This is a genomic window from Erwinia persicina (assembly GCF_014838825.1).
GTDB classification, from domain to species: Bacteria; Pseudomonadota; Gammaproteobacteria; order Enterobacterales; family Enterobacteriaceae; genus Erwinia; species Erwinia persicina_A.
This window is the reverse complement of the sequence record NZ_JACYMO010000008.1, coordinates 1-57,671: the sequence shown is the minus strand read 5'-3', so window position 1 is coordinate 57,671 and position 57,671 is coordinate 1. Positions and strand designations below refer to the sequence as shown.

General features: G+C 54.8%; 48 protein-coding genes, 1 tRNA gene and 2 rRNA genes (1 of these 51 running past the window's edge). 27 read left to right on the top strand and 24 right to left on the bottom strand.

Translation table 11 applies throughout. The annotated features are described in order from the left end of the window. Positions 1 to 66, top strand: partial view of a PTS phosphocarrier protein NPr gene (gene npr / locus IFU29_RS17195; RefSeq protein WP_191935004.1) — the final stretch only. Its footprint begins 207 nt before the window's first position; the window shows 66 of its 273 coding nt (coding positions 208-273); its start codon lies beyond the left edge, outside the window; it ends in the stop codon at positions 64 to 66. Between the two features lie 89 nt (positions 67 to 155). Here npr and mtgA read toward each other — a convergent pair whose 3' ends face one another. Both mtgA and arcB read right to left on the bottom strand, forming a co-directional pair. Continuing rightward, positions 156 to 881, bottom strand: coding sequence for a monofunctional biosynthetic peptidoglycan transglycosylase (gene mtgA / locus IFU29_RS17190; RefSeq protein ID WP_191935003.1), 726 nt, complete (start codon positions 879 to 881; stop codon positions 156 to 158). 793 nt (positions 882 to 1,674) lie between these two features. Continuing rightward, positions 1,675 to 4,014, bottom strand: a complete 2,340-nt coding sequence (gene arcB / locus IFU29_RS17185; protein ID WP_191935002.1) for an aerobic respiration two-component sensor histidine kinase ArcB — start codon at positions 4,012 to 4,014, stop codon at positions 1,675 to 1,677. A gap of 1,007 nt (positions 4,015 to 5,021) precedes the next feature. Between arcB and IFU29_RS17180 the strand changes: the two genes are divergently transcribed. Both IFU29_RS17180 and IFU29_RS17175 read left to right on the top strand, forming a co-directional pair. Continuing rightward, positions 5,022 to 10,553, top strand: coding sequence for a glutamate synthase-related protein (locus IFU29_RS17180; protein ID WP_191935001.1), 5,532 nt, complete (start codon positions 5,022 to 5,024; stop codon positions 10,551 to 10,553). 110 nt (positions 10,554 to 10,663) lie between these two features. Next, positions 10,664 to 12,421 carry a sulfite reductase subunit alpha gene (locus tag IFU29_RS17175; protein WP_191935000.1) on the top strand — a complete coding sequence of 586 codons (1,758 nt, stop codon included), beginning with the start codon at positions 10,664 to 10,666 and terminating at the stop codon, positions 12,419 to 12,421. A gap of 64 nt (positions 12,422 to 12,485) precedes the next feature. On the opposite strand, the gene sspB is transcribed toward IFU29_RS17175, so the two are convergent. The 5 genes from sspB to zapE all read right to left on the bottom strand — a co-directional run bounded on the left by sspB (position 12,486) and on the right by zapE (position 16,152). Continuing rightward, positions 12,486 to 12,989, bottom strand: coding sequence for a ClpXP protease specificity-enhancing factor (sspB, locus tag IFU29_RS17170; protein WP_191934999.1), 504 nt, complete (start codon positions 12,987 to 12,989; stop codon positions 12,486 to 12,488). A gap of 5 nt (positions 12,990 to 12,994) precedes the next feature. Then, positions 12,995 to 13,636, bottom strand: a complete 642-nt coding sequence (gene sspA, locus IFU29_RS17165; RefSeq protein WP_191934998.1) for a stringent starvation protein SspA — start codon at positions 13,634 to 13,636, stop codon at positions 12,995 to 12,997. 307 nt (positions 13,637 to 13,943) lie between these two features. Further along, positions 13,944 to 14,336 (bottom strand): 30S ribosomal protein S9, encoded by a 393-nt coding sequence (rpsI, locus tag IFU29_RS17160; RefSeq protein WP_004168023.1) that lies wholly within the window; start codon positions 14,334 to 14,336, stop codon positions 13,944 to 13,946. A gap of 15 nt (positions 14,337 to 14,351) precedes the next feature. Beyond that, positions 14,352 to 14,780, bottom strand: coding sequence for a 50S ribosomal protein L13 (gene rplM / locus IFU29_RS17155; protein WP_056231094.1), 429 nt, complete (start codon positions 14,778 to 14,780; stop codon positions 14,352 to 14,354). Positions 14,781 to 15,024: 244 nt separating this feature from the next. Beyond that, on the bottom strand, positions 15,025 to 16,152 hold the full coding sequence (gene zapE, locus IFU29_RS17150) for a cell division protein ZapE (protein WP_191934997.1): 1,128 nt from the start codon (positions 16,150 to 16,152) through the stop codon (positions 15,025 to 15,027). Positions 16,153 to 16,327: 175 nt separating this feature from the next. On the opposite strand from zapE, the gene zapG reads away from it, so the two are divergent. The 3 genes from zapG (at position 16,328) to degS (ending at position 19,377) form a co-directional block, all read left to right on the top strand. After that, the gene (gene zapG / locus IFU29_RS17145; RefSeq protein ID WP_191934996.1) at positions 16,328 to 16,726 is read left to right on the top strand and encodes a Z-ring associated protein ZapG; all 399 of its coding nucleotides are present in this window, start codon (positions 16,328 to 16,330) and stop codon (positions 16,724 to 16,726) included. A gap of 117 nt (positions 16,727 to 16,843) precedes the next feature. Next, a complete protein-coding gene (gene degQ / locus IFU29_RS17140; RefSeq protein WP_191934995.1) occupies positions 16,844 to 18,229 on the top strand; it encodes a serine endoprotease DegQ in 1,386 nt (461 codons plus the stop codon). Between the two features lie 80 nt (positions 18,230 to 18,309). Then, complete coding sequence (degS, locus tag IFU29_RS17135; RefSeq protein ID WP_191934994.1) at positions 18,310 to 19,377, top strand: outer membrane-stress sensor serine endopeptidase DegS; 1,068 nt, start codon at positions 18,310 to 18,312, stop codon at positions 19,375 to 19,377. 71 nt (positions 19,378 to 19,448) lie between these two features. Here degS and mdh read toward each other — a convergent pair whose 3' ends face one another. Continuing rightward, on the bottom strand, positions 19,449 to 20,384 hold the full coding sequence (gene mdh, locus IFU29_RS17130; protein ID WP_191934993.1) for a malate dehydrogenase: 936 nt from the start codon (positions 20,382 to 20,384) through the stop codon (positions 19,449 to 19,451). Between the two features lie 316 nt (positions 20,385 to 20,700). Here mdh and argR point away from each other — a divergent pair, with 316 nt between their 5' ends. From argR to yhcN (IFU29_RS17110), 4 genes are all read left to right on the top strand, one after another. Continuing rightward, positions 20,701 to 21,171 carry a transcriptional regulator ArgR gene (argR, locus tag IFU29_RS17125; protein WP_191934992.1) on the top strand — a complete coding sequence of 157 codons (471 nt, stop codon included), beginning with the start codon at positions 20,701 to 20,703 and terminating at the stop codon, positions 21,169 to 21,171. 426 nt (positions 21,172 to 21,597) lie between these two features. After that, positions 21,598 to 21,861: a peroxide/acid stress response protein YhcN gene (gene yhcN, locus IFU29_RS17120; RefSeq protein WP_191934991.1), complete on the top strand. Its 264-nt coding sequence runs from the start codon at positions 21,598 to 21,600 to the stop codon at positions 21,859 to 21,861. Between the two features lie 117 nt (positions 21,862 to 21,978). Continuing rightward, positions 21,979 to 22,248, top strand: a complete 270-nt coding sequence (yhcN, locus tag IFU29_RS17115) for a peroxide/acid stress response protein YhcN (RefSeq protein WP_191934990.1) — start codon at positions 21,979 to 21,981, stop codon at positions 22,246 to 22,248. A 92-nt stretch (positions 22,249 to 22,340) separates the two neighbouring features. Then, positions 22,341 to 22,604, top strand: a complete 264-nt coding sequence (yhcN, locus tag IFU29_RS17110) for a peroxide/acid stress response protein YhcN (RefSeq protein WP_191934989.1) — start codon at positions 22,341 to 22,343, stop codon at positions 22,602 to 22,604. 82 nt (positions 22,605 to 22,686) lie between these two features. On the opposite strand, the gene IFU29_RS17105 is transcribed toward yhcN (IFU29_RS17110), so the two are convergent. The 5 genes from IFU29_RS17105 to aaeX all read right to left on the bottom strand — a co-directional run bounded on the left by IFU29_RS17105 (position 22,687) and on the right by aaeX (position 27,703). Next, entirely contained in the window at positions 22,687 to 22,956 is a 270-nt protein-coding gene (locus tag IFU29_RS17105) for a barstar family protein (protein WP_191934988.1), read from the bottom strand. A 37-nt stretch (positions 22,957 to 22,993) separates the two neighbouring features. Beyond that, complete coding sequence (locus IFU29_RS17100) at positions 22,994 to 24,448, bottom strand: NAD-dependent succinate-semialdehyde dehydrogenase (RefSeq protein ID WP_191934987.1); 1,455 nt, start codon at positions 24,446 to 24,448, stop codon at positions 22,994 to 22,996. Positions 24,449 to 24,587: 139 nt separating this feature from the next. Then, entirely contained in the window at positions 24,588 to 26,546 is a 1,959-nt protein-coding gene (gene aaeB / locus IFU29_RS17095; protein WP_191934986.1) for a p-hydroxybenzoic acid efflux pump subunit AaeB, read from the bottom strand. A 13-nt stretch (positions 26,547 to 26,559) separates the two neighbouring features. Beyond that, positions 26,560 to 27,492, bottom strand: coding sequence for a p-hydroxybenzoic acid efflux pump subunit AaeA (aaeA, locus tag IFU29_RS17090; RefSeq protein ID WP_191934985.1), 933 nt, complete (start codon positions 27,490 to 27,492; stop codon positions 26,560 to 26,562). 7 nt (positions 27,493 to 27,499) lie between these two features. Next, a complete protein-coding gene (gene aaeX / locus IFU29_RS17085; protein ID WP_062744506.1) occupies positions 27,500 to 27,703 on the bottom strand; it encodes a p-hydroxybenzoic acid efflux pump operon protein AaeX in 204 nt (67 codons plus the stop codon). Between the two features lie 280 nt (positions 27,704 to 27,983). On the opposite strand from aaeX, the gene aaeR reads away from it, so the two are divergent. Then, positions 27,984 to 28,898, top strand: a complete 915-nt coding sequence (gene aaeR, locus IFU29_RS17080; protein WP_191934984.1) for an HTH-type transcriptional activator AaeR — start codon at positions 27,984 to 27,986, stop codon at positions 28,896 to 28,898. Positions 28,899 to 28,980: 82 nt separating this feature from the next. Here the strand turns inward: aaeR and tldD are convergent, their stop codons facing one another. From tldD to csrD, 8 genes are all read right to left on the bottom strand, one after another. Continuing rightward, positions 28,981 to 30,426 (bottom strand): metalloprotease TldD, encoded by a 1,446-nt coding sequence (tldD, locus tag IFU29_RS17075; protein WP_191934983.1) that lies wholly within the window; start codon positions 30,424 to 30,426, stop codon positions 28,981 to 28,983. Between the two features lie 184 nt (positions 30,427 to 30,610). Then, positions 30,611 to 34,414, bottom strand: a complete 3,804-nt coding sequence (gene yhdP / locus IFU29_RS17070) for an AsmA2 domain-containing protein YhdP (RefSeq protein ID WP_191934982.1) — start codon at positions 34,412 to 34,414, stop codon at positions 30,611 to 30,613. 159 nt (positions 34,415 to 34,573) lie between these two features. Further along, positions 34,574 to 36,043 carry a ribonuclease G gene (gene rng / locus IFU29_RS17065; RefSeq protein ID WP_191934981.1) on the bottom strand — a complete coding sequence of 490 codons (1,470 nt, stop codon included), beginning with the start codon at positions 36,041 to 36,043 and terminating at the stop codon, positions 34,574 to 34,576. Further along, positions 36,033 to 36,626 carry a Maf family protein gene (locus IFU29_RS17060; protein WP_191934980.1) on the bottom strand — a complete coding sequence of 198 codons (594 nt, stop codon included), beginning with the start codon at positions 36,624 to 36,626 and terminating at the stop codon, positions 36,033 to 36,035. The genes rng and IFU29_RS17060 overlap by 11 nt, the downstream gene beginning before the upstream one ends. Before the next feature lie 9 nt (positions 36,627 to 36,635). Further along, complete coding sequence (mreD, locus tag IFU29_RS17055; RefSeq protein WP_062744512.1) at positions 36,636 to 37,124, bottom strand: rod shape-determining protein MreD; 489 nt, start codon at positions 37,122 to 37,124, stop codon at positions 36,636 to 36,638. Beyond that, on the bottom strand, positions 37,121 to 38,155 hold the full coding sequence (mreC, locus tag IFU29_RS17050; protein ID WP_191934979.1) for a rod shape-determining protein MreC: 1,035 nt from the start codon (positions 38,153 to 38,155) through the stop codon (positions 37,121 to 37,123). The genes mreD and mreC overlap by 4 nt, the downstream gene beginning before the upstream one ends. Before the next feature lie 69 nt (positions 38,156 to 38,224). Next, the gene (gene mreB / locus IFU29_RS17045; RefSeq protein WP_003855260.1) at positions 38,225 to 39,268 is read right to left on the bottom strand and encodes a rod shape-determining protein MreB; all 1,044 of its coding nucleotides are present in this window, start codon (positions 39,266 to 39,268) and stop codon (positions 38,225 to 38,227) included. 312 nt (positions 39,269 to 39,580) lie between these two features. Then, positions 39,581 to 41,530 (bottom strand): RNase E specificity factor CsrD, encoded by a 1,950-nt coding sequence (csrD, locus tag IFU29_RS17040; RefSeq protein WP_191934978.1) that lies wholly within the window; start codon positions 41,528 to 41,530, stop codon positions 39,581 to 39,583. Positions 41,531 to 41,754: 224 nt separating this feature from the next. On the opposite strand from csrD, the gene acuI reads away from it, so the two are divergent. The 16 genes from acuI to IFU29_RS16960 all read left to right on the top strand — a co-directional run bounded on the left by acuI (position 41,755) and on the right by IFU29_RS16960 (position 57,163). Next, positions 41,755 to 42,732 carry an acrylyl-CoA reductase (NADPH) gene (gene acuI / locus IFU29_RS17035; RefSeq protein WP_191934977.1) on the top strand — a complete coding sequence of 326 codons (978 nt, stop codon included), beginning with the start codon at positions 41,755 to 41,757 and terminating at the stop codon, positions 42,730 to 42,732. A gap of 131 nt (positions 42,733 to 42,863) precedes the next feature. Then, entirely contained in the window at positions 42,864 to 43,868 is a 1,005-nt protein-coding gene (gene msrP, locus IFU29_RS17030) for a protein-methionine-sulfoxide reductase catalytic subunit MsrP (RefSeq protein WP_191934976.1), read from the top strand. Between the two features lies 1 nt (position 43,869). After that, the gene (gene msrQ, locus IFU29_RS17025; RefSeq protein WP_191934975.1) at positions 43,870 to 44,484 is read left to right on the top strand and encodes a protein-methionine-sulfoxide reductase heme-binding subunit MsrQ; all 615 of its coding nucleotides are present in this window, start codon (positions 43,870 to 43,872) and stop codon (positions 44,482 to 44,484) included. A gap of 226 nt (positions 44,485 to 44,710) precedes the next feature. Further along, positions 44,711 to 45,163, top strand: coding sequence for a type II 3-dehydroquinate dehydratase (gene aroQ, locus IFU29_RS17020; protein WP_191934974.1), 453 nt, complete (start codon positions 44,711 to 44,713; stop codon positions 45,161 to 45,163). Positions 45,164 to 45,184: 21 nt separating this feature from the next. Then, the gene (accB, locus tag IFU29_RS17015; protein WP_062744518.1) at positions 45,185 to 45,658 is read left to right on the top strand and encodes an acetyl-CoA carboxylase biotin carboxyl carrier protein; all 474 of its coding nucleotides are present in this window, start codon (positions 45,185 to 45,187) and stop codon (positions 45,656 to 45,658) included. A gap of 11 nt (positions 45,659 to 45,669) precedes the next feature. Beyond that, a complete protein-coding gene (gene accC, locus IFU29_RS17010) occupies positions 45,670 to 47,019 on the top strand; it encodes an acetyl-CoA carboxylase biotin carboxylase subunit (protein ID WP_062744519.1) in 1,350 nt (449 codons plus the stop codon). A gap of 152 nt (positions 47,020 to 47,171) precedes the next feature. Then, positions 47,172 to 47,414: a YhdT family protein gene (locus IFU29_RS17005; protein WP_191934973.1), complete on the top strand. Its 243-nt coding sequence runs from the start codon at positions 47,172 to 47,174 to the stop codon at positions 47,412 to 47,414. Continuing rightward, positions 47,404 to 48,867 (top strand): sodium/pantothenate symporter, encoded by a 1,464-nt coding sequence (panF, locus tag IFU29_RS17000; protein WP_191934972.1) that lies wholly within the window; start codon positions 47,404 to 47,406, stop codon positions 48,865 to 48,867. The genes IFU29_RS17005 and panF overlap by 11 nt, the downstream gene beginning before the upstream one ends. A 2-nt stretch (positions 48,868 to 48,869) precedes the next feature. After that, positions 48,870 to 49,751, top strand: coding sequence for a 50S ribosomal protein L11 methyltransferase (gene prmA, locus IFU29_RS16995; protein WP_191934971.1), 882 nt, complete (start codon positions 48,870 to 48,872; stop codon positions 49,749 to 49,751). 307 nt (positions 49,752 to 50,058) lie between these two features. Continuing rightward, on the top strand, positions 50,059 to 51,024 hold the full coding sequence (gene dusB / locus IFU29_RS16990; RefSeq protein ID WP_191935067.1) for a tRNA dihydrouridine synthase DusB: 966 nt from the start codon (positions 50,059 to 50,061) through the stop codon (positions 51,022 to 51,024). Between the two features lie 25 nt (positions 51,025 to 51,049). Then, positions 51,050 to 51,346 (top strand): DNA-binding transcriptional regulator Fis, encoded by a 297-nt coding sequence (gene fis / locus IFU29_RS16985; protein ID WP_000462905.1) that lies wholly within the window; start codon positions 51,050 to 51,052, stop codon positions 51,344 to 51,346. Between the two features lie 382 nt (positions 51,347 to 51,728). Continuing rightward, complete coding sequence (lpxP, locus tag IFU29_RS16980; RefSeq protein WP_191934970.1) at positions 51,729 to 52,649, top strand: kdo(2)-lipid IV(A) palmitoleoyltransferase; 921 nt, start codon at positions 51,729 to 51,731, stop codon at positions 52,647 to 52,649. 360 nt (positions 52,650 to 53,009) lie between these two features. Then, complete coding sequence (locus IFU29_RS16975) at positions 53,010 to 54,035, top strand: amino acid ABC transporter substrate-binding protein (protein ID WP_191934969.1); 1,026 nt, start codon at positions 53,010 to 53,012, stop codon at positions 54,033 to 54,035. Positions 54,036 to 54,102: 67 nt separating this feature from the next. Next, positions 54,103 to 55,281: an amino acid ABC transporter permease gene (locus IFU29_RS16970; protein WP_191934968.1), complete on the top strand. Its 1,179-nt coding sequence runs from the start codon at positions 54,103 to 54,105 to the stop codon at positions 55,279 to 55,281. Positions 55,282 to 55,292: 11 nt separating this feature from the next. Further along, on the top strand, positions 55,293 to 56,393 hold the full coding sequence (locus tag IFU29_RS16965; protein ID WP_191934967.1) for an amino acid ABC transporter permease: 1,101 nt from the start codon (positions 55,293 to 55,295) through the stop codon (positions 56,391 to 56,393). An 8-nt stretch (positions 56,394 to 56,401) separates the two neighbouring features. Beyond that, positions 56,402 to 57,163, top strand: a complete 762-nt coding sequence (locus IFU29_RS16960) for an amino acid ABC transporter ATP-binding protein (protein WP_191934966.1) — start codon at positions 56,402 to 56,404, stop codon at positions 57,161 to 57,163. Between the two features lie 158 nt (positions 57,164 to 57,321). Here the strand turns inward: IFU29_RS16960 and rrf (IFU29_RS16955) are convergent. The 3 genes from rrf (IFU29_RS16955) to rrf (IFU29_RS22860) all read right to left on the bottom strand — a co-directional run. Then, positions 57,322 to 57,437 (bottom strand): 5S ribosomal RNA (gene rrf, locus IFU29_RS16955). 35 nt (positions 57,438 to 57,472) lie between these two features. Continuing rightward, a tRNA-Thr gene (locus IFU29_RS16950) sits at positions 57,473 to 57,548 on the bottom strand. Positions 57,549 to 57,596: 48 nt separating this feature from the next. Beyond that, positions 57,597 to 57,671, bottom strand: a 5S ribosomal RNA gene (gene rrf / locus IFU29_RS22860); the annotation flags it as partial.

The following is a 57,671-nucleotide window of genomic DNA, read 5'->3' as shown; positions in this document are numbered from 1 at the left end:
CCGGAAGAAGATAAAGCGCTGGCGGCGGTCATCGACCTGTTTAACGCCGGTTTCGACGAGGAGTAATCCCCTTCCCCGGCAGACCGGCCCTGACGGCCGGTCTGTGTTGCCCCCCTTTTTGCAGTTCCTCTGTCAGATCTGAACCTGGTCCGGACTCATTGCAATTGGTGTTCCCTGAGGAAACCTTCCCCGCCGAGCTGGCGCATCTGACGCATGATCCACTGCTGACGCTGGCGAACATAGCCTGAAGGCGCGTCGGCGCGGTAGCGTATTGGATTCGGCAGAACGGCGGCCAGCAGCGCCGCTTCGGACAGGGTTAAGCGGCTGGCCGGCTTGTGAAAATAGCGCTGAGAGGCTTCCTCAACGCCAAAGACCCCTTCTCCCATTTCAGCCACATTCAGATAGACGGTCAGAATACGTCGCTTGGTCCAGACGGTTTCGATCCCCACGGTCAGACCGGCCTCCAGGCCTTTACGCACCCAGCTGCGTCCGTCCCAGAGGAACATATTTTTTGCCGTCTGCTGAGAAAGCGTAGAGGCACCGCGCATGCCAGCTTTTTCTCCGCTGTTGTCCAGAACCGACTGGATGGCGGCCACGTCAAAACCCCAGTGCGTCGGGAATTTTTGATCTTCAGAAGCAATGACGGCCAGCGCCATCCATGGCGAGATGTCATCCATCCCCACCCAGTCAGAGTGCGCCACATAGTCGAAATCACCGCTAAACCAGGCTCCGATCTGCCGTTCGGCCATCACCGCAGAGAACGGCACCGGCAGAAAGGCAAAGAGGATAATGCCAGCAAGCCACAATCCAGTTATTCCCAGGACCAGGCGAAGCAGAAATGCTTTGATGCGCGTAAAACCCCGTGATTTATTGCGACTCATTACTGAGGATCCCGTCCATATTTATCAGTATGAAAATTCACCAGGAATTCTCCATCATTGTTAATTAACCCAACATAACCGGAATCGGTTCCATTAAATCACGCCATTTACCTTAACTCCACGCTGGATCGGCTTACGGTTGAAATTGCATTAAATCAATTGGTTCAGCCTGCTTATAAATTTCTCCTGCCACTTTTAAGGAATTTCACGCTCACTTAAGAAATGGGCACGACATTCGGGTGGTAAGTGATGTTTTTCCCGCATATTAAGCCACTGGTAAGAGCAGTCAATCTTGCTGAACGGAGTCAGCTTTTAGGTCTGCCCTCCACTGAGTTTGAGAATTTTTGCTAGCAGAAACCAAAACGTTTCGGAAGCATCTGGTTAATAAACAAAAAAATAGCTAAAAAACATGATGTTAAAAGAAAACCTTACCCCTTACCTGTTCCCTGCCGCCCGACCTCGAAAAAAGCCGGACAAGAGAAACATTGACCTGCGCCATCCGGGCTTAAAGAAACAGGTAATTGTACAATTATCATGCGAATCATCGTAAATAAACATTCCCTGCTTGACTGAGTGAGCAAAATCGGGTCTTCTATTTACGAACGCTGCTCAACATCACACATTTTAATGAATCCGCTAACATGTGATGCAAGATTTGCTAAAGTAGTGACTGAGCTATTTAACGTTCAACCAATACCAAACCTTCGCTCCCGATGATTAAAATCAGAACAGCGCAGGTTACCAATTTCCCTGGTGTTGGCGCAGTATTCGCGCACCCCGGCTTCGGTCGGGGTCATTTTTTTTCAGCATCCGTCACCCATTGCCGCAGAACATCCACGTCGTGACGCCATTCCTGTTTCAGTTCATCAATCCACTCCTGAACATTGTCCCACCATGCAGGTAGTTCCGGACTTTGGATCTGTTTTGCAATCTGCTGTAAATGCGTTAATCCGACGGAACCCGCCGCGCCCTTAATTTTGTGCCCCTCTTCCGCAATGCCCTTTTGATCGCGAGCCATCATGTTGGAATCCAGCACCGCCAGATAGCCTGGCATCATCTGCTCAAACATTGCCAGACTCTGGTGGATCAAGCCCGGCCCCACCAGTTCGATATATTGTTCCAGCATTGGAACATCCAGCAGTGCCAGTTCTTTCTTGTCCATGGTGAACTCCGGTTCAGTGGCTAAGTCGTCGACCTGAAAATCCCAGTATTTTTTAATCATCGCCGTCAGAGCAGGAACCGCCAGCGGTTTGCTCAGGACGTCATCCATACCGGCATCAAAATATTCGCGTTTATCTTTCAGCACGTTTGCCGTCAGCGCCACCAGCGGCGGCAGTTGCTCACCCGCGTGACGCTGATGAATCATCCGCGCCACATCCAGACCGGTCATGTCGGGCAGTTGGATATCCAGCAGCACCAGATCGAACTCATCCGGGTCAAACATCTCCAGCGCGGCCTGGCCGGTCATCGCCACTTCCACGCTGCTGCCCAGTTTTTCCAGCACAGAGCGGGCAACCACCACATTCAGTTCAATGTCCTCGACCAGCAGGATATGCAGCGCAGGCAGTGGCATGTCGTCTTCCCTCTGCTCATCCTGCGGCTCTTCCTCAACGCGTGGCGCATTGAGCGTCAGGGTGAAGCAGGAACCCTGTCCCGGAGCGCTGTGAACGCGGATATCGCCACCCATGCTCTGCGCCAGACGGCGGGAAACGGCCAGACCAATACCCGTGCCGGTGGCAGGTTTGCCGCCCCGCTGATCTTTCACCTGGTAATACATGGCAAAAATTTTATCCTGCTCATCCTGTGGGATGCCCATACCGGAGTCTTCCACCTCAAAGCACAGGCAGTCGTCCTGCTGATAGCCGACCCGTACTACGATCTCACCCTGCTGGGTAAACTTGACCGCGTTACCGATAAGATTCCACAGGATCTGACGCAGACGGGTGCCATCGGCAATGATTTTATGCGGCAGGGGCAGCGCCGGTGCCAGCACAAACTTCAGCCCTTTTGGCTCGGCCAGCAGGCCGGAGAGGTTTTCCAGATCGGCCAGGAAGCCGGTGAAATCGATGGGCTGATTGTCCAGCTGCACTTTGCGCCGCTCGATTTTGTCCATTTCAATCACATCATTGAAAATATTGCCCAACGTAATGGCAGAAACGTGGATCGTTTTCAGATACTTCAGCTGTTCCTGATTGAGATCCGTATCCAGCAGAATGCGACTGAGCCCGACAATGCCATTAAGCGGCGTACGAAGCTCGTGGCTGATCGTAGAGATAAAGGTGGTCTTCTCCCTGCTGGCGTTCTCTAACGCGTCCTGGTAACGCTTACGCTCGGTTATATCGCGTCCGAAGCCCATCAATCCGCTACGTTTGCCCACGCGGTCGTAATAAGGCACTTTACGGATCTCAAAACAGGCTTTGCGGCCGTCAGGATATTCCAGCCACTGTTCATAGGTGAGGGAGACATTATGACGGAAGACTTTCTCATCGGTTTCCAGCACTTTCGTCGCCGCATCGTCGTCATAGACCTCTTTCGGCGTCAGCCCGATAAGCTGTTTTTCGCTTTTTCCCGTCAGTAGCTCCATAGCACGGTTACAGCCAGAGAACTGCTGGTCACTGTTGCGGTAAAACACCAGGTCAGGGGAGGCATCGAGGAAGGAACGCAGGAACGAGGATTGCTGTTCGAGTTCGATTTGCGCCTCTTCGCGCCGCGCCATCTCCTCTTTGAGTTTCGCCATCACCTGCAGACGCGCCTCTTCGGCTTTGATACGGTCGGCAATCTCCTGGTTAAGCTGGGTAATATTGCCCTGCATTTGCTGGTTCAGCTCAAGGTCGCGATTGCGCATCTCTTCGAGCTTATCCACCAGCCTGGCCAGACGCTGACGCGATTCTTCTAACTGTTCCACCACCACCGACAGGAAATAGACGGCCCATGGGGTAATCAGCAGGCCGAAAAATACCGACCGCACCATATCAATACTTTCAACGTGGCCCCGCAGCACCATCGTTACCGCCATCTGCACAATCATGGCCAGCACTACCAGCGCCGACGCCAGCAGCAGCGAGAAGCGTACCAGCCCAAGTTTGACCATCAAATCAACATAGTACTGCGCTAATAAACGAATTTGTTTCATAAAGGATCCCTTCCAGCCTGATAAAAGCAATCATACCGGAATTGACCAAAAGACCAACGCGCTATCTCGCCTGACAGCCGGGGGGATGTTGCACAATAACCGTGCAGCAGCACCCACATCCTTTCACCCGTTACCACGGGATTATCGCCGCCAGCGCCGGTAAAGCGCCGAAAACGGACGCAGCCCCTCTCCTGCCTGGGTTACCGTACGAAACGCTCCGATTGCCGTTCCCCGTAAAAACTTACCGCCAGGGATATTGACTAAATTTTATAACTGCATAATCTGTAAGGCCGCTCTGAATTCAGTGCGCCTTTCTCATGTTGATAGTTTTCATAGCGATGCCCCACCTCCTTCGCTTTCTCTTGTTACATCTAACGAATAATAATTCACAATAAATGAAATATTAATCACGCCTTTTCTGATTAATTTTACTAATGATGCCCCCCTGTTTAATTCAAATAATCGCGCCAGCTAAAAACAGTGCGTTCCTGCGGTTATTCCTACGTTGACAGCATATTCTGCTGCCATTAACCCCGGCACCAGCATGGTGCAGAGATTTGCCTGCTGCCCTATAGTGAGTCAGCTCACACTTCGCTCCCCTTCGCCTCGCCTTTAACAGGGTTAAAATAAGGCAACATTTACTTATTTATCATTAAGATAACTCAGTAAAGACATAAAAAAGCCTAAGTAAGATCGCTATTTGACCTGAGTTCGCTTTCCCGATAAGTTGGAAATCCGCTGGAAGCTTTCCTGACGGGCCAGTGTCTCGGCATATCTATGCAGCAAGTAGACTCCCTCGTGATGTAAGTTATCTCCAATTTGAGACCCGGAATTTCGTGAGCAATGCCATCAAGGACGTTTCAGACAACGGTCCCTGTACGGCATGTTCGGAGTCACGGTGTCTGCGTTTTAGCGGCAAGAAAATGATACAGCGCCAGACGAGACACCCCGTGCGCTCTGTGCCTGAAGAATAGTGGTAATGTCAAAAGCAGTTAAGGAGGCCCTCGATGTCCAACTCAAAACCTTATCCCTATGGCTTGTATGATCCATCAAAAGACAGTGACAGCTGTGGTGTGGGTTTCATTACTCGTAAGGACGGCGAGCAAACTCATGAGGTTCTGCAGATGGCCCACAGTGCCCTGTGCACCGTTCCTCATCGCGGGGGCATGTCTGCAGAAGGCGTAGGTGACGGCGCCGGCGTTAACGTTGACCTCTCTCTGCATTTCTTCCGCAAAATTACCGGACAGCCGCTGGAAGCCGGCCGTTATGGCGTCGGCAACTTTTTTGTGCCGAAAGACGGTGCGCTGCGTGCCAATGCCGAACGCCTGGTGGAAGACACCCTGGCGGCTTACGATCTGTCGATCCTCCTTAAACGAGATATGCCCCTGGATACCAGCGTACTGCGTCCGGCGGCGATTCAGTTCCAGCTGCCGATCGTGCAATGGGTGTTTACCGCCCCGGCCGATGTCAGCAACCAGATTGATTTCGAAAAACGCATCTACCGTGCCCTGCTGGATATCGAAGCCCGCGCCTTTACCGAAAGTGAATTTGGCGGCCTCTATCCACTGTCGCTCTCTTCACGCACCCAGGTGTTTAAAGCCCGCCTGAATTCGAATGAGGTGATCCCCTATTTCCAGGATCTGACCGACACAGACCACCAGGTCCGCGGTCTGTTCTTCCATACCCGTTTTTCAACTAACACCGATCCGCATACCACCATGGCGCAGCCATTCCGGCTGATGGCGCACAACGGCGAGCTGAATACCGATCGTAAAAACCGCATTGCGGAATCGGCGCTGGCGCTGGCACGCGGGAAGAAGATCGTGCGCCCGAAAGGCCAGTCAGACAGCTCACGCCTGGATCAAAGCATCCACAGCCGTCTGATGGAAGACAATCTGGACCTGATCACCGCCGTGGTCTCGATGATGCCGCCAGCGTGGGAAAACGATCCTTCCCTCTCAGCTGAAGTCCGCGCGATGCTGGAATACTTCTCTTTGTATGAAGAGAAGAATGACGGTCCGGCCGCCCTGATCTTCGGCAACGGTGAAGTCATTGGTGCACGCCTTGACCGTCTCGGCCTGCGCCCGCTGCGCTCAGTAGAAACAGCTGAATACATTGGTGCGATGTCGGAAGCGGGCCAGATTGCCTTCCCACCGGAAAGCGTCCTGCGCCGTGGCCGTATCGAAGCGGGCGGTATGCTGTATTACGATCACCGTGAAAAACGCAGCTATACCACCGTCGAAGCGCTGGAAAAGCTGGCGGCGGTGGCTGATTATCCGGCGCTGCTGGCCGAGTCACGCGTGACATTACAGGACCTGCCGGTGATCCCGGCGGAGCAACAGGGCTCCCCTCTGCGTTATAGCGGCGACCTCAAAACCTACCAGCGTTTTGTGGCTTACTACTACAACCAGGAAAGCTTCAAATTTATGATGGATCCGATGCTGACCACCGGCGCAGAGAAAATCTCTGCGATGGGTTACGGCAACGCGATTAACGCCCTGTCCGACCACGAAGGCGGAATGGCGCACTACTTCTCTCAGCGATTTGCTCAGGTTACCAACCCACCGCTGGATTCCATCCGTGAAGTGGATGGCATGACCCTGCGCGTTGCGCTGGGCGCGAAACCGCATCTCGGGCGCAGTAAAGGCCACCAGATCGTGGTGCCCACGCCGATCCTGACGCATCTGGATATGCTGCAGCTGCGTGAGCAGACCGTGGCCCCCTATGCTCGTTTCGAAATGCTCTATGAGCCGGTTATCGGTAAGGACCCTATCAGCCGTGCCGCCAACGCTGATGCGCTGGAGCAGGCTATTGATGCTCTGGCACAGGAGGTGGTGGATTTCGCCCGTGAACAGGGCGGTATCGCCGTTATCACTGACCGCCATATCTCTTCAACCCGTGCCGCTATCCCGATGCTGCTGATGGTGTCAGCCATCAACCAGCGCCTGGTGCAGGAAGGCCTGCGCCTGGATGTGTCACTGGTAGTGGAAAGTGGCCAGAGTATCTCTTCACACCATATTGCTGCCACCCTCGGCTTCGGGGCTTCTGCCGTTTATCCGCTGGGCGTGCAGATGCGTGCGGAAGAAAAATACGGTGAAGGCGAAGAGGGCAACAAAGCGTTCAAACGCTATGCCAAAGCCGCTGAAAAAGCGCTGATGAAGACCATGGGCAAAGTCGGCCTGTGTACCGTTGAGAGCTACAGCTGCGGTGAGTTCTTTGAGCCAAACTTCCTCGATACGGAAGATCGCGTGTTGAAGAAGTACTTCCCGAATATTAAAACGCCGGTGGGCGGTGCAGGCTTTGCCACCATCGCGCAGATGGCCGTTGACTGGCATCAGAGTGCGCTGCGCATTCAGGGTGAGTCAGAAGTGCCGCTGCTGGGCCTGTTTAAAGAGCGTGCAGAGGGGGCCGGCCACTCTTACGGCACTATCGCCGTGCGTACTTTTATTGATATGACAGAGCAGCCAATTCGCTTCTCGGATAAAGCGCGCGAGGAGGATAATTTTATCCGCCTGATGACGCTGGCCAAGCTGGACAACGCATTCAATATCAAAACGAAATCCTTTGCGGACAGCAGTTTCGAACGCATCCCGGACGAGGTGATCGACAACTTCACTATCACTGCGGATTACCGTCAGTTCTCCAGCCTGATGCTGGAAGAGCGCAAGCGCCGCCCGGCGGCACTGCGTGATATTCTCGCCCTGCCGGCAGATCTGACCCACGTCGACAGCGAAGCCGAGTTCACGCGTAAGCTGGGACGTTATTCGCTGGTGAATAACGGCTTTGCCGTGCGTGGCCTGGTATGTGAAGCCGACGCGGCACATGAAGGCCAGTTCACGCTGCGCCTGACGGATGCCATTGTCGGCCTGAAAAGTGAGCATGACCGCCTGACCACACTGTCCACCGTGCTGAAAAAACGCTTTGGTGACGCCATTGAACAAGCGGAAGTGGTGGCAGACGCCCTGCTTCTGAAGGCGACCGGCAAAGCGGCTGACTATCTTTCACGCATCTTTACTCTTGCTCCGGCGCTGCCGTTAAGCGAAGTGCAGCCTGCCCATGAAATTACCCGTACCTTTGCCTCCGGGGCGATGAGTCACGGTGCGCTGGTGGCACCGGCGCATGAAGCCGTTGCTCACGGCACCAATATGGTAGGTGGAATGAGTAACTGTGGAGAAGGGGGTGAGCACTATTCCCGTCACGGTACCATCCGTGCTTCACGCATTAAACAGCTGGCATCCGGTCGTTTCGGCGTCTGGGCCGCCTATCTGGCAGACCCAATGCTGGAAGAGCTGGAAATCAAAATCGGTCAGGGAGCAAAACCGGGTGAAGGCGGCCAGTTACCGGCGGCTAAGGTGACGGTTGAAATCGCGGCAGCCCGTGGTGGTACCCCGGGCGTGGAGCTGGTCTCCCCTCCTCCGCACCATGACACTTACTCCATCGAGGATCTGGCCCAGCTGATCCACGACTGTAAGGCCGCCCGCGTGCGGGTGATTGTCAAACTGGTCTCCTCTGAAGGTATCGGCACCATCGCAGTTGGCGTGGCGAAAGCCGGCGCTGATGTGATCAACGTGGCCGGCAACACCGGCGGTACCGGGGCCGCTTCAGTGACCAGCCTGAAATATACCGGGCGGGTAGCGGAGATCGGCATTGCGGAAGTCCATCAGGCGCTGTGTGCCAACGGCCTGCGTGAGAAAGTGCTGCTGCGCTGCTCGGGTGCACAGCAGACGGGCAGTGACGTGGTGAAATCCGCACTGCTGGGCGGCGACAGCTTTGAATTCGGCACCACGGCACTGATGATGCTGAAGTGCGTGATGGCGAAAAACTGCAACGTGAAGTGCCCGGCCGGTCTCACCACCAATGCCGAAGCCTTCGACGGGGATCCGCGCCAGCTGGCGCAGTACTTTATCAACGTGGCCCACGAAGTGCGTGAGATGCTGGCACGCCTGGGCCTGCGTTCACTGCGTGAGGCACGTGGCCGGTCTGACCTGCTTCACCTGATGGACCACCCGCTGGAAGTGGGTAAACTGGATCTGCGCGCCATGTTAACCGTGGTGCCTGAGGTGAAAATTGCCCACCCGGTCTATCTGGAAAAAGATTTCGAACTGGATAATGGCTGGATCGATCTGCTGAACGATCGCCTGGTCAGTCAGGGATCGACCGCGATCGCACTGGGTGACGGGATCACGCTGAACAACCGCAACAAGAGCGTGGGCGGCCAGCTGGCCATTGATATCGAACGCCTGCTGAACCACACGCTGAATGCCGAACACCTGAACCGTATTCCGGCGGCGTTGCTGGACGATCGCGGCCGTCGCTATCTGGCTCCGGCGACGGTCACGATTTCCACCTCCGGCTCCGCCGGTCAGTCTTATGGCGTGTTCTGTAACGACGGCATGCGCCTGGAGCATTACGGCACCTGTAACGACGGTGTTGGTAAAGGACAGTGCGGCGGAGAAATTGTGGTGATGTCCCCGGGCGGCGGATCTGAGGATGCTGAAGGCAACGTGCTGATCGGTAACTTCGCCCTGTTCGGTGCCACCGGCGGACGTCTGTTCGCTCAGGGTCAGGCTGGTGACCGCTTTGCCGTGCGTAACTCAGGTGCCACCGCCGTGGTCGAAGGCGTGGGTGACTTCTGCTGCGAATATATGACTAACGGTGCGGTGCTGAACCTCGGCACTTACGGTACCGGCTTTGGTAACGGTATGAGTGGCGGTTTCGCTTATCAGTATGACCCGTACGGCACGCTGGCGGGATCTGCAGCAGCAGATTCCGTGATGCTGGGTTCCATCACGGATGACAGCGAAATGGCGCGCGTGCACAAAGAGGCGGTACTGACGATGCTCAACTGGCATCTGGAAGCCACCGCTTCTCCGCGTGCGCAGTGGCTGCTAGACCACTGGGAAACCGAGTGTCAGCACTTTGTTTATGTGATGCCGCGTTCCCTGCTGCTGTATCAGGATGGCGCTGAGATCCTCAAAGCCAAGAGCCGTAAGGATCTGCTGGAAGAGCTCTCCACGGCGCTGGCCGGACATCAGGTGGCGAAATTTAAAGCGGCCTGGCGGGAAGGGAAACCCATCGCCAATGGTGCGGTCCCGGGCTACGGCGCGACGGACACCCCTGAAATGCTGGTGCTGTTAAATAACTACACCGTACTCAGTTCTGCGCAGCAGCTGGCGCTGTCACGCCTGCCGAAAGGCACCGCTGTGGAAGATCCGGCCGTTGAGAAAGCGGTGCGTAACCTGCTGATGACGGAAGATTTTACCCTGATCAGCAAGCTGCAGCGCCACGGTCGTGCAGCCATTGAGAGCTACAGTGATGAAGAGCTGGCCTGCCTGATCGGTGCGAAGCGCATGACCGATTATAAAGCCGCGCTCACGCAGCGTAATATCCGCTCCATGGACAGTCTGGCGACTTACGGCTGGATCATGTACCAGGATGCGTGTAACCGTGACGTGCTGGGACGACTGCCTGACTTTGAAGAGTTGTTTGCGCGTGCTGCTCTGCCTGAACTGGCAGCAGCCGTCGGCAAATTAGCTTAACTATTTGACTATGAACAGTGACTCATACTTTCCCTGTTTCGGGCTGGCAGCCAACCCCTCTGCGGCCCGAAGCATGGCGAGTATTCAACGGGATTGAGTAGATAAAACTGATGAAGATTCCTTATATTCCTGAAGACGCGCCGTTTAACGGCGAGCAGAAATTTTGGCTGGCAGGCTTCCTTGCCGGATTACATTCACGTCTGCTGGTGCTGGAAAACCAGCCACAGGCCGCAGGCTCTGCGGCCTCTTCCGCCACCACACAGCTTCATATCCTGTTTGGTTCGCAGACAGGTAATGCTGAAGCCTTAGCGCAAAGCGCAGCAAAAGCCGCGCGGGCGAAAGGCCTGGTGCCGGTCGTCCAGGGGCTGGGCGAAGTGGATATCGACGTGTTTGCCACCATGCGTCACGTGCTGGTGATCACCTCGACCTACGGCGAAGGCGAGATGCCGGACAACGCACAGCTGTTCTGGCAGGCGATTTCCGCCAGCACTGCACCGCGCCTGGAGCAGATGCACTTTGCGGTTCTGGCTATTGGTGATACCGGCTACGATGGCTTCTGCCAGGCGGGTAAATTTATTGATATGCGCCTTGAGCAACTGGGTGCAAAACGCGTCAGTGACCGTATTGACTGTGATATCGACTACGAAGAGCCGTCCAGTGCATGGATCGCCGGCGCGATGCCGCAGTTTGCCGCCAGTGCAGGCAGCAGCGGCACCGCGCTGGAGAGCGCACCGGAAGCACCGGTGATCCCCGGCAGCAATAAAAATAATCCTTATGCCGCCGCCCTGGCGACCAACAAGCGTCTGTCCGGTGAGAAGTCCGGCAAGGATATCCGTCACTTTGAATTTGACCTCACAGACAGCGGGCTGAAGTACGAAGCAGGCGATGCGCTGGGGGTGATCCCGGTCAACGAGCCGGCACTGGTTAACCTGCTGCTGACGCAGCTGAAATCCGACTACGATAACCCGGTCCCCGGCTTTGACCGCAGCCTGGGCGACCTGCTGACCTACCAGTTCGAGATTTCTGAGCCGTCGCGCAAGCTGATTGAGTGGGTGGGTCAGAACACCACCAACCAGGAGCTGCGCCACGTCTTACAGCACGATGATAAAGATGCCCTGGGCGTGTGGCTGTGGGGCAAAGATACCCTGGATCTGCTGCAGCTGGATGTGACCCGTTCGCTGAGCATTCCGGAGTTTGTTGGCCTGCTGCGTCCGCTACAGCATCGTGCTTACTCGATTTCATCCAGTCAGAAAGCCCATCCTAACCAGGTGCACCTGACTATCGCCTCCGTCCGTTATCACAGCGCTGGCCGTGCCCGCAGCGGCGTCTGCTCAACCTACCTGGCCGAGCGCGTCAAGCGCGGTGAAAAACCCGCCATCTTTATTTCACCGAATAAAGCCTTCCGCGTTCCGGCAAACGGCGATGCACCGCTGATCATGATCGGTCCGGGAACCGGTATTGCCCCCTTCCGTGCTTTTCTGGAAGAGCGCGAAGCCGTCGGTGCCAAAGGGAAAAACTGGCTGTTCTTTGGCGATCAGCATCAGGAACATGACTTCATCTATCAGGATGAGCTGAAAGCCTGGCAGGAAAGCGGTCTGCTGACCCGTCTCGACCTGGCATTTTCACGCGATCAGGCAGAGAAAATCTACGTCCAGACGCGGATGATGGAACAGGGTGCCGAGCTGTATGCCTGGCTGCAGGAAGGGGCATACTTCTACGTTTGTGGCGATGCTTCGCGCATGGCGAAAGACGTGGATAAGGCGCTGTATGAAGTGATTACGCAGTTTGGCGGGTTGTCTGCAGAGCGCGCAGCCGATTACGTTGACCAGCTGAAAAAAGAAAAGCGCTACCTGCGCGACGTCTACTGATGAATCCGGGGGCGAAGCGCTCCCGGATAGACAGTGTAAAAAAAACGGGCCCGAAGGCCCGTTTTTATTTTACGACGCGAAGCGCCGGACGACCACCACGCGGAGGCGGTTCATCGTCGGGGCCGTTATCGTCATCAGAACCTGCATCATCGGGACGATCGCCGTCGATCACCGACATGACCGTTTCTGGCGCATCATCATCCTGTGCAGTTGAAGCTTCAAACTCACCGGCTTCATCATACGCCGGTTCCGGTTCAAACATCGTCCCGGCACCGTTTTCCCGCGCATAAACCGCCAGTACCGCAGCCATAGGCACGGAGACCTGACGGGGAACGCCACCAAAACGGGCGCTGAAGCGAACGTCATCATTGCCCAACTCGAGATTGCCCACGGCACGCGGAGCAATGTTCAGAACGATCTGACCATCGCGGGCATACTCCAGGGGCACCATCACGCCGGGCAAGTTAATGTCGACGACCAGATGCGGCGTGAGATTGTTGTCAAGCAACCACTCATAGAAAGCGCGCAGCAGATAAGGACGACGTGCGGTAAGTTGGGACATTTCCATCGTAATCAGCCCCGCGTTTGCAGGCGCATTTCACGTTCCGCTTCCGTCAGAGAAGCCAGGAAGGAATCACGCTCGAAGACACGTGTCATATAGCCTTTCAGCTCTTTAGACCCGGCACCGACCAGTTCAATACCCATCTGTGGTAAACGCCACAGCAGCGGAGCCAGATAGCAGTCAACCAGGCTGAACTCTTCGCTCATAAAGAACGGCGTACGGGCGAACAGTGGCGCAATCGCCAGCAGCTCTTCACGCAGTTGCTTACGTGCAGCTTCAGCTTCCTGCGCGGTGCCATTTTCGACTTTACGCATCAGGCTGTACCAGTCCTGCTCAACACGGTGCATCATCAGGCGGCTTTCACCACGGGCAACCGGGTAAACCGGCATCAGCGGAGGATGCGGGAAACGTTCGTCCAGGTATTCCATGATGATGCGCGATTCATACAGCGTCAGCTCGCGATCAACGAGGGTGGGCACGGTACGGTATGGGTTGAGGTCGATCAGATCCTGCGGCAGGTTATCCGTTTCAACCTGCTCGATCTCGACACTAACACCCTTCTCAGCCAGTACAATGCGTACCTGGTGGCTGAAAATGTCAGTCGGACCAGAAAACAGCGTCATTACCGAACGTTTGTTGGCAGCGACAGCCATGTAAACCTCCAAGTTTATCGAGAAAATTACTGCGAATAGCCATCCACGTGGCGACTCATTATTGCCACCGGCCCGAAAATTAACCGCTCCCTGGTACACAGGATACACACGTTATTACCCGGCCAATGGGCACAAAGTGACACACAGTTTACCAGATTTTAGCCAGCTTGTGGGGGGTCGCACACGGAATTGCGGGGGAAAATGGTAAAGCGGTGTGTGTTTCGCGCTTTTTGCATCAGAAGAAAATAAAAAACCCGGCGCCAGGCACCGGGTTTTCCGATAATCGATCCTGCCTTGGCAGAAAAAATTAACGTTTGGAGAACTGAGGACGACGACGTGCTTTACGCAGACCGACTTTCTTACGTTCAACCTGACGAGCATCACGAGTAACGAAGCCTGCTTTACGCAGTTCGCCACGCAGTGACTCGTCGTACTCCATCAGAGCGCGTGTGATACCGTGACGGATCGCACCAGCCTGACCAGAGATACCACCACCTTTAACAGTGATGTACAGATCAAATTTACCGACCATGTCCAGAAGTTCCAGCGGCTGACGAACTACCATGCGGGCAGTTTCGCGACCGAAGTACTGTTCTAAAGAACGCTGGTTGATAACGATGTTACCGCTACCCGGCTTAATAAAGACGCGTGCGGAAGAGCTTTTGCGGCGACCAGTGCCGTAGTTTTGATTCTCAGCCATTGCCTGTAATCCCGATTAAATGTCAAGAACTTGCGGTTGCTGTGCCGCATGGTTGTGCTCGTTGCCCGCGTAAACTTTCAGTTTACGGTACATAGCACGGCCCAGCGGGCCCTTTGGCAGCATGCCTTTAACCGCGATTTCAATCACACGCTCAGGACGGCGAGCAATCATCTCTTCGAAGGTCGCTTGCTTGATACCACCGACGAAGCCGGTGTGATGGTAATAAATCTTGTCAGTACGCTTGTTACCCGTTACGGCAACTTTCTCAGCGTTCAGAACGATGATGTAATCACCTGTATCGACGTGCGGAGTGTATTCCGCTTTGTGCTTACCGCGCAGGCGACGAGCCAGTTCAGTCGCTAAACGACCTAAGGTTTTGCCTGTTGCGTCAACAACATACCAGTCACGTTGGACGGTTTCTGGCTTAGCTGTAAAAGTTTTCATCTAAAAGCTTACCCAAATTAAGTTACACGTTGGTGAAATCCCAAACGCTTGAATAAACGGTTGGAGCTCACACGACCATCTTGACCAGTAAGCCCACCCCTTCGGATAGAGTTACCGGAACACAAAGAGTTTTGGGAAAAAAACCTTTGTTGTAACGTGGGGTCGCAAGATTATAGAGAAGTCGCCCATAAAGATCGAACGTTTTCTGCGATAAAATTACTACCACGTTACAGTAATGCAAGCTTCAGGGTAAATGCGGCAGCCGCAGGTACTCTTCGCTCTGCATCTCCTGCAGGCGGGAGACGCAGCGCTGGTACTCAAACTTCAGCCGCGTACCCTGATAAATCTCATAAAGTGATGTTTCTGCCGAGACCACCAGCTTCACATGACGCTCGTAAAATTCATCCACCAGCGCCAGGAATCGCCGTGCCTGGTCTTCCGTCTTGTAAATCATCACCGGCACATCATACAGCAATACGCTGTGGAAACGGCGTGACAGTTCAATATAGTCGTGCTGACTGCGTCCTTCGCCGCACAGCGCGAGAAAATCCATCGCCAGCACGCCCTCTGCAATGCCCAGCGTCGGCAACTGACGATGATTAATCTCCAGCGGCTCGTGGTCTTCACGCGGTTTCCCGGCGAGGGCAATAAACATCCGCTCCATTTCTCTACTGGTTTCATCCCCCAGCGGAGTCATCCACAGGTGTGCGGAGGTCAGCGTACGCAGGCGATAATCTATCCCGGCGTCGACGTTCATAATTTCGCAGTGCTGCTTAATCATCTCAATGGCCGGGATAAAACGCGCCCGTTGCAGTCCGTTACGATAAAGATCGTCCGGTGGAATGTTCGAGGTTGCCACCAGCGTTATGCCCCGGCTGAACAGGGCTTCCATCAGCGTGCCCAGCAGCATGGCATCGGTGATATCCGAGACAAAAAATTCGTCGAAGCACAGCAGGTCGGTTTCGGCTTTAAAACGGTCAGCAACAATCTGCAGTGGATCGCTCTGCCCCTGCAATGCGGTCAGCTCCTGATGTACCCGCAGCATAAAACGGTGGAAGTGCAGACGCTGCTTGCGCTCACCAGGAATTGCCCGAAAAAATATGTCCATCAGCCAGGTCTTGCCGCGCCCGACGCCGCCCCACATATACAGCCCCTGCACCGGTATCTGAGCATCGTTTTTACTTTTGCCCAGCAGCTTATTAAGCCGGCTAAACAGCCCCCCGCCGGCAGGTGCCGCTGCGGCGCTGTCCCGGGTTAATGCCTGATATATCCCGTCTAAACGGGTGATGGCGGCACGCTGTACTTCATCGGCCTGATACTCGCCGTTTTCCAGCGCTTGCTGATAAAGCGCCAGAGGAGACATCGTTTGCATAATTTAGTCACATTCCCTGAAAAATGGCCTGACCCGCGGTCGATCGTCGAAAAAAAAGTCGTTCTACACTAAGCGAAGCTGCCGCAGGATTCCACTTCCGTGAGATTAGCGGTTATAGTGGCGGGTATGAGTTGGAAAGGTCCTACGGAACAACGAAGACAATATGGGAGTGATTATGACCTGGGAATATGCGCTTATTGGGTTAGTAGTTGGGATTATTATTGGCGCGGTCGCCATGCGTTTCGGTAACAGGAAACTGCGTGAGCAGCGCAGCCTGCAGTATGAGCTGGAAAAAAGTAAAGCCGAACTGGCCGATTACCGTGAAGAGCTGACCAACCATTTTGCCCACAGCGCAGAGCTGCTGGATAACATGGCGCGTGACTATCGTCAGCTTTATCAGCATATGGCTAAAGGATCGAATGACCTGCTGCCAAACCTGCCGGGTGAAAAAAACCCGTTCGCTTATCAGCTGACCGAGTCCGAAGCGGATAACGATCAGGTGCCGGTACAGATGCCACGTGATTACCCGGACAGTGCATCTGGCCTGCTGCGCGGTGAGCGCGCCGCAAAGTAATGTGTGTCGGGGGCCGTGTCGTGCCCCCTGTTTTTACATTGTCATACCTGTTTGACTCAACATATTGCCTGCAATTTCGGTTCCCCCCCTTCCCCTGATAGCGAGAGCTGAGTTCCGATGAAAAAGACATCATTTCTGTTAAGTGCATTAGCATTGAGTATTGGCGTCAATATGGCGGTGGTACCGGCAACCCAGGCAGCACTCCCCTCGCAGGTTCAGGGAGATCCTCTGCCAAGCCTGGCCCCCATGCTGGAAACTGTGTTACCTGCGGTCGTCAGCGTGCATGTTGAGGGAACGGAAAGCGACAGTCAGCAGCAGCCCATCCCGGATCAGTTAAAGCGCTTCTTCGACCAGAATGGCCAGGACGGCGCACAGGGTGATGACAAATCCGAAGAGTTTGAAGGCCTGGCCTCAGGTGTCATCATTGATGCAGCAAAAGGCTATGTCTTAACCAATAACCACGTGGTGAGCGGGGCGGACAAAATCAGCGTCCAGCTGAGCGATGGCCGTGAGTTCGATGCCAAACTGGTTGGCCGCGATGAACAGACCGATATCGCCCTGATCCAGCTGAAGGACGCCACTCACCTCACTCAGGTCAAGATCGCTGACTCTGATAAGTTGAAAGTCGGGGATTTTGCCGTGGCCATCGGTAACCCATTTGGGCTGGGTCAGACCGCCACCTCCGGTATTGTCTCTGCCCTGGGGCGCAGCGGCCTGAATCTTGAAGGGCTGGAGAACTTTATTCAGACCGATGCCGCCATTAACCGCGGTAACTCCGGTGGTGCGCTGGTAAACCTCAACGGCGAACTGATTGGTCTGAACACCGCCATTCTGGCTTCGAGCGGCGGCAATATCGGTATCGGCTTTGCTATCCCGAGCAATATGGCGATGGGCCTGGCGCAGCAGCTGATCCAGTTTGGTGAGGTGAAACGCGGTCAGTTAGGCATTAAAGGCACTGAGATGACGGCCGATATGGCGAAAGCGTTTAATGTCGACGTGCAGCGCGGCGCTTTCGTCAATGAGGTACTGCCACAGTCGGCGGCGGCGAAAGCCGGGATCAAGGCCGGTGATATTATTACCAGCGTTAATGACAAAGCCGTCAACAACTTTGCTGAACTGCGGGTGAAAATTGGCACCACGCCACCGGGCCAGGAAGTGAAAATTGGCCTGATCCATGACGGTAAGCCGCAGACGGTCACTGTCAAACTGGATAACAGTACCCAGAGCAGTGCCAGCGCCGCCCTGCTGACCCCCGCCCTGCAGGGCGCGACCCTTAGTGATGGCGCAGCAAAAGACGGCACAAAAGGCGTGAAGGTCGACGAGGTTGCCAAATCAACCCCTGCCGCCCAGTTTGGCTTGCAAAAAGACGATGTGATTGTCGGCGTTAACCGCACGCCGGTGCAGAATCTGGCTGAACTGCGTAAACTGCTGGAAGCAAAACCTCCGCTGCTGGCGCTGAGCGTCATGCGCGGCGGCGAGAATATCTATCTGCTGTTGCCTTAACCCTTGCGCAGACACAGGCTACTGTGTCTGCGTAACTCATGCTATCCTGCCATTCGTCCATTCATTCACCGCCTAAGACCATGTTTCTTAAAATTTTGCGTTCAGTGATCCTTGGCCTGATTGTGGCTGGTCTTCTTCTCGTCGCCATACCTGGCCTCAGGCTGGGTAGCGACCTGCTGTCACATTCAACTGTCAGTACCAGCGAAGAGCCGGTCAGCTACAACACAGGCGTACGACGCGCAGCGCCTGCCGTGGTTTACGTGTACAACCGCAGCGCCAACGGTGCCAGTGACGTGCTGGGATCGGGCGTTATCATGGATCCCCGCGGCTATATCCTGACCAATAAACATGTGATTAACGATGCCAGCCAGATTATCGTCAACCTGCAGGATGGCCGTTATTTCGAAGCCATGCTGGTCGGGTCGGACTCTCTCACCGATTTGGCCGTGCTGAAAATCAATGCCACTAATCTGCCCGTTATCCCCATCAACCCGCAGCGTATTGCGCACGTTGGCGACCTGGTGATGGCGATTGGTAACCCGTATAACATCGGTCAGACGGTGACACAGGGCATCATTGGCGCCACCGGCCGCGTCGGCCTGAGCCCTTCCCGTCATCAGGATTTCCTGCAGACGGATGCCTCAATTAACCGGGGTAACTCAGGCGGAGCGCTGATCAACTCACTGGGTGAGCTGATGGGAATTAACACCCTGTCATTTGATAAAAGCAGCAATGGCGAAACCCCGGAAGGACTCGGCTTTGCCATACCGACTAAACTGGCGACCAAGGTGATGGAAAAGCTGATCCGCGACGGACGCGTGATCCGTGGCTACATTGGGATAACCGGCCAGGAGTTTCGGCGGTTTAGCGGGCAAAATAGCGGTATGGAGCATCCCCAGGGCCAGGGGATCGTGGTCACCGTAGTGAAAGCAGGTGGGCCCGCCGATGCGGCCGGTATCCGGGTTAACGATGTGATTACGCGGGTGAATAATGTTCCGGCTATCTCGCCCATGGAAACCATGGACCAGGTGGCGGAGATCCGTCCGGGGACGGTGATTAATGTGGAAATCAGCCGTGAGGATAAAAAACTGACGCTACCCGTTACGGTGCAGGAGTATCCGGACGAGAATCCGGGACAGAGTCAATAATCCTTCGGGGTGACAAAGCAGATCCGGGAGCGGCAGTCCTGCATCAGGCGGCAGCTCCCGGTATAAAGCGATTACTTAACGAAGTCTTCGCCGAGGGTAATATCACTTTTCAGCGTAGCCAGCATGCCGTCAAGCGACTGCTTTTCAAACGCACTCAACTGGCCAATCGGACGACGCTCTTCAATACCGTTTTTGCCTAACAGTACCGGCTGTGAGAAGAAGCGTGCGTATTCGCCGTCCCCTTCCACATAAGCACAGACGACAACATTGCTTTCACCCTTCAGGGCGCGCACCAGTGACAGGCCAAAGACAGCCGCCGCCTGACCCATGGACAGCGTGGCAGAACCGCCACCGGCTTTTGCTTCCACCACTTCAGTACCGGCATTCTGGATACGTTTCGTCAGGTCAGCGGCTTCCTGCTCACTGAACGTTACGCCAGGGATCTGCGACAGCAGTGGCAGAATAGTGACGCCAGAGTGGCCACCGACCACCGGCACATTCAGGTCCTGAGGCTGCTTACCTTTCAGCGCTGCAACAAAGGTATTGGCGCGAATAATGTCCAACGTGGTCACGCCAAACAGTTTATTTTTATCGTAAACGCCCGCTTTTTTCAGCACTTCAGCTGCGATAGCAACGGTAGTATTCACCGGGTTGGTAATGATACCGATCAGCGCTTTCGGGCAGGTTGATGCCACCTGCTCAATCAGATTACGCACAATACCGGCATTAACATTGAAAAGATCTGAACGATCCATTCCGGGTTTACGGGCCACACCGGCAGAAATCAGCACGACGTCAGCGCCCTGCAATGCAGGGGTTGCATCTTCACCGCTGAAACCTTCAATGCTGACTGAGGTAGGGATATGGCTTAAATCCACCGCTACACCTGGGGTCACTGGGGCGATGTCGTACAGAGAGAGTTCTGAGCCAGCCGGAAGCTGAGTTTTAAGCAGGAGGGCAAGAGCCTGACCAATACCACCTGCTGCACCGAGGACTGCAACTTTCATCCTAAACTCCTTATTATATTTTGAATATTACATGTGCCGGGAAATCCATCTACATTTGCATTGTGATGCGGCGTTACATTACACCTTTAGCGCTGATGCGGACAACCTCATCATTATAACAAACTGTTCACATCGTGCGTATTTCAGCACAGTTTCAGCAAATTCTTTTCGGCACTAAAATTTGCTAAACTACCTTCCCACCGGTAGCGATGCCCCCCTGAATCATTTCTTATTTGCATAAAAATTCATTTAACTGCATAATAATGTCATATCCCGCTGCGGATATCCTTTAATCACTCCCTTTTATCGGTAACCTATGCGTAACCCATCTAAGCAAGAAGAACTGATTAAGGCTTTCAAGGCCTTACTCAAGGAAGAAAAATTCAGCTCGCAGGGCGAGATTGTCAATGCGCTTCAGGAAGGCGGCTTCGAGAATATTAATCAGTCGAAAGTCTCCCGAATGCTGACAAAGTTCGGTGCGGTTCGCACCCGCAATGCGAAAATGGAGATGGTTTACTGCCTGCCAGCGGAACTGGGCGTGCCGACCACAACCAGCCCCCTCAAAAATCTGGTACTGGATATCGACCATAATGAGGCGGTAATAGTGATCCACACCAGCCCGGGAGCCGCACAGCTGATTGCCCGCCTGCTCGATTCACTGGGTAAAGCGGAAGGCATCCTCGGCACCATTGCCGGTGACGACACCATCTTTATTACCCCGGCACGCGCCTTCACGGTGAAGCAGCTGCACGATGCCGTGCTGGTTCTGTTCGAACAAGAGTTATAAGCCACAGACGCAGTTAACCTGCAGGCAATACCTGGTGTCGCGTCATTGTGCGAAAGGCCGTATCTCACCGGCCTTTTCTAATCCCCTACTAAAATCCTGAACAACGATATATTCCACTACCTTTTCCATTCTCAACCTGCCAGTAAGACCCTCTGGATTCATTTCAGCGATGTGATCGGCACCGACTAACAGCACAGATCGCTAATTTCACCCAGCCTGCTGTTTTTACAAGGTTTTAACAGTGAGTGGTTAAACTATACGCATTTTTTATAACGTCTGGTTATTAAAAACCACAAGGCGTAGGAAGAATCCCAACAAAACATTATTAGCATGCTATTAATTTTTTACGTTATTAGATCTATACTTGTTTTCGTGATGCAAATCACAGTATTCAAAAAGATAAAAACAGTTGACGAGGAAATTATCATGAACATTAAAACTATTATTGCCGCATTTGGCGTGTTATCTGCGCTGTCATTTGGTGCTTTTGCCGCTGAATCGGTTAACGCCGAACAGGCTAAAGACCTGCAGTCAATGGGCGTGATCAGCGTCAGTGGCGTTGCCGGTTCTCCCATGGACGTGCGTGAAGCACTGAATAATAAAGCCACAGAGAAAGGCGCAAGCGCTTACCGCGTTATCGAAAACTACGAGAACGGTAACTGGCACGCGACTGCCCTGCTGTACAAATAAGTCAGACAGTTTGCCTGCATCTGAATTAATTATTTAATCAATACGGTAACCCCAAGTATAACAAACGCTTTTTAGCCCTTTCGGTTACCGCGAAACCTACATTCTGGAGTCTTTATCATGAAAACCACATTTACTGTCGCTGCGTTAGGTCTTGCTTCTGTTCTCTCATTCGGTGCCGCTGCCGCAAACCTGGTAACCAATGATCAGGTTGCCAGCCAGAACCTGCAAGCGGTGGGTACCGTGAGCGTGAGCGGTATTGCCGGAACGCCAATGGATATCCGCCATCAGCTTTCTGAAAAAGCCGATCGTCAGGGTGCAACCTCTTATCGCATCATCGAAGCGCGTAACGGCGATAACTATCACGCCACTGCCCAGCTGTATAAATAACACCGTATCGGGTGCCTGAAACGCCCGGCCGTGACATGACTGCGGTCATGATATTGAATCCGCAGGTTGTTGGTCACAATGAGGAGATTAAAATGAAAATGAAAACAACCATCGCTGCATTGGGTCTGCTATCCGTCATCAGCGCTGGCGCATCTGCTGCACAGCTGGTGAACAGCCAGCAGGCTGAAAATCTGCAATCTGCGGGGACAATTACGTTAAGCGGCGTGGCGGGTACGCCATCTGATATCCGTCAGCAGCTGTCAGCGAAGGCTGATAGTGAAGGTGCTCACGCTTATCGCATTATTGAAGCGCGTAATCAGGACAGCTGGCACGCCACTGCCGAGCTCTATAAGTAATTCCTCGTCGACAGCCAGCCCCATCATGGGCAGGCCAGACGAACTTTTTGGCCCCGTTCGCCGGGGCCCTTTTTATTTCTGGTTATCGGACATTAAAGCGCAGCTGACCATCCAGCTCCTCTTCTGCCTCATCAAACAGCAGGATCAACGCACCGTAACGCCGCTTCTGGCCACTACCCAGATGAATAAACTCTATTTCCAGTGGCAAAGGTATGCGTGGCTGAATAATGGCATCCCAAAGGCTGTCCAGGTCAGCGATCCCCCCAGCCGTCAGCCCGAATCGTTCGCTGAACTGACGGTAGAAATGGGCCTGATCGACAATTTCGTTAAAATCAAAACACTCTTTTCTCATACTGACTGCTCCGCAGGACACCTCGCCGTTCACCGGGCTAAAGCCCGCCAAGATGCAGGGCTTTCACTTCCATAAACTCGTCCAGTCCCAGCACCGACCCTTCACGTCCCAGCCCCGACTCTTTGACGCCGCCAAACGGGGCCAGCTCGGTAGAGACTGCGCACTCATTGATCCCCACCATACCGCTTTCCAGCGCGGCGGACACGCGGAATACCCGCTGCAAATCTCGGGTATAAAAATAGGCGGCCAGACCAAACTCGGTGTCGTTAGCGCGGCGGATCACCTCATCCTCTTCATCGAAACGGAAGCAGGCGGCTACCGGCCCGAAGGTCTCCTCCTGCGCCAGCTTCATACTTTCACTGGCTTCGGCTATCACGGTCGGCTGCCAGAAATTCCCGCCCAGCGCGTGCCGCGCACCGCCCGTCACCACCCTGCCGCCTTTTGCTACTGCGTCATTGACGTGCTCTTCCACTTTTTCCAGTGCAGATGTCTCTATTAGCGGACCGACGATCACCCCGTCGTCCATGCCATTCCCTACTTTAAGCTTGCCCACTTCAGCGGCGAGTTGGCTGACAAAACGGTCATATATGCTGTTGTGAATAAAGAAGCGGTTGACGCTGACGCATACCTGCCCGGCATTGCGGAACTTATTGGCGATGGCACCTTTAACGGCCGCATCAATATCTGCGTCATCGAAAACGATATAGGGAGCGTTGCCGCCCAGTTCCATGGACACTTTCTTCAGCGTGTCTGCCGCCTTTCTCATCAGCAGCTTGCCCACTTCCGTAGAACCGGTGAAGGAGATCTTGCGCACAATCGGGCTGGCCATGATCGCATCGCTGATGGCCTGCGTATCCCCCGCCACCGCATTCAGCACACCGTCTGGAACCCCCGCCTTTTTCGCCAGCGCCAGCAGGGCAAAGGCAGACAGCGGCGTGTTATTTGCGGGCTTAATAATACCGGTACAGCCTGCCGCCAGCGCCGGGCCAAGCTTACGGGTCAGCATGGCCATCGGGAAATTCCACGGGGTAATAGCCGCCACTACGCCAATGGGCTCACGGGTGGCAAAAATCCGGCTACCGGCCTTAGCCGGGGGAATAATTTCACCATTGGCCCGCTTTGCCTGCTCGGCAAACCACTGAATAAAGCTGGCGGCATACTCAACTTCACCCTCTGCCTCTTTCAGCGGCTTACCCTGTTCGGCGGTCATCAACTGACCCAGCCAGGCTTTATGCTCAATCATCAGCTGATACCAGCGGTACAAAATCTCTGCACGCTCTTTGGCCGTTTTAGCGCGCCAGGCGGGGAAAGCCGCCGCGGCGGCGGCGATAGCCTGCTCAGTTTCCGTTTTACCCGCTTTTGCCACCCGGGCAATGACATCACCCGTCGCCGGGTTTAAGACATCAAAGGTGCTGGCCGCCTGCTGCCAGACGCCGTCCACCAGAAAACCTGTCTGAAAAAGTTCGTTATCCTTAAGCGTTGAGAGGGCCATGACTCATCTCCTGATAGGGGTATTATTTGCCTGAGAATAAGTATAGATGGCAAACGACGGTCGTTTTATGACGTAATGGCATGGGTGGCGGGAATGTGACGGCAAAAAATGCTGGCAGCGGGCGCTGCCAGCGGCTTATTCAGATCCGGATCAGCGTATTCTGATATTTTTTTAGCACTGCAGCCAGCCGAGCTACCGGCTCGGTGACACTGACAGGTGCCTCATACTGCACCAGCTTTTGCTGGTAAACCCCAAAATCAGCCAGCAGACGCTCGAAGTAATGCCGTTTTTTCCCCTCGCTCGTCGCCGAAATAACGCGATCAGCGGTATGGCGCATCTGTTTATGAAAGGCTGAAAGGTCTGAGTTGACCGGCACATCAGCATCCCGCATGCGCTGATGGGCGATAATCAGCGTCAGCGCCAGACGGTACTTATCGATATCGCTGGGAAAAATATTGAGCAGCATAAAGAGCTGCTGATAGAGCGCGGGCAGATGATTTTCTTTGCGTCGTGCGGAGTTGGTCGTTAGCGCAGACACCGCCGCATACATCAGACGATTCAGCAACGTTCTGCCAACCCGCTCCTTTGACGTATCGCGTATCAGCAGGATCACCAGCAGCGCCACAAAGCAGCCGATCGCCTGGCCGAGTGCGCTATCGAGGAACAGGCTGACTTCAAATTTCATCGGATTATCCAGCGTCAGGATATTAATGGTTCCGACCAGCGCGCCCAGCGTCCCTATCTGACGCCGCTGGATGAGAATACCGCAGATAAAGGCGATCAGGCCCAGGGCAATACACAGCAATAGCATACTTTGCTGCGTACCAGGCATCACCACCATGTAATAGAGAGACCCCAGCGGGATGGCGACAATCATACCGTACAGGAAGTCCTTCGCCACCATCAGCGGATTCGGTGTACGCATAGCCAGAGAGGTGATCACAGCCAGCATCACCATCGCCCCGCTGCCGGATGTCCAGCCCGTCCACAGCCAGAACAGGGAGCCCACCGCGATAGCAACAAAGGTGCGTAGTCCGTTGACCAGGGCGTGACGGCTTTCCGCCGAGCGCATTTTTACCACCGGCTCCGCGTTCAGTATCTCTTCTTCCATACGGCTGATACTGCTGTTGGTGTGTACGCCTTTAAGCAACAGGAGGTAACGGCTGGCCGCGCCCACCCAGGAACGGATCGTCGTCGGCGTATTCTTGCTGCCGCTGGCGGCGATCACCCGACGCATCACCTTCATCCGCTGATGAATATCAGTGATATTTTCTACCGGTTTTTCGAAAAACAGATGAAACTGGCTGGGAACATACTCCTGGCGGGTGTTCTGGATCAGGAAGGTCTCGCACGCCTGGGTGATCAACGTCAGCGACAGCGTGTTCATCACCCGCAGACGCCGGTCAATTTTTTGCCAGCGTCCCGCCTCCATCATCAGATGATTACGCATGCCGTTCAGGGCGGTGGTACGGCGCACCAGACCTGCCCAGCATTTATCGACCTCATCCTTATCAGCATGAGCCACGCAGAGCTGCATCAGGCGGTACTGTTCCACCAGCAGGGCATCAATTTCACGGTCAATATCCTGCTTAATGGAACGCGGTGAAAACAGCATATCGGCCAGAATAGCGCAGACAATGCCGATGATAATTTCACTGCAACGCTCAACGGCAAACTGTGGGGCCAGCAGCAGCGACCCGTTAGCATCAACGCTGACCACGATAATCAGGGCTGTGTAACCCGCCAGCCCCAGGGCATAGGAGTTCTCCACCTTCATCAGCGAGGAGATCCACACGCAAACGCCCGCCCAGATGCAGCAGAGCAGCAGCATCACCACCGGTGCGCGAATAGTGGCTACCATGATCGCTACCGCGGCAATACAGCCAATAAAGGTACCGATAATACGGAGCATACCGCGATGACGCAGCGCACCGGAGAAGGGATCGCCTCCGGCGGCAAAAGCCGTCCCCCCGGCCACGATGGCGGCGGTCATCACCGCCCAGCGAGGGGTTTCCAGATTGAACTCAAATCCGACAATCAGCGCCAGCAGAATGGCAAAGGTCAGTTTGATGGGAAAGCGCAGACGATACCACTGCATAACCGGCCCCGCCTCAACCAAACTCGCGCAGACGATGCATCAGCTGCATCAGCGGTGAACGGTCTTTATCCTGGCGATCCCTGGCCCCGGTAACCACAACGGTCGCGGTGGTCCCTGACGGATAAAGGTTACCCGGCTGCTGGTCAAGATGAATACGCACCGGCACGCGCTGCGCCAGACGCACCCACTCCAGATTAGAGTCGATAGTGGCCATCCCTTTACTGTCAACGGTGCTGCTGCTGTTGGTCACGCCTGCAGCTACACTGTCGACCGACCCGTGCAGCACGTGGTTGCTGCCCAGGGGGGTAATCTCAACCCGGTAGCCCGGGCGGATGCCATCCAGCTTGGTCTCTTCCAGATAGGCCAGCACGTAAAACGAATTCTGTTTCACCAGCGCCACGGAGGTCGACCCTCGGGTAATAAACTCACCGGTATAAACATTCAGGTTAGTTATCCAGCCCGCAGACGGGGCTTTAACGACCGTACGCTCCAGGTCCAGCTTCGCCAGGTCACGCGTGGCCACCGCTTTCGCCAGCTGATGCTCTGTCGTCTGATAGTCATTATTGGCCTGGTCAATCGCCTCGCGCGACATGGCTGAGACGCCCAGCTTATTACGGCGAGATGCTTCACGACGCTTTTCACCCAGCACAGCCTGATAATAGGCCACGTCGGCCTCCGCCTCTTCCAGGGTTTTCTGGTAGCGCGGCTGGTCAATGGTGAACAGTACCTGGTCTTTCTGCACCAGCTGATTGTCATGGACGCGGACATCGGTAATCAGGCCGCTGACATCAGGGGCAATCGCCACCACATCGGCCGTAAATTTAGCGTCACGTGTCCAGGGGGATTCGGTGTAAAACACCCACACGCGGAAAATCAGGACAACGGCGATGATCACCAGCAGCAGGGTAATGGCGAAACGGGAGATTTTTCTTGTTAGAGCTTTCACGATGACCTCAGACGAACAATCGGGATACCAGATAAAACAGGCAGCAGTACAATGCTGTATTAAACAGTGCCGGGTGCCAGACAAGATCGTAAATCCCGGTTGGGGTAATAAGACGTCGCACCAGCCAGAACACCATCAGTGACACTATAATTTCAAAAAAAATGGGGGGGAATGACATCCCGAACACCACAACAACGGGTAGCACACTCATCTCTTATCCTTATAAATACCTGACCAGGCCACCCGCACTCACCGCTCACGCCTCTCCCGTTAACCACGCGGAAAGGTATGCAGGTTTATGATGTTTCATCGACAAGTCGACTGAAGAGACGCATCAGCACCGAAGCTCATTGAATAATAGCCTGTTCAGTGAGCCCGCATTTAAAGGGAATGGGGTGAGGGAACGATAACCCGACGATGCTATAGTAACGCGGCTGACTATAAGTTATCTACCAAATGTGATCTAAATCACTTTTAAGCCAGAGTTAATAATGGAAAGATTAAAGGGCATGACCGTTTTCGCCAAAGTGGTTGAGTTGGGTTCGTTTACGGCAGCGGCACAGCATATGCAGTTGAGCGTATCGGCCGTCAGCCAGATTGTGGCCCGACTGGAAAATGAGCTGCAGGTGAAACTGCTTAATCGCAGTACGCGCAGCCTGGGGCTGACCGAGGCCGGGAAGATCTACTTCCAGGGCTGCCGGCGCATGATGTCCGAAGCGCAGCAGGTACATGAACAGCTGTGGGCCTTTAATAATACGCCCATCGGTACGTTGCGCATCGGCAGCTCGTCGACGATGTCGCAAAACCTGCTGGCCCCGATGACCGAAGAGATGCTGAAAGAGTACCCCGGACTGACGGTCAATCTGGTGACCGGCATCCCGGCACCTGACCTGATTGCCGACGGGCTTGATCTGGTGATCCGCGTCGGTGCGCTTCAGGACTCCAGCCTTTTTTCGAAACGCTTAGGCTCTATGCCGATGGTGGTCTGTGCAGCAAAAAGCTACCTCGCTCAGTTCGGCACGCCTGAGAAGCCCTCGGATATCAGTAACTATTCCTGGCTGCAGTACAGCGTCCGCCCGGATAACGACTTTGAGCTGACCTCACCGGAAGGAACCTCGATCCGCCTTTCACCTCAGGGCCGTTTTGCCACCAATGATTCTCAGACGCTGATCCGCTGGCTGAAGTCCGGCACCGGCATCGCCTATGTGCCGCTGATGTGGATTATTGATGAAATTAACGCAGGGCGGGTAGAGATCCTGTTTGCCCATTATCAGTCGGTGCCGCGCCCGGTGTACGCTGTATATACGCAAAAGGATAAGCTGCCGCTCAAGGTGCAGGTGTGTATCAACTATCTGACGGACTATTTCGATAAGGTGGCGGAGATTTACCAGGAATTTCGTAAATAAGCTGCCGGGGCGACCGAAAAAAAGATCGCCCGCTGCGCTGAATTCAGTGGCAGGGGCAGACCTTTTTCCGCTCCGCCCGGGATTAAGCGGTGCCGCCTACGGTCAGTTTATCCAGCTTCAGGGTTGGCTGGCCGACGCCAACCGGCAGGCTTTGGCCCTCTTTACCGCAGACGCCGACGCCTTTATCCAGCGCCAGATCGTTACCCACCATCGATATCTGTTGCATCGCCTCAATGCCGGAGCCGATAAGCGTTGCGCCTTTCACCGGCTTCGTCACCTTACCGTTTTCAATCAGATAGGCCTCTGAGGTGGAGAAAACGAACTTACCGGAGGTGATATCCACCTGTCCGCCGCCGAAGTTTGGCGCATACAGGCCGTACTCGACGCTTTCAATAATGTCCTGTGGGGTGGATTTTCCTGCCAGCATATAGGTGTTGGTCATGCGGGGCATCGGCAGATGCGCGTAAGACTCACGGCGACCGTTACCGGTCGGTGCCACACCCATCAGGCGGGCATTGAGCTTATCCTGCATGTAACCTTTCAGGATCCCGTTCTCAATCAGGACATTGTACTGACCCGGTACGCCTTCATCATCCACGGCCAGCGATCCACGCAGGCCATCAATGGTGCCATCATCCACCACGGTGCACAGCTCGGAAGCCACCAGCTGGCCCATCTGACCGCTAAAGACTGACGTTCCCCGACGGTTAAAATCGCCTTCCAGTCCGTGACCGACCGCTTCATGCAGCAGCACGCCAGGCCAGCCCGCGCCCAGCACAACCGGAATGGTGCCCGCCGGAGCGGCGATTGCATTCAGATTCACCAGCGCCATGCGCACCGCTTCACGCGCCCAGGCATCGGCCCGCACTTCACCGTCTTCATTGGCCAGGAAGAATTCGTAACCAAAGCGCCCGCCGCCACCGCTGGCACCGCGCTCACGCTTACCGTTATCTTCCACCTGTACGCTGACCGAAAGGCGCACCAGCGGACGCACATCGGCGGCCAGAGTGCCATCAGTAGCGGCAACCAGAATCAGCTCATACACGCCGGTCAGGCTGGCAGACACTTCCTGCACGCGTTTATCAGCGGCGCGAGCCGCGCTGTCGACGCGGTGCAGGAGCGCGATTTTCTCTTCCCGTGACAGACTCTGCAGGGGATCGAGTGCCGGGTACAACGACCGGTTGATGACCGCACCCAGCGTCCGCGACTGGCCGTTGCCCTGCTCACGCACGATGCTGCGGGCAGCCGTTGCGCTCTGATGCAGCGCATTCAGCGTGATCTGGTCGGCATAGGCAAAGCCGGTCTTTTCGCCGCTGACGGCACGCACGCCTACGCCCTGATCGATATTGTAGGAGCCGTCTTTAATAATGCGATCTTCCAGTACCCAGGATTCATGGTAGCTGGACTGAAAATAAAGGTCGGCATAGTCCAGCTTGCGCTCGGAAAGCTGGCCGAGGATGGAAAAAAGGGCGCTTTGACTAATATTGTTAGCAGTTAGTAACTGCTCACTTACCAGATTCAGACTCATGAATTCTCACTCTGTGTGGGTACTTTCACCATCAATCATACCCGATAGATTTCAGGGTGCAGGACGGCGGCGACCGGTCGCTTACCGTAGTAAGTGACCGGGGAGTAAAGAGCAGCCGACGCGCCAGCAGCGTGAAAGATGAAGGATAGTGACAGCCTGAGGCAATACAGCGGCTACGTCAAACTCACTTACTGCCAGTGTCGCGTGGTTTGCGCAGGACTTCATCAATTTTGGGTTTATCTATCGGCCCGCTGATATGGTAACGCAGCACGGAAATTTTGCTCCACAGCGGCCCGAGTACCTTACTGGCGGCAAAGACCGCGGCACCAATCACCGGGTTCACCGCAAAGGCCGTGGCTACGCCGACGGTGGCCGAAATCTCCGGTGCCACCACGGCTTCCATATCAATCTGCCGCTGCACCAGATCAACCTTACCTTTCATGGCAATATCAGCCTCGAGCCCGTCCACCAGCAGGTTATCGGTGTGCATCACACCGTTTTCAATCCACGCCGTACCGTTAACAGAATCAAAGTAGAAACCCTGACTGAAGGTGTCGCTGAAATCGAGGCGCAACTTACGCAGCAGCGAGTCGAAGCTGACCAGACGCAGAAGCTGTCCGGCCCGCCCGGTTGAGACATCAGCTATCTGTCCGGCACCAAGATGCGATTTTAACACGCCGCTTAGCGAGGCTTCCGACGGCTGCCAGGGAGCAGACTGCCAGTGCAGGTCATACTCAAACTTAAACGGTGAGTCGCGCAGCGGTGAGCTGACGCCGAACCAGTTCGTTGCATCATCAATTTTTTTGCCACTTAGCACGCCTTTCAGTGACGTCCGCTGCTGGCCCGGCTGGTTCACCCATTCGCCGTTAACGGTCAGCTTTGCATTACCGCTATCAATCAGCCCGTTCTCTAACTTCAGCGTATCACCGGACGGCGTCAGCGCCCCCCTGATGTGGCCAAACTTCTGGCCACGCAGCCAGCACTCCTCACAGTTCAGCCGCAGCGCAGGCCAGCGGCTAAAGTTCACCGCACTGGCATCCGTCGGCAGGGGTGAAGACGTCCCTTTGCTGTCCCACTGCGGGTTGTAATAAAGATATTTCAGGTTAGCCAGCCACGGACCTTTCTGTTGGGTGACCAGAGAACCGCTGATGGTCTTGCCCTCAACGCTGGCAGTCATCTCGCCGGCGACACTCTGAGTCAGGGTGGCGGTAAGATCTTCCCATTGCTGACCGGCCAGCGTCAGTGACGGGGTATGTACGCGGATATTGCCCGGCAGCATGGTCGTGCCAGATTTCCCCCCCCCGCCGATGCCGGTCCCCGCCCCCAGCAGGCCAAGCCAGGCCTCACCGTCAAGGGCAGGTAGATTGAGCACCATTCCGCTGTGATCTGGCAGCGCCGGGGTCTGTTTCGCATCGTTTTCCCAGATGCCCCGGTCAACCTTCAGCTGCTTTTCCAGCAGCCAGCGGCTGTTAAACCGGTGGCGATCGCCGACCGAACCACTCACCTCAACGCTGTTCAGGTTGCCTTTTGCCATAACCTTAACCGGAAGCGCGCTACCGCTCTTTTTATCCAGCGGTGCAGGTAAGTGACTGCTCACACTCTTCAGATCGCCGTCGATATTAATCTGATAACGGGCTCCCCCCGTATGCGGTAATGTCACCAGCACGTTGCTCTGCCACGGCAGGTTACCGCCCAGCTTTTTACGCACAGCCTCCGGGAGAGCGGTCATTGTGCCTGGCTGCCAGTCTGCATTGAGATCCACACCGATTTGGTACTCTTTTTCACCTTCACGGGTGTTAAAACTGACGCCGACGGGCTGGCCAAACCAGCGCGCGGTCATGGCATCGCTTTTCAGGTCGCCGTTATCGTAGGTAAAGTGCCCGGTCAGCGCGTCAAATTGGGTATCGAGCGGCCTAATCAGCAGCGAGTTATGTGCAAAATTCACATCGCCCGTCGCCCGGACGTCCTTGCCATCCAGCGGTATATCGAGATGTAAGCGACCACTAACATCCCCGCCGATTTGCAGCTCATCAAGCGCCGCGCCTAACGAAGATTTTAGCGGAGACTGATTAAAGTAGTCGCGGATCTGCGGCCCACCGCCGCTGATCTCGCCGTCAATAATCAGTTTCTCCTTCAGATAGTCAGGGATCACGGCCGAAATGTTATGGCCGTTAACCTCCCCCAGCTTAATCTCTGCCGCGCGCATCCACAGGCCGTTATTCGCGAAGTCGAGGTCAATATTCAGGTTTTCCAGCGCAGGCCAGCCGGGTTCAAACTCATAGGTTGCCTGACGCAGCGGCACGGCGACTTCAAACATGCCGTCATTATGTTTGAACGGAAACTGCTGCGGATCACCGGCAAAAAGCAGCGTCGCATTCTGTACCTGTCCGCCTCTCAGCGCCCCGCTGAGGTAGTCCGTTAGCGACGTCCCCATCAAAGGTTCCGGGAAATAACGCCAGGCATCACCGGCATGAGTCAGGTTAATGCCAGCGAGAATATCAAGCTGGGGCGGCTGATCTTTCGCCTGCCGGTAGCGGAAGTCGCCGCGCGCCCACAGTGAGCGAGCCTGAACGTCAAGCTGCTGCCCGGAAAGTGTCAGCCCCTGCTCACCGTACTGCCAGCTGATGGCGCCCGTAGCCCGGGCGATCTCCAGCGGAGCACGGAACATATCGCCGTAGGGCAGGGTCGCCTGATGCAACGTGAACGCCATGCGCCCGTCGGCCACGCCGCCCGCCAGCGTCCCGTTAAAATGCTCCATGCCCGGCACAATTTTCCACTGCTGCCAGCTCAGATCCCGCCACTGCGCCTGGAAGCGCGTCCGTTCCGGCTGCTGAAGGGGCACATCCAGCGCCAGCGCATCAAGTTGGCCGCGCGGCTGCAAAGAACGCCAGTTTTCCAGCAGTTGAGGAGAGAGTTTGGCAAACAGTGGGATCAGCGGTTCAAGACGCTCAAGATCAATATCGGTCGCCCTCACCCGCACTTCCTGACTGTGATCAGGGCCTGGCAGTTGTGGGTTTTCCGGCAGCCACAGCAGGGAGAACTGCCCGTGCGGCCAGGGTTTGCCGTCGGTAATAAACCGCGTTTGCGGGACGCTGATATTCCAGCCGCCGTTAAAACGGCTGACGTGCGCCGTGAGGTTATCCACGCTGAGGTGGTGTGGTTGTCTGTCACCGAGCCAGTTAGCTCCCCCTTTCTTCAGCCAGATATCGCCGCCGTGTATATCGCCGTTTTCGACGCTCATCCAGGCCGCGAGGCTGAAGCGGGCACTTTCCAGACTGGTATTATCGCGCATCCACTGCCCCAGCCAGGGCTTCACATCCACATCATCGGCCTGCATCCAGACCCGTCCGGTACTGAGGTAACCGTTTTTGTCGCTGAGATCCAGCCGCAGCTGCACTACGCCATGCTGGCCGGTAAAGCTGGACAGGCTGACCAGTCCTTCCGCACGGTGTCGGGTTTCTTCATTCAGCCAGGAGAGCTGGGGAATGGCCAGCGTGGCACGCTGGCCGGACAGCGTGACAAAACTGATTTGGCTGTCGCGGAGGTCGAAATGGTCAAACTGACGCAGGAAGAGATCGTTCAGCCGTTCCGTTTGAAAATCTGGCTGTTGTTTATTGCCACCCGTAAGCGGCGTGTTGGTCACCAGATTAAGCTGCCAGAAGGTCAGATCGCGAAACTGCCAGCGCAGGTGCAGGAGAGACTGCCAGACATCCAGTGCCAGCGTGACACGCTGTATTTTCAGCCCACCGCCATCGGGGAAGTCCGCCTGAATATCTTTTATTTCCAGGCGCGGGCCAAAATTTTCCCACCGACCTTCAAGGGAACTGGCCTCTATCTTTAGCCCCGCAGCAGCAGAAACCTGCTCAAGAATGGGCGTGCGCCAGCTATTCATGTGTGGCATTAGCAGACGTAAGCCACTAACCAATAGCGCAGTCACCACAACCAATGTTGCGCCTGTTAGTAGCAAAATTCTGGGCAATTGCCTCACACACCTCTCCTTGTCTTCCGCTGCAACGGATAGTCAGTCACTAAAAATCGGTTGGTTGTCCCGCAAGCAAGACCCGACAAGGCAGTTCAAGCCGTTATTTTCAGTTTACCCCAGCTTAGTACGCTTTATTAGCGTATAACCGGGATAAACACGCTGCAATTACATCATGACCACGTCAAATTGTTCCTGCGTATAAAGCGGCTCAATTTGTACTTTTACCTGTTTGCCGACAAAGATTTCCACCTCAGCCAGCGCGTGAGATTCGTCACTCTTCAGGGCTTCTCCCACGGATGGAGAGGCATAAACCAGGAAACGATCGGAGTCATAGGCATGATGCACACGCACGATCTCGCGCATAATCTCGTAGCAGACGGTCTCCACCGTTTTGAGCGTGCCACGTCCTTTGCAGACCGGGCAGTCCTGGCAGAGGACATGCTCAATACTTTCGCGTGTGCGTTTACGCGTCATCTCAACCAGCCCCAGCTGCGAGAAGCCGTTGACCCCGGTTTTCACCCGGTCTTTGCTTAACGCCTGATCCAGTGAGTGCAGCACGCGCCTGCGGTGCTCATCGTTATTCATATCGATGAAATCAATGATAATGATACCGCCAAGATTACGCAGGCGCAGCTGGCGGGCAATGGCCTGCGTCGCTTCAATATTAGTATTGAAGATGGTTTCTTCAAGATTGCGGTGGCCGACAAATGCCCCGGTATTGATATCAATGGTGGTCATGGCTTCGGTCTGATCGATGATCAAGTACCCGCCTGACTTCAATTCGACTTTGCGATCGAGCGAACGCTGGATCTCATTTTCCACATCGAACAGATCAAAAATAGGCTGCTTTCCGGTGTACAGCTCCAGCTTCGCGGTCATCTCTGGAATATATTCACCGGTGAACTCCACCAGATGCTCAAAGGTCTGACGTGAGTCAATGCGAATACGGTCCAGTGCGGCACCGGCAAAGTCGCGCAGGATGCGTTGCGACAACGCAACCTCGCCATACAGACGACAGCGGGTCTGATTGCGTTTCTTACGCTCAATCACTTTGGTCCACAGGCGCTTCAGAAAGGCTGCATCAGACGCCAGCTCATCTTCACCCACACCCTCTGCGGCCGTGCGGATAATATAGCCACCCAGCTCATCACAGTAGCCCGCCACCACCGCTTTCAGGCGATCGCGCTCGGCTTCGCTTTCAATGCGCTGTGAGACGCCCACATGTGAAGCTCCCGGCATAAAGACCAGATAGCGTGACGGCAAAGTAATATCGGTCGTCAGTCGCGCCCCTTTGGTACCCAGCGGATCTTTCACCACCTGTACCATCAGATCCTGCCCCTGGCGCACCAGTTCGGAGATATCGCGCACGATAAAGTTTTTCTTTTCGTCGCGCGCGACGCATTCGGTGTGCGGCATGATATCGGACGCGTGCAGAAACGCGGCTTTTTCCAGACCAATATCCACAAACGCGGCCTGCATGCCGGGAAGGACACGGCTGACACGGCCTTTATAAATGTTACCGACAATGCCGCGACGCGCTTCACGCTCGATGTGGATTTCCTGCAAAATGCCACCGTCGATGTAAGCCACACGGGTTTCTGACGGCGTAATATTCACCAGTAATTCAGCTGTCATTTTGGCCTCTCACTTCACGCAGCGACTGGAAGTGGCTAAACAGTTCGGCTGTTTCCACCAGAGGCAGTCCCACAACCGCGTGATAGCTTCCGTTAATTTTTCTGACAAAGTTGCCGCCCAACCCCTGAATGCCATAAGCCCCGGCTTTATCCATAGGCTCACCGCTGGCAATATAATTCGCAATGTCTTCTGGCGTTAAGGTGCGGAAGGTCACCTCGGTGACGACAAGACATTCCAGCGTTCGCTGGCGGTCAGCCAGGGCAACGGCCGTCATCACCTCATGGGTCTGGCCGGAGAGCATGCTCAGCATGGCGGTGGCCGACTCAGCATCGGCGGGTTTTTCCAGCACTTGGTTATTGAGGACCACAATCGTATCCGCCCCCAGTACCGGGAGATCCCTTTCTGCCACGGCCACACCGGCCCGGGCTTTATCCCGCGCCAGACGGCGAACATACTGCTCTGCCGTTTCGCCAGGCAAACGCGTCTCTTCGACCTCGTTAGCGAGGCGTTCGAAAGTCAGGCCCAGCTGCGTCAGCAGTTCGCGACGTCGTGGCGAGCCAGAAGCCAGATACAGGGAAAGCATAATTGTCCTTTATTGTACGGCGAACTGGCGGCGGATTTTTCTCATCAGTAAGAACAGCCAGGGCCAGAGAATACCGTCAACGACGCTACTCCAGAATATTTCCGGACGGAAGGAGACGTTAATCACCAGGAACTCAGACCAGAACACAATGACATCCATCGCCAGGGACAGCACCATCACCATCAGGGCCTGCTGCCACAACGCCAGATTACGAAAGAGCTGAAATTTAAATGCCACCAGATAGGCAACAATGCTGAACGCCAGAGCGCGGACGCCGAGCGTCGAACCCGAAATAAGATCCATTATAGATCCCATCACAAATCCGCTCCCGACATTCACCCGGTGCGGCAGCGCCAGCACCCAGTAGATCAGGATCAGCAACAGCCATGACGGACGGTACATCAATAACTCTTCCGGCCAGGGCATAATTTGCAGCACAAGAGCGACAAGGAAAGAGAGCCAAATCACCCAACGCCCGTGGCTGCGGTAGCTACTCAAGGCTGGCCCCCGCGCACGGCACGCTGGCGGACAGGTGCAGCACCCGTTTCCGGAGCCGTTGCCCCCGCAGCCGGGGCAGAGGTTGTCGTCGGAGGAGCCGGAGGCCCAACCATTTCGCTGGCGCGGGGTAGTACCTGCGGCATCATCTGCATCAGACGTTCGTTAGCGACACGATGGACTTCGTCCGGGGCCATCGGCATGGAGCCATTGCGATCCGCGCCCCACAGCAGCAGCAGATAGCGCAGACGCTGAAGACCGGCGGTAGGTCGGGCCTGAATAACGGTGTAAGCACGCTGTGTATCCACCTTCACAGAGGACACAACAGCAACAGGATATCCTTCCGGGAAACGTCCCCCCAGACCGGAGGTCACCAGCACGTCGCCGACGCGAATGTCGGTATTACCCGGCAGATGTTCAAGCTGCAGATCTTCGGTACACCCGTTACCGGCGGCAATCACGCGGATATCATTACGCAGGACCTGGATCGGCAGGGCGTGGGAAGCATCGCAGATCAGCAGTACGCGGCTGGTGATTTTTCCTACCGCCACAACCTGACCCACCACGCCTTTATCACTGATCACCGGCTGGCCTTCGTAAACGCCGTTAACGCTGCCTTTGTCGATGACGACCTGGTCGGTGTAAGGATCGGTGCCCGTAGAGATCACCTGAGTCACCATTTTTTGCTCGTCCTGACGCAGCGGTGAACCCAGCAGCTCACGCAGGCGGGCATTCTCTTGCTTGAACTGACCCAACATCAAGAGTTCGCTGTTTTTCAGTATCAGCTCACGGTGTAAGGCTTTGTTTTCCAGTTCGATCTGCTGGCGGGAGGCCAATGTTTCAGAAACATTGTCCAGAATTTTACGCGGCCCGTTGGCCAAAAAATAGAATGGACTGACTGCAGTGTCCATATAGGTGCGGATCTGGGAGAAAGCCCCCATTCGACTGTCGGCAACAATTACGCCTATTGCCACTATAACCGCTAAAAATAAGCGTAACTGCAGGGAAGGTCCCCTGCTGAACATCGGCTTCATAAACTCGGCGTTTTCCTCGACAACATGAAAAAGGAGTGCGGGCAGCGCCCCGGCACTCCTTCAGGCAGATTATTCTTCGCTGAACAAATCGCCGCCGTGCATGTCAATCATTTCCAACGCTTTACCACCGCCGCGTGCAACGCAGGTCAGGGGATCTTCTGCGACGACAACAGGGATACCGGTCTCTTCCATAAGCAGACGATCAAGGTTACGCAACAGTGCGCCACCCCCCGTCAACACCATACCGCGCTCTGAGATATCAGACGCCAGCTCTGGTGGGCACTGCTCCAGTGCGACCATGACCGCGCTCACGATACCGGTTAACGGCTCCTGCAGCGCTTCCAGAATTTCGTTGGAATTCAGTGTAAAACCACGCGGAACCCCTTCCGCCAGGTTACGGCCGCGCACTTCTATCTCGCGGACTTCGTCACCCGGATAGGCGGAACCGATTTCGTGTTTGATACGCTCTGCGGTGGCTTCACCAATCAGAGAGCCGTAATTACGGCGCACATAATTAATGATCGCTTCATCGAAGCGGTCACCACCGATACGTACGGAAGAGGAGTAAACCACGCCATTTAGCGAGATCACCGCGACTTCCGTAGTACCGCCACCGATATCCACGACCATGGAACCGGTTGCTTCAGATACCGGCAGGCCAGCACCGATAGCGGCGGCCATCGGCTCTTCAATCAGAAACACTTCGCGCGCACCGGCACCCTGTGCCGATTCACGGATGGCACGACGCTCAACCTGGGTCGCTCCCACGGGCACACACACCAGCACGCGCGGACTTGGGCGCATAAAGCTGTTGCTGTGGACCTGCTTGATAAAGTGCTGCAGCATTTTTTCGGTCACAAAGAAGTCGGCAATAACGCCATCTTTCATTGGGCGAATAGCTGCGATATTGCCGGGCGTACGCCCCAGCATCTGTTTTGCGTCATGACCGACTGCCGCTACGCTCTTTGGGGAGCCGGCACGATCCTGACGGATAGCAACGACGGAAGGCTCGTTCAGCACAATGCCCTGCCCTTTCACGTAAATCAGGGTATTGGCTGTACCCAGGTCGATGGACAAGTCGTTGGAAAACATGCCACGGAATTTTTTAAACATACTAAAGGATAATCCTGCAAGCTGGGGGCGGAAAATAAAATCCGCTTACTTTACCAACCACACGAAGCAGCGACAAGGCGCAAAAACGTTCTGCTCCGGTGAAAAATCATGCTATCTCGCGCCAGCGTCACAACCTGGTCTGCAGATGGCGCCGCAGACGCCAGTAATCAGGCGTTCTGCACGGGTTTTGGACAATCTGGCGGACATAACATACATAAACATTAACAGTTCAGTTTCGCCTCGGCCGGCGAGAAAGCCGCTTCGAACCACTATCGCCCGGGTATTCTACGTGAAAACCTGGCTGACGTGAGACTAAACTCGATATCTTTGCGAATATTTTTTCACGCTGCTGTCCACCGGCTGCGAGGGCGCGAAAAAGTCGCCCTGTCCCCCGGTAACACCCAGCTCCACCAGCGTTTGCCACTCTTCGCGTGAGCGAACACCAGCGGCAAAAACCTGGGTAGAAGTCTGCTTACTACTTTCAAGCAGGCTCTGCACAAACAACTGGTTCTCAGTGCGACGGTTGATATTACGCACCAGACCAGGATGAAGCTTGATCAGCCGCACCTGGAACTGCTTGATATACGCCGTACTGACCACGGTCAGACCCGCCTGATTGACCACTACGCTACAGCCGAAACCATAGAGTAATCGGAACACCGGCTCTAAACGGCTGATGTGTTGACACACATCCGCTTCCGCAAGTTCAAATAAAATACGTTTTCTTTGTGATTTAGTGCACTGGAGCAAGCTGTCGCGCAGCCAGTTCTGGAAGGAACGCTGCAATAAAGCATCCAGTGTCAGGGGGATAGCCAGCGTTTCCTCCGGCCACAGCGCGATCAACGCCAGGATACGCTTGACCATCTGACGGTCATAGCGTTCGGCCAACCCCAGCTGCTGCATCATGGGCAGATACTCCGCCGCCAGCAGCTCTTTTTCACCGTCGAAGATGCGCGGCATCATTTCGCGGTGATAGACCTCGCCTTTCGCGTTCACCGCAGGTTTCTGATAGAGCCTTGGCCCGCCACGATTCAGGGTATTTTCCAGTAAAGTGCGCCACTTCACGCTGCCGCGCGCAAAGTCCTGCTGCGCCCCTTCTCCCACTGACCAGTTATTCCCCCCCTGCAGCGTGGCCTGACGGGTTGCCAGTTCGGCATTTTCCATCACTTGCTGGGTGGTCTGGCCGCTGTGCCAGCCGCTGATGCCGATATGGATCATGTCTTCACGATCCACCATGCGCGTGGAGGGCAGGGTATCAACCGCTTTGATCAGCTGTGAAGCGATACTGTCGGCATCTTTCACGCTGCGGTGCGGCAACAGCACCGCAAAATCACTGCGAAAATAACGTGCCAGTAAAGCCCCCGGATAGCGCAGCACAAACGTCGACAGCATATTGACCAGCGCAAACAGATACTCCTGTACCTGGGCGTGGCCCCAGCGTTCGCGCAGGGTATCGAAGTCCGGCAGGCGGATGATCATCACCATACCGTGTGTGCCTACGGCCTCAGGATCTTCCAGCAGCGTGGTGAGCTGGTTATCAAAAAACAGGCGGTTATTCAGGCCGGTACGGGCGTCCTGTGCCGCAAAGGAACGGATCAGCGTATCAATACGGTTGTGCTGCTCACCGGCCTCTTTTAAGTCGGCCAGCAGCAGGTCAATGGCGCTGCTGGCTTTCGCGGGCCACTCGTGGACAGAGCCGGGCCTGACGGTCAGGCGTTCCCCCTTGATGATGGCACCTGCCCGCTCCTCAAGGCGCTCCATACCCTGCAGCTGTCGGTTAAGCCAGCGGCGGGCCTGGAAGAGCAGCAAAGTCATAATCACCACGACGCCCAGCATCAGCGACAGGCTGGTTGTACCGATTAAGGAGGAAAACCAGGTACGGGTTGAATCGACCCACTGGACACGCAGCGTCATCTCAGGGTGCCGGGAGAGAGGGAGGTGCATTTCGCGGTAGCGATTGGGTTCATCATCCAGCAGCGGCTGCTGACGGCGGGTCACCTGAAAAAGACGCTTACCGCCCTGCTCCATCACGATATGTTCGATTTGCAGGGGATTCATCACATGGCTGAGCCACTGCTCAATCTGTTGGGGTGACTGAGTCTGTAACGCCGTATCAACATCGTCAGCCATCCGCTGGATCCGATGTTCTGCCCTCTGATTGCTGAGGTAAAAGAAACTGAGCACACTGCCCACCAGCATCAGTAACATGGCCAGTGAACACAGCAGGGTAATAATCGCAGAGAGCTTGGTGGTTAATCGCATCCTTGTGCCCATATAGCTGCGGTAGTCGGGACATCATTAACAACGAACCGCAACCGTATTGTTAATGACCAGATAAAAGCCTTTGCCGGTAAGCGCCGGTGGAGAAAAATACCACACCCCACCGTCCGATTGCTTGCCCGGCGTCAGATAAAACCGGATTTTGAGGAGTATAGTCCCGTTAAGTCCTATTTTAATTAATACCCCCACTATTTCAGGAGATTCTCATGCAGGCACTGGTTCTGGAGCAGGCAGAAGGTATAACCACCGCGACCGTGAAGATGATAAGCGCAGACAGCCTCCCCCCAGGCGAGGTGACCGTCGATATCGACTGGTCCGGCATTAACTATAAAGATGCCCTGGCGATCACCGGAAAGGGAAAAATTATCCGCCAGTTCCCGATGGTGCCGGGCATCGACTTCGCCGGTAAAGTGCATACCAGCAGCGATCCCCGTTTCCACAGTGGTCAGCAGGTACTGTTAACCGGTTGGGGCGTAGGTGAAAATCATTGGGGGGGGCTGGCCGAACAGGCGCGGGTTAATGCTGACTGGCTGGTCCCCATGCCGGAAGGCATGGACGGGCGCAAGGCGATGATTATCGGCACGGCCGGTTTTACTGCCATGTTGTGTGTCATGGCGCTGGAGGAAGGCGGTATTACGCCAGAGAGCGGTGAGGTGCTGGTGACGGGTGCCAGCGGGGGCGTTGGGAGCACTGCCGTGGCGCTGCTCAGTGCGTTGGGTTATCGCGTGGTTGCCGTCAGCGGGCGCGAGTCCACTCATGATTATCTGCTTCAGCTCGGCGCACAGGCGGTGCTGCCGCGCAGTACGTTTAGCGCGGAATCCCGGCCGCTGGAAAAGCAGCGCTGGGCCGGAGCCGTGGATACCGTGGGCGATCGGGTGCTGGCGAGCGTACTGGCGCAGATGAATTACGGCGGGGTGGTAGCGGCGTGCGGCCTGGCTGGTGGCTTTGCCCTGCCCACCAGCGTAATGCCGTTTATCCTGCGCAACGTTCGTCTGCAGGGTGTGGATTCGGTAATGACGCCGGCACCGCGCCGTCGTGACGCCTGGAAGCGGCTGGTAAAAGCCCTGCCCCCCGCATTTTATCAACAGGCGACGACAGAGGTTCCCCTGACCGAAGCGGCCTCCGCCGCCGAAAAACTTCTGAATAACCAGAGCACCGGGCGCACGCTGGTACGCATCCGCTGATCCCGGCCTGCCCCGGCCTGACGGCAGGGGCAGGCATCCAGGAAATTTCACATTTTTCGCCCACAATTAGCGTATTGTCCGGCTCTGCGCCATGCTCAACATTATTACCCCACCAAGTGCAAGGGTCGCCGATGAAAGCCATTAATAAACTGACTGAAAATGATGTCACGCCGGAAAGCATTTTTAATACCCGCCGCAGAACGCTGCTCAAGACCCTTGGCCTGAGCGCTGCGGCCCTTTCACTGCCGACCGCGGCCCGCGCGGACGTGCTGTCCTGGTTTAAGGGCAACGACCGTCCCCCGGCCCCGGCGGGCAAGCCTCTCGATTTCACCAAGCCGCCGCAGTATCAGTCTGACCTCGCCCTGACGCCGGAAGATAAAGTCAGCGGCTATAACAACTTCTACGAATTCGGACTGGATAAAGCCGATCCGGCCGCTAACGCCGGCACGCTGAAAACGACCGACTGGAAAATAGAGATTGGCGGCGAAGTGGGAAAACCCATGACGCTGGATATGGATGATATTTTTAAGCGCTTCCCCCAGGAACAACGCATCTACCGTATGCGCTGCGTGGAAGCCTGGTCGATGGTTGTCCCGTGGATTGGCTTTGAGCTGGGTAAGTTACTTAAGGCGGCTGAACCCACCAGCAATGCCCGTTATGTGGCCTTCCAGACGCTGTATGCCCCGGACCAGATGCCCGGCCAGCAGGATCGCTTTATCGGCGGAGGCCTGGATTACCCTTATGTTGAAGGACTGCGACTGGATGAAGCAATGCACCCGTTGACGCTCCTAACCACCGGCGTTTACGGTAAAGCACTGCCTCCGCAAAACGGGGCACCGATCCGCCTGACCGTTCCCTGGAAATACGGTTTTAAAGGCATCAAATCGATTGTCAAAATCACTCTCGTTAAAGATATGCCGCCCACGACCTGGAATCAGCTTGCCGGCAATGAATACGGTTTCTTTGCCAATGTGAATCCGCATGTCGACCATCCGCGCTGGTCGCAGGCAACGGAACGTTTTATCGGCTCAGGCGGTATTCTGGATGTGAAACGACAGCCTACCCTGCTGTTTAATGGCTATGCCGACCAGGTGGCTTCTCTTTACCGTGGGCTCGATCTGCGGGAGAACTTCTGAGATGGTCCGCCTGTCGCTGAAACAGATTACGGGCTTAAAAGTGCTACTGCACCTGGCGGGTTTTTTGCCGCTGCTGTGGTTGCTGCTGTCGATCGATCAGGGCTGGTTCAGCACCGACCCGGCAAAAGATATCCAGCATTTCACCGGCAGAATGGCGCTGAAGTTTTTGCTGGCCTCTCTGGCCGTGACACCACTGGCACGCTACGGTAAACAGCCACTGTTGATCCGCGTACGCCGCCTGCTGGGCTTATGGTGTTTTGCCTGGGCCACGCTCCACCTGGTGAGCTATTCCCTGCTGGAGCTCGGGATCAGCAACCTTGGCCTGCTGGGATCGGAGCTGATCTCACGTCCTTACCTGACACTCGGGATTATTTGCTGGGCGATCCTGCTCCTGCTGGCCGCCACCTCCTTCCAGCGTGCGCAGCGTAAACTGGGGAAAAAATGGCAGACGTTGCATAATGCCGTCTATCTGGTGGCCATACTGGCACCGGTTCATTATCTCTGGTCCGTCAAAACCCTGTCGCCCCAGCCGTGGATTTATGCGTTAATTGCCGGGATCTTGCTGGCATGGCGATACAAAAAACTGCGTAAATGGTTGCCTGGCCGCAGCCGATAACTGTGTCCTGCCCCGCATCTTCAGCAATCAACTACGCCTTTTTTCCCTGGCGTGGTTGATCATCTTCGCTGATACGACCAGTATTTAGCTGCTAATTGCGTTGATATCATTATAATGCCCGACTTCATACGGTTGCTTTCGTCAAATTTCATCTGAAAAGGTGACAAACCGGCGTTTGCGATGTATTTTGTGCGATGCCTTTATTATCGCAGGAGATAGCAGCAAGATGACCGACAAGTTGCACGTACTGCTTTTGAACGGCCCCAACCTCAACATGCTGGGGACCCGTGAGCCTGAAAAGTACGGTCATAGCACGCTGGCAGATATTGTCAGCGATCTGACCGCGCAGGCGAATGCGCTGAACGTCACTTTGAGCCATCTCCAGTCAAATGCGGAATATGCGCTCATCGATCGCATACATGAGGCAAAAGGCAATGTCGATTATATCGTCATTAACCCGGCGGCATTTACCCACACCAGCGTGGCACTGCGTGACGCGCTGCTGGCAGTGAACATCCCGTTTATCGAAGTTCATCTGTCAAACGTTCATGCCCGTGAGCCCTTTCGCCATCATTCGTATCTTTCTGATATTTCTGCCGGCGTGATCTGTGGACTTGGCGTCGACGGTTATTCCTGGGCTTTACAGACGGCAGTTAAACGCCTGTCACCATCTAATTAAACAGAGTACGGAACCACACTCATGGATATTCGTAAGATTAAAAAACTGATCGAACTGGTTGAAGAATCAGGCATCGCTGAACTGGAAATCTCTGAAGGCGAAGAGTCTGTTCGCATCAGCCGTGCACCGGTTAACGTCGGTTACCCGATGATGCAGCAGGCCTATGCGGCGCCAATGATGCAGCAGCAGCCAGCACTGGCTAATGCCGTTGCTCCGGCTACCGCTCCGGCAATGGAAGCGCCTGCCGCTGCTGAGATCAGTGGCCATATCGTACGTTCCCCAATGGTTGGTACTTTCTACCGTACCCCAAGCCCGGATGCGAAAGCCTTCGTGGAAGTGGGTCAGAAAGTTAACGCCGGTGATACCCTGTGCATCGTTGAAGCGATGAAAATGATGAACCAGATCGAAGCCGATAAATCCGGCATTGTGAAAGCGATTCTGGTCGAAAGCGGTCAACCTGTTGAGTTTGACGAGCCGCTGGTAGTCATCGAATAACGAGGCGAGCCATGCTTGATAAAATTGTAATTGCTAACCGTGGTGAAATCGCGCTGCGCATTCTCCGCGCCTGTAAAGAACTGGGCATCAAAACGGTTGCCGTGCACTCTACGGCTGACCGTGATCTGAAACACGTGCTGCTGGCTGATGAAACCGTGTGTATTGGTCCGCCACCGTCAGTGAAAAGCTACCTGAATATCCCGGCGCTGATTTCAGCCGCTGAGATCACCGGGTCAGTCGCGATTCACCCTGGCTACGGCTTCCTGTCTGAAAATGCTGACTTTGCCGAACAGGTAGAGCGTTCTGGCTTTATCTTCATCGGACCGAAAGCCGACACCATCCGCCTGATGGGCGATAAAGTGTCCGCGATTACCGCGATGAAGAAAGCCGGTGTTCCGACCGTGCCAGGCTCTGACGGCCCGTTAACCGAAGACATGGATAAAAACCGTGCCTTCGCGAAACGTATCGGCTATCCGGTGATCATCAAAGCCTCTGGCGGCGGCGGTGGTCGTGGTATGCGCGTCGTTCGCGGCGACAAAGACCTGGAACAGTCCATCAACATGACGAAAGCGGAAGCCAAAGCGGCTTTCAATAACGACATGGTGTACATGGAAAAATACCTGGAAAACCCACGCCATATCGAAATTCAGATTTTGGCTGACGGTCAGGGCAACGCTATCTATCTGGCAGAACGTGACTGCTCTATGCAGCGCCGTCACCAGAAAGTTGTGGAAGAAGCACCTGCACCGGGTATTACTGAAGAGATGCGTCGCTACATTGGCGAACGCTGCTCGAAAGCCTGTATTGATATCGGCTATCGGGGTGCAGGTACCTTCGAGTTCCTGTACGAGAACGGTGAGTTCTACTTTATTGAGATGAACACCCGCATCCAGGTTGAACATCCGGTGACCGAGATGATTACCGGCGTTGACCTGATCAAAGAACAGCTGCGCATTGCAGCCGGTCAGCCGCTGTCAATCAAGCAGGAAGAAGTGATCATTCGCGGTCATGCGGTGGAATGCCGTATCAATGCCGAAGATGCCAACACCTTCCTGCCAAGCCCCGGCAAAATCACCCGCTTCCATGCACCTGGTGGCTTTGGTGTGCGCTGGGAGTCTCATATCTACGCAGGCTATAGCGTGCCGCCGTACTATGACTCGATGATTGGCAAACTGATTACCTTTGGCGAAAACCGTGATGTGGCCATTTCACGCATGAAAAATGCGCTGGCTGAGCTGATCATCGACGGGATTAAAACCAATATCGAACTGCAGATGAAAATCATGTCAGACGAGAACTTCCAGCACGGTGGCACTAATATCCACTATCTGGAGAAAAAACTCGGCCTGCAAGAGAAGTAATTAGCCGCTGTTCAGTGGGCCTGTATCGTCAGGCCCACTTTTCTCTGCCCCCATTCCGCTACTTTTGCAAGATATCGCTGGGCAAATGCGCATCCTGTCGTAAAATTCCCTTCTTTTTATCTGTCCTTGTCGTAACCCTGAGGGAGAAACGGATGGAAAAACGCTTTCTGCAAGCACACCGTGAAGCACGCTGGGCCTTCTGGCTGGCGGTGGCTTACCTTGCCTGTTGGGCGCTGTCGGGCTGGCTGCCGGATGATAAACCCGGTATGACCGGTCTGCCGCACTGGTTTGAAATGGCCTGTCTGCTGGTACCGGGTGTGTTTATTTTTCTTTGCTGGCTGATGGTTCGCGTCATCTTCCGCGATATCTCCCTGGAGGACGACGGTGAAGCTTGACATTATTTTGCCTCTGATTGGCTATCTGCTGCTGGTCGCCGGCCTCTCTGTTTATGCCATGCGCCAGCGCCGTGAGGGCAGTTTCCTGAGTGAGTATTTCCTCGGCAGCCGCTCAATGGGTGGCTTCGTACTGGCCATGACCCTGACCACCACCTATATCAGCGCCAGCTCGTTTATTGGCGGCCCCGGAGCGGCCTATAAATACGGTCTGGGCTGGGTGCTGCTGTCGATGGTGCAGGTGCCCGCCGTCTGGCTGTCGCTGGGTATCCTTGGCAAGAAATTTGCCATTCTGGCCAGACGCTATAATGCCGTCACCCTCAACGATATGCTGTATGCGCGCTATCGCAGTCCGCTGCTTGTATGGCTGGCCAGCATCAGCCTGCTGGTGGCCTTTATCGGTGCCATGACCGTGCAGTTTATTGGTGGTGCACGCCTGCTGGAAACGGCCGCCGGCATTCCTTACAACACCGGGCTGCTGATCTTTGGCGTCTCTATCGCGCTGTATACGGCGTTTGGCGGCTTCCGCGCCAGCGTACTCAACGATGCCATGCAGGGGCTGGTGATGCTGGCAGGCACCTTCCTGTTACTGTTCGCTGTCATTCAGGCGGCAGGCGGAATGCACCAGGCAGTCGAAACCCTGCAACACATCGATCCGCAGCTGGTGTCGGCTACTGGCGTGGATGATATTCTCTCCCCCACGTTCCTGGCCTCTTTCTCGGTGCTGGTCTGCTTCGGCGTCATCGGTCTGCCGCACACGGCGGTACGCTGCATCTCCTATAAAGACAGCAAGGCCGTGCATCGGGCGATCCTGCTGGGTACCGTGGTGGTGACAGTGCTGATGTTTGGTATGCACCTCGCAGGTGCCCTGGGACGGGCGGTGATCCCGGACTTAGCGATCCCGGACCAGGTGATCCCAACGCTGATGATCCATGTTCTGCCGCCGCTGGCAGCCGGGATCTTTCTTGCCGCGCCGATGGCGGCGATCATGTCCACCATCAATGCCCAACTGCTACAATCGTCGGCAACGATCGTTAAAGATCTCTATCTGCGTATGCGGCCGCATCAGCTGGATAATGAGCCGCTGCTCAAACGTCTCTCCTCGCTGGTGACGCTAATTCTGGGCCTGCTGCTGCTGGTGGCTGCCTGGAATCCACCAGAGATGATTATCTGGCTCAACCTGCTGGCCTTTGGCGGGCTGGAAGCGGTGTTCCTCTGGCCACTGGTGCTGGGGCTGTACTGGGAGAAAGCCAACGCGGCGGGCGCACTGAGCAGCATGATGACAGGTGCAGCCTGTTACACCCTGCTGGCCACCCTGTCGCTGCAACCCTGGGGTTTCCACCCGATCGTACCGGCCCTGCTTCTTAGCCTGCTGGCCTTTATTATTGGCAATCGTTTTGGCCATTCTGACCCTGTCACGACGACTGCCTCCCCCCTGATTGATGGAAGAGATTGAAAATGCCCTGGATACAAATGAAGTTGAATACCACCGGTGCGCAGGCTGAAGACCTGGGCGACGCACTGATTGAAAACGGCGCGGTGTCGGTCACTTTCCAGGACACCCACGACAACCCGGTCTTTGAACCGCTGCCGGGCGAAACCCGTTTGTGGGGAGATACTGACGTGATTGGGCTGTTTGATGCCGAAACTGACATGCCGGGAGTGATTGCCGGCCTTGAGCATCACCCGCTGTTAGGCACCGATTTTCATCATAAAATCGAGCAAATTGAAGACAAAGACTGGGAGCGCGAGTGGATGGATAACTTCCATCCGATGCGCTTCGGCCAGCGTCTGTGGATCTGCCCGAGCTGGCGTGACGTTCCCGATCCTGCGGCCGTCAACGTGATGCTGGACCCCGGTCTGGCATTTGGTACCGGCACTCACCCGACGACCTCGCTGTGTCTGACCTGGCTGGATGGTCTCGATCTGACGGGTAAAACCGTGATCGACTTCGGCTGTGGTTCCGGTATTCTCGCCATTGCCGCCCTGAAACTCGGTGCCGCTGCCGCTATCGGTATTGATATCGATCCGCAGGCCATTCAGGCCAGCCGTGACAATGCACAGCGCAACGGCGTGTCCGAGCGTCTGTCGCTCTATCTGCCACACGAACAGCCAGATAATCTCAGTGCTGACGTGGTGGTAGCAAATATCCTTGCCGGCCCGCTGCGTGAACTGGCACCGCTGATTAGCGTCTTGCCGAAAAATGGCGGCCATCTCGGCTTGTCCGGGGTTCTCGCCAGCCAGGCAGAGAGTGTGTGTGAAGCCTATGCGGATACCTTTACACTGGATCCGGTGGCGGAAAAAGAAGAGTGGTGCCGCATCACCGGAATTCGTCGTTAAAATAAACCGCTGATGCAGCCCAGATAAGCTGCATCAGCCCGTTCATCACGTCATATGTCTCGAATAACAGGCAAACTGACGTGATTTATGTTGCTAACTGGGTCACAAAAAAAGAAAAATCTTTGTACACAATTTCGTCATATTTTTTTAATTCATTGTTTTATATGACTATTAAATAAATACCCCTGACGAGTACGGTGGTTCCTTGATCGGCATCAGCGGATTGTTCAAAGTTTGGCCTTTCATCTTCCTGAAAAAATGCGTAATATACGCCGCCTTGCGGACACACTATGGTCACTTTTTTTTCATGCGCATAGGAAATCACCAGCTTCGTAATCGTTTGATTGCAGCCCCGATGGCCGGGATAACAGACAGGCCATTCAGGACCCTTTGCTATGCAATGGGCGCTGGTATGACTGTTTCCGAGATGATGTCGTCAAACCCTGAAGTCTGGGGCAGCGATAAGTCGCGGTTGCGTATGGTACACAGTGACGAACCTGGTATTCGTACCGTGCAAATTGCCGGTTGTGACCCGGAAGAGATGGCGGCAGCCGCACGCATCAATGCAGCATCAGGTGCGCAGGTGATCGACATCAATATGGGTTGTCCCGCTAAAAAAGTGAATCGCAAGATGGCAGGCTCCGCGCTGCTGCAACATCCTGAGCTGGTGAGGTCTATCCTCCTGGCTGTGGTGAATGCAGTCGACGTACCGGTCACCTTAAAGATTCGCACTGGCTGGGACAGCGACAACCGCAACTGTGTAGAGATTGCCCAATTGGCTGAGCGTTGTGGTATTCAGGCCCTGACAATTCACGGACGCACTCGCGCGTGTTTGTTCAACGGCGAAGCTGAGTACGACAGCATTCGGACAGTTAAGCAGAACGTATCCATTCCGGTTATCGCGAATGGAGACATTACTGACCCGCACAAAGCCAGAGCCGTACTTGACTATACGGGGGCTGATGCCCTGATGATAGGACGGGCGGCTCAGGGAAGACCGTGGATCTTCCGGGAAATCCAGCACTATCTGGACACTGGGGAGCTGCTGGCACCGATGCCACTGGCTGAAGTAAAGCGCTTGCTCATCGGGCACTTACGGGAACTGCACGACTTTTATGGTCACCGCAAAGGATACCGTATTGCCCGAAAGCACGTCTCCTGGTATCTGCAGGAGCACGCCCCAAACGACCAGTTTCGGCGCACATTCAACGCCATAGAGGATGCCAGCGAACAGCTGGAGGCGTTGGAGGCATACTTCGAAAATCTTGCGTAATTAGAAATAAAGAGCTGACAGAACTATGTTCGAACAACGCGTAAATTCTGACGTACTGACCGTATCTACCGTAAATTCACAGGATCAGGTGACCCAAAAGCCACTTCGTGATTCGGTCAAACAGGCACTGAAGAACTATTTTGCTCAACTGAATGGTCAGGATGTAAATGATCTGTATGAGCTGGTACTGGCTGAAGTAGAACAGCCTCTGTTGGACATGGTGATGCAATACACCCGTGGCAACCAGACCCGTGCAGCCCTGATGATGGGCATCAACCGCGGTACACTGCGTAAGAAACTGAAAAAATACGGCATGAACTAATAGCCTCTGGCTATCATGTTGTATCTAAAGCGCTTATCCCTATGGTTTAAGCGCTTTTTTATTGATAACGTATCGCAACGGGCGATGCGCTTGTTCCACAGTCAGAGAGCAGGAGACCCAGGCAACGCCTGATAGGAAACTTCCCATCCATCTTTCCCTGTGTAACGGGTAATCTGTGTGCCTTTACATAAGATGGAGGTACTTCCGCTGAAAAACCTCACCGATTTGACCGCAGTACGCACTCCCTTACGAATGTAAATTCTGGTCAAGAACAGAATGTGAGTAAACCATAGTCCTGAACGGGTGTCTGATTGAGTGTATCGCAGCTGACTTTCCTCACTTTGCGTTACAGGTCCCGCCCTTAATGTCTGAATGAGTAAATATGAAGCAGCCACAAAAATTCCAGAGGAGCTTTTTACGTCCGCGCTACTGGCTCACCTGGTTTGGTGTCAGCGTGTTATTTCTGCTGGTCCAACTGCCCTATCCCGTGCTGAACAAATTGGGTACCTGGATGGGACGTACTTCCATGCGCTTTATGAAGCGCCGTGTTTCCATTGCCCGCCGTAACCTTGAACTCTGTTTCCCGGATATGGATGAGCAGCAGCTTGAACGTTGTATTGTCGGGAATTTTGAATCTCTCGGCATGGGCTTGCTGGAAACCGGCATGGCATGGTTCTGGTCCGATCGCCGGGTGAAACGCTGGTTTACCGTTAACGGTCTCAATAATCTGAAAGCCGCCCAGACGGATGGCAAGGGAGCCCTGATTATCGGCGTACACTTTATGTCGCTGGAATTAGGCGGACGTGCGATGGGCCTCTGCCAGCCGATGATGGCGATGTACCGCCCGCACAACAATAAACTGATGGAGTGGGTGCAGACCAAAGGTCGTATGCGTTCGAACAAAGCGATGATTAATCGCCGCGATCTGCGCGGTATGGTACAGGCCCTGAAGCAGGGTGAAGCGGTATGGTTTGCACCGGACCAGGACTACGGTCCGAAAGGCAGCGTATTTGCGCCGCTGTTTGCCGTGCCGGAAGCCGCAACCACCAGCGGTACCTGGATGCTGGCACGCATGGCAAAGCCTGCGCTGATCACCGTCGTGCTGATCCGTAAGGAAGACGGCAGCGGTTATGAGTTGGTGATCCAGCCCGAACTGAAGGATTATCCGATTGAAAGTGAGCAGGAAGCAGCCGAATACATGAACCGGGTTATTGAACGCGAGATTATGCGTGCGCCCTCCCAGTACATGTGGCTACACCGCCGCTTTAAGACCCGTCCTGCCGGAGCCAGTTCCCTGTACTGATCGCGGTATTAAAGTATAACCCCTGTTCTCTTCCCCACCAGCGCCTGATGGCGCTGGTCTTCGCAACAAAATTTACACTTAAATAACAAATCTGCAACCATCCTCACATTGCTTCCATATAGTGAAACTAAATGCACTATTTGTGACCATCATGACTATTTTTGCCCCTTCCTGGTGCGCGATATTAATACAGCTTGTAATAAACCTCCCATTATCAGTAACGCTTTTCAACAAATTCAGCGCTCTGCAAATCTGGCATTGCCTTTGCAAAGCAGTGAATGGCCTCCGGCCACAGACAGGAAAAGTGCACCAGAGCGTGCACTAAACATAACAATATAAATCCGCCACACAGGATGCTTTATGAAAAAGATGATGCTCTCCACGATGATTGCCGCCGCTACGCTGTTTAGCCTGGCGAATCAGGCTCATGCAGGTACGACACTGGATGCCATTAAAAAGAAAGGATTCGTGCAGTGCGGTATCAGTGACGGTCTTCCGGGTTTCTCATATGCCGATTCCAACGGCAAGTTTACCGGCATCGATGTGGATGTTTGCCGTGCAGCGGCAGCGGCGGTATTTGGTGATGCTACGAAGGTAAAATATACCCCGCTGACCGCGAAAGAGCGTTTCACTGCGTTGCAGTCCGGTGAGGTCGATATTCTTTCGCGTAATACCACCTGGACTTCCTCCCGCGACGGCGGCATGGGCTTCATCTTTGCTGGCGTAAACTATTACGACGGTATCGGCTTCCTGACCCACCAGAAGGCAGGCCTGAAAAGCGCCAAAGAGCTGGATGGGGCCACCGTGTGTATCCAGGCCGGTACCGATACCGAGCTGAACGTGGCGGACTACTTTAAAGCGAACAAAATGCAGTACACGCCGGTCACCTTTGACCGTTCTGATGAGTCAGCTAAGGCACTGGATACTGGCCGTTGCGATACGCTGGCTTCCGACCAGTCTCAGCTGTATGCACTGAGAATCAAGCTGGGTAAACCGAGTGAATTCATCGTCCTGCCAGAAGTGATCTCGAAAGAGCCTCTGGGCCCGGTTGTGCGTCGCGGTGATGATGACTGGTATACGATTGTTAAGTGGTCGCTGTTCGCCATGCTGAACGCGGAAGAGATGGGCATTACCTCTAAAAACGTGGATGAGATGACCGCGAAGCCCTCAACACCAGATATGGCGCACCTGCTGGGCGCAGAAGGCGACTTCGGCAAAGACCTGAAGCTGGACAACAAGTGGGCTTACAACATTATCAAACAGGTGGGCAACTATCAGGAGGTGTTTGACCGTAATGTCGGTAAAGACAGCCAGCTGAAAATTGCACGCGGTCAGAATGCACTGTGGAACCAGGGCGGTATTCAGTACGCGCCACCAGTACGTTAATTCCCTTGATTACAGGGCACCGGTCTGCCGGTGCCCATGCCAGAATTTTCGTCACTGAGGTCTCACCATGTCTCAACGCCCAACCGTAAAAAGGGATTTTTCATTCAGTAATCCTGCGGTTCGCGCCTGGCTTTACCAGATCATTGCGATAGTCGCAGTGCTTGCCGTTGCGGGTTACCTGATACACAACACCATCATTAACCTGGCCAACCGGGGCATTACATCCGGTTTTAGTTTCCTTGAACGTAGTGCTGGCTTTGGTATCGTCCAGCATCTGATCGATTACACTGAATCCGATACTTACGCTCGCGTGTTCCTGGTCGGGCTGACAAATACTCTGCTGGTTTCTGCGTTGTGTATCGTCTTTGCGTCCTTGCTTGGCTTTTTTATCGGGCTGGCACGCCTGTCTGACAACTGGCTGCTGCGCAAGCTGTCCAACATCTATATTGAGACGTTCCGTAATATCCCTCCGCTGTTGCAGATCTTCTTCTGGTACTTTGCGGTATTACGTAATCTGCCGGGTCCGCGCCAGGCACTTAATGCTTTTGACCTTGCCTACATCAGTAATCGCGGTCTGTATATTCCGTGGCCTGAATATGTGCCGGGTACCGGGCCATTCCTGGCCGCCCTGGTGCTGGCGCTGCTCATTGCCTGGGGAGTGTTTCGCTACAACAGGCAGCATCAGTTGAAAACCGGTCAGCTACGACGGACGTGGCCCGTGGCCATCGCGATGCTGGTCGTGTTTCCTCTGATAGCAACACTGTTTGCAGGTCGCCCGATGCACTGGGATATTCCGGAACTGCGTGGCTTCAATTTCCGCGGCGGATTCGTGCTGATCCCGGAGCTGGCAGCATTAACGCTGGCGCTGTCGATTTACACGTCGTCATTTATTGCCGAAGTTATCCGTTCCGGGATCCAGTCTGTGCCGCACGGACAGCATGAGGCTGCGCGTTCTCTCGGTTTACCTCATCCAGTCACCCTGCGCCAGGTGATCATTCCGCAGGCCATGCGGGTGATTATCCCTCCGCTGACCAGTCAGTACCTCAATATCGTCAAGAACTCCTCGCTGGCCGCAGCGATTGGGTATCCCGATATGGTGTCTCTGTTTGCCGGTACGGTGCTGAATCAGACGGGTCAGGCCATTGAGACCATTGCTATCACTATGGGTGTCTATCTCATTATCAGCCTGTCGATTTCGCTGTTAATGAACATCTACAACCGCAAAATCGCCCTTATTGAGCGCTAAGAGAACGGATTATGACGATAACCACTCATGAAACGCCCGCAGTCGTCCCGAACACGCTGTCGCGTGCCGTTGGATGGGCAAGAAAAAATCTGTTCTCCAGTATCGGTAACACCTTGCTGACGCTGTTTTGTCTGTGGGTGATATGGGCCGTTATCCCTCCGGCGCTAAACTGGCTGGTGTTTCAGGCGAACTGGTTGGGTGAAACCCGTGCAGACTGTACAAAGGACGGCGCATGCTGGGTGTTTATTCATGCACGCTTTGGCCAGTTTATGTATGGCTTATATCCCCATGAGCTCCGCTGGCGCATCAACCTGGCACTGATCATTGGCCTGGTGTCAATTGTTCCGATGTTCCTGAAACGCCTGCCGCGCCGGGGAACCTATATCGCTGCCTGGGCGGTGATCTATCCGGTTACCGTCTGGTTCCTGCTTTATGGTGGCTTCCTCGGGCTCGAGCGTGTTGAAACGCGCCAGTGGGGCGGACTGACCCTGACCCTGATTATTGCCTCAGTGGGTATTGCCGGGGCATTACCCCTCGGCATCCTGCTGGCTCTGGGTCGGCGCTCCCGCATGCCGGTGCTCCGCACGCTGTGCGTTCTGTTTATCGAATTCTGGCGTGGTGTACCGTTGATCACCGTTCTGTTTATGTCATCGGTGATGCTGCCGTTGTTTATGGCAGAAGGCAGCTCCATCGATAAGCTTATCCGCGCGCTGGTCGGTGTCATCCTCTTCCAGTCGGCCTACGTCGCCGAAGTGGTGCGTGGCGGGCTTCAGGCTCTGCCGAAGGGACAGTATGAAGCTGCTGAGTCACTGGCACTGGGCTACTGGAAAACACAGGGGCTGGTGATCCTTCCTCAGGCGTTGAAAATGGTGATCCCTGGTCTGGTTAACACCATCATTGCTTTGTTTAAAGACACCAGCCTGGTGATCATCATCGGCCTGTTTGATCTCTTCAGTAGCGTGCAGCAGGCCACCGTCGATCCCGCCTGGTTGGGCATGTCGACCGAGGGCTATGTATTCGCTGCGTTGGTCTACTGGATTTTCTGTTTCAGCATGTCGCGCTACAGCCAGTATCTGGAAAAGCGCTTTAACACCGGGCGTACGCCGCACTGAGGTTTAAAATGACGCAAATTATTACCCCAACTGACGACGCAATGATGATTACGCTCGAAAATGTGAATAAGTGGTACGGACAGTTTCACGTCCTGAAAGACATTAACCTCAAGGTTAAGCCCCGGGAGCGTATCGTACTCTGCGGCCCCTCTGGGTCTGGAAAATCTACCACCATCCGCTGTATCAACCACCTTGAGGAGCACCAGCAGGGGCGTATCGTCGTCGACGGGACGCTTCTTAACGACGATCTGCGTAATATTGAACGCGTTCGTACTGAAGTGGGTATGGTCTTTCAGCACTTTAATCTTTTCCCTCACCTGAGTGTGCTGCAGAACTGTACCCTGGCGCCAATCTGGGTACGTAAGACACCGAAGAAAGAAGCGGAAGAGCTGGCGATGCATTACCTGGAGCGCGTACGTATTGCCGAACATGCGCATAAATTTCCAGGACAGCTCTCCGGCGGCCAGCAGCAGCGCGTGGCCATTGCGCGTTCGCTGTGTATGAAGCCGAAAATTATGCTGTTCGATGAACCCACTTCAGCGCTCGACCCGGAAATGGTGAAAGAAGTGCTCGATACCATGATTGGCCTGGCAGAAGATGGCATGACCATGCTGTGCGTTACCCACGAAATGGGTTTTGCCCGTACCGTAGCAGACCGGGTGATCTTTATGGATCGCGGAGAGATCGTTGAAGAAGCTCCACCACAGGAGTTCTTTGCCAATCCTAAGTCTGAACGTACCCGAGCGTTCCTGTCACAGGTGATCCACTAGTATACGTGACTGACAGCAGCAAAAAGCCCCGGCCATCACTGGTCGGGGCTTTTTTTATATTCGTATTTCAGGGTATTAGCAGGCACCGTTAAGCGCTGGCAGAAAACAAAAAGAAAAAAGCCCCGCACTTTCGTACGGGGCTTTCGTCTTTATTTGATGCCTGGCAGTTCCCTACTCTCGCATGGGGAGACCCCACACTACCATCGGCGCTACGGCGTTTCACTTCTGAGTTCGGCATGGGGTCAGGTGGGACCACCGCGCTAAAGCCGCCAGGCAAATTCTTGATTTACCGAACTCACGCTTTATTACTGGTGCTGATACCCAGAGTCGAACTGGGGACCTCACCCTTACCAAGGGTGCGCTCTACCAACTGAGCCATATCAGCACACTTAATTTTTAAGGGCGACACGAATGTCGCCCTTAATGATTTGATGCCTGGCAGTTCCCTACTCTCGCATGGGGAGACCCCACACTACCATCGGCGCTACGGCGTTTCACTTCTGAGTTC

Coding starts and splice junctions, on each gene's coding strand:
- mtgA (WP_191935003.1), bottom strand. CDS start 881: ATGAGTCGCAATAAATCACGGGGTTTTACGCGCATCAAAGCATTTCTG.
- arcB (WP_191935002.1), bottom strand. CDS start 4,014: ATGAAACAAATTCGTTTATTAGCGCAGTACTATGTTGATTTGATGGTC.
- IFU29_RS17180 (WP_191935001.1), top strand. CDS start 5,022: ATGTCCAACTCAAAACCTTATCCCTATGGCTTGTATGATCCATCAAAA.
- IFU29_RS17175 (WP_191935000.1), top strand. CDS start 10,664: ATGAAGATTCCTTATATTCCTGAAGACGCGCCGTTTAACGGCGAGCAG.
- sspB (WP_191934999.1), bottom strand. CDS start 12,989: ATGGAAATGTCCCAACTTACCGCACGTCGTCCTTATCTGCTGCGCGCT.
- sspA (WP_191934998.1), bottom strand. CDS start 13,636: ATGGCTGTCGCTGCCAACAAACGTTCGGTAATGACGCTGTTTTCTGGT.
- rpsI (WP_004168023.1), bottom strand. CDS start 14,336: ATGGCTGAGAATCAAAACTACGGCACTGGTCGCCGCAAAAGCTCTTCC.
- rplM (WP_056231094.1), bottom strand. CDS start 14,780: ATGAAAACTTTTACAGCTAAGCCAGAAACCGTCCAACGTGACTGGTAT.
- zapE (WP_191934997.1), bottom strand. CDS start 16,152: ATGCAAACGATGTCTCCTCTGGCGCTTTATCAGCAAGCGCTGGAAAAC.
- zapG (WP_191934996.1), top strand. CDS start 16,328: ATGACCTGGGAATATGCGCTTATTGGGTTAGTAGTTGGGATTATTATT.
- degQ (WP_191934995.1), top strand. CDS start 16,844: ATGAAAAAGACATCATTTCTGTTAAGTGCATTAGCATTGAGTATTGGC.
- degS (WP_191934994.1), top strand. CDS start 18,310: ATGTTTCTTAAAATTTTGCGTTCAGTGATCCTTGGCCTGATTGTGGCT.
- mdh (WP_191934993.1), bottom strand. CDS start 20,384: ATGAAAGTTGCAGTCCTCGGTGCAGCAGGTGGTATTGGTCAGGCTCTT.
- argR (WP_191934992.1), top strand. CDS start 20,701: ATGCGTAACCCATCTAAGCAAGAAGAACTGATTAAGGCTTTCAAGGCC.
- yhcN (WP_191934991.1), top strand. CDS start 21,598: ATGAACATTAAAACTATTATTGCCGCATTTGGCGTGTTATCTGCGCTG.
- yhcN (WP_191934990.1), top strand. CDS start 21,979: ATGAAAACCACATTTACTGTCGCTGCGTTAGGTCTTGCTTCTGTTCTC.
- yhcN (WP_191934989.1), top strand. CDS start 22,341: ATGAAAATGAAAACAACCATCGCTGCATTGGGTCTGCTATCCGTCATC.
- IFU29_RS17105 (WP_191934988.1), bottom strand. CDS start 22,956: ATGAGAAAAGAGTGTTTTGATTTTAACGAAATTGTCGATCAGGCCCAT.
- IFU29_RS17100 (WP_191934987.1), bottom strand. CDS start 24,448: ATGGCCCTCTCAACGCTTAAGGATAACGAACTTTTTCAGACAGGTTTT.
- aaeB (WP_191934986.1), bottom strand. CDS start 26,546: ATGCAGTGGTATCGTCTGCGCTTTCCCATCAAACTGACCTTTGCCATT.
- aaeX (WP_062744506.1), bottom strand. CDS start 27,703: ATGAGTGTGCTACCCGTTGTTGTGGTGTTCGGGATGTCATTCCCCCCC.
- aaeR (WP_191934984.1), top strand. CDS start 27,984: ATGGAAAGATTAAAGGGCATGACCGTTTTCGCCAAAGTGGTTGAGTTG.
- tldD (WP_191934983.1), bottom strand. CDS start 30,426: ATGAGTCTGAATCTGGTAAGTGAGCAGTTACTAACTGCTAACAATATT.
- rng (WP_191934981.1), bottom strand. CDS start 36,043: ATGACAGCTGAATTACTGGTGAATATTACGCCGTCAGAAACCCGTGTG.
- IFU29_RS17060 (WP_191934980.1), bottom strand. CDS start 36,626: ATGCTTTCCCTGTATCTGGCTTCTGGCTCGCCACGACGTCGCGAACTG.
- mreC (WP_191934979.1), bottom strand. CDS start 38,155: ATGAAGCCGATGTTCAGCAGGGGACCTTCCCTGCAGTTACGCTTATTT.
- mreB (WP_003855260.1), bottom strand. CDS start 39,268: ATGTTTAAAAAATTCCGTGGCATGTTTTCCAACGACTTGTCCATCGAC.
- csrD (WP_191934978.1), bottom strand. CDS start 41,530: ATGCGATTAACCACCAAGCTCTCTGCGATTATTACCCTGCTGTGTTCA.
- acuI (WP_191934977.1), top strand. CDS start 41,755: ATGCAGGCACTGGTTCTGGAGCAGGCAGAAGGTATAACCACCGCGACC.
- msrP (WP_191934976.1), top strand. CDS start 42,864: ATGAAAGCCATTAATAAACTGACTGAAAATGATGTCACGCCGGAAAGC.
- msrQ (WP_191934975.1), top strand. CDS start 43,870: ATGGTCCGCCTGTCGCTGAAACAGATTACGGGCTTAAAAGTGCTACTG.
- aroQ (WP_191934974.1), top strand. CDS start 44,711: ATGACCGACAAGTTGCACGTACTGCTTTTGAACGGCCCCAACCTCAAC.
- accB (WP_062744518.1), top strand. CDS start 45,185: ATGGATATTCGTAAGATTAAAAAACTGATCGAACTGGTTGAAGAATCA.
- accC (WP_062744519.1), top strand. CDS start 45,670: ATGCTTGATAAAATTGTAATTGCTAACCGTGGTGAAATCGCGCTGCGC.
- IFU29_RS17005 (WP_191934973.1), top strand. CDS start 47,172: ATGGAAAAACGCTTTCTGCAAGCACACCGTGAAGCACGCTGGGCCTTC.
- prmA (WP_191934971.1), top strand. CDS start 48,870: ATGCCCTGGATACAAATGAAGTTGAATACCACCGGTGCGCAGGCTGAA.
- dusB (WP_191935067.1), top strand. CDS start 50,059: ATGCGCATAGGAAATCACCAGCTTCGTAATCGTTTGATTGCAGCCCCG.
- fis (WP_000462905.1), top strand. CDS start 51,050: ATGTTCGAACAACGCGTAAATTCTGACGTACTGACCGTATCTACCGTA.
- lpxP (WP_191934970.1), top strand. CDS start 51,729: ATGAAGCAGCCACAAAAATTCCAGAGGAGCTTTTTACGTCCGCGCTAC.
- IFU29_RS16975 (WP_191934969.1), top strand. CDS start 53,010: ATGAAAAAGATGATGCTCTCCACGATGATTGCCGCCGCTACGCTGTTT.
- IFU29_RS16970 (WP_191934968.1), top strand. CDS start 54,103: ATGTCTCAACGCCCAACCGTAAAAAGGGATTTTTCATTCAGTAATCCT.
- IFU29_RS16965 (WP_191934967.1), top strand. CDS start 55,293: ATGACGATAACCACTCATGAAACGCCCGCAGTCGTCCCGAACACGCTG.
- IFU29_RS16960 (WP_191934966.1), top strand. CDS start 56,402: ATGACGCAAATTATTACCCCAACTGACGACGCAATGATGATTACGCTC.